This is a genomic window from Pantoea sp. (genome assembly GCF_032114055.1).
Taxonomy (GTDB): domain Bacteria; phylum Pseudomonadota; class Gammaproteobacteria; order Enterobacterales; family Enterobacteriaceae; genus Pantoea.
In genome coordinates, this window is record NZ_DAMCTB010000009.1 from 1 (window position 1) to 57,671 (window position 57,671).

The window sequence follows — 57,671 nt, forward strand, 5'->3', positions numbered from 1 at the left end:
GCATTATATAAGTGAAGAAGCCCCGCACGCGAGTGCGGGGCTTTTTTACGTCTGTCATCTGCTATATTGTGCTTAAATTCTCATTTATTACCCTGCTATTTACCCTCTCTACTCCGCCAGATTTCTGCAAAATATGCCGGCAACCCGCTGATTTTGAAAAGATTAGCGATGCTGCTCACAATAACAATCTCAGAATAGCCCGCCTTTACCTTCAGTAGAGTTAAATGCTTTACTCACCTTTTAGACGCTGTTGATCAGCAAGGAGCAGAGGTAAAGCATGACACCCATAAACAATAATATTCAGCCGGATGATGCAAAAAAACGTATCTGGGCGATCGTCGGTGCCTCATCGGGCAACCTGGTCGAGTGGTTTGACTTCTACGTCTACTCATTCTTCTCACTCTATTTCGCGCACATCTTTTTTCCTCAGGGCGATACCACGACGCAGCTGTTGCAGACGGCAGGGGTGTTTGCAGCCGGGTTTTTAATGCGTCCGATTGGCGGCTGGCTGTTCGGCTATATCGGCGACAAACATGGCCGGAAAAATTCAATGCTGGTTTCGGTCTGCATGATGTGTTTCGGTTCTCTGGTAATTGCCTGCTTGCCAGGTTATGCCACGATCGGGGTCGCGGCTCCCATCATTCTGCTGCTGGCGCGCATGTTTCAGGGCTTATCGGTCGGTGGAGAGTATGGGACCAGCGCAACCTACATGAGCGAAGTGGCGCTTGAAGGGCGCAAAGGATTTTATGCCTCTTTTCAGTATGTCACGCTGATTGGCGGTCAGCTGGCGGCGGTCCTGACGGTGGTCGTGCTGCAGTTCCTGCTTACGGATGCTGAGCTGCGAAGCTGGGGCTGGCGTATTCCATTCTTCCTTGGCGCGCTGCTCGCCGTTGTCGCACTGTGGCTGCGTCGCTCACTGGAAGAGACATCCGATAAGAGCAGCCGCGAGCATCGCGATGCCGGCAGCGTCATCGGGTTACTGCGTAACCATACCCGACCTTTCCTGATGGTGCTGGGTTTCACCGCGGGTGGCTCCCTGAGCTTCTATACCTTTACCACCTACATGCAGAAGTATCTGGTGAACACCTCAGGTATGGATCCCAAAACGGCCAGCGGCCTGATGACCGGTGCGTTGCTGGTCTTTATGCTTATTCAGCCGGTTATCGGTGCGCTCTCAGATAAAATCGGGCGGCGCACCTCGATGATGATTTTCGGTGCAGGGGCGGCGATCTGTACGGTGCCGATTCTGACTCTGCTACAAAACGTGCAGAGTCCCGGCGTCGCTTTTCTGCTGATCATGCTGGCCCTGCTGATTACCAGCTTCTACACCGCCATCAGCGGCATCCTGAAAGCCGAAATGTTTCCGCCGCAGGTGCGCGCGCTGGGCGTGGGACTCTCTTATGCGGTAGCGAATGCGATTTTTGGTGGGTCAGCGGAGTATGTGGCACTGCTGATGAAGCAGCAGGGAATTGAGACGACCTTCTTCTGGTATGTTTCCGCGATGGGTGCAGTAGCGTTTCTGGTGTCGCTGTTGCTGCACAAGCGCGGCAAGGGCATAACACTCTGATACGCCTACTGGCTAAGATTCCACAGGGCGATGCCGCTGGCTGCACCGGCGGCATCCCAGGCGAAATCTTTCCAGCTCCAGCCGCTGCCAGCCGGGCGGCTGTCATATCCCTCTTTTGCCGCGCCGAGGCTTAATGAAAACATAAAGCCTATCGTCTGGCTCTGCCGGTCAGAAAGGTGCTGGCGCTGCCCATATTCACTGCCCGCTGCCGCCAGTGCGGCGGAAGCAAAAAAGTGCTCCGCTTTATCCCGTCCGGTCCACTCATCCTGGGCTACGTGGGCACATCCACTACACAACAGCACAGCAAGCAGTACAATTCGCATAGCAGATGCCCCATATCTGGCGCGTATCAGAGAATACGGCTAATCAGGCGATCGATACGGATCCGGCGCAGACGACGGATCAGTTTTCGTACCTTGGCCGGGTAATCGGCAATGCTCTCCAGTTCGCGGAAGTGAGTGATAACCTGAGTGTGCTGCCGGATGAGCGTCAGCTCTTTCTCGCGCTGAGCCGATAACTGCTGATGAGGGTCATGGATCAACACCGCATTTTCCAGATCGAGTCGCCACGCGCGCGGATTAAGGTTATTACCGGTGATCAGCTGCCATTCGTCGTCAACCCACATTCCCTTGAGGTGATAACTGTTCTCGCTATCCTTCCAAAGCCTGACGACCAGCTGATCAGTGGTGACGTAATATTGCAGGCGGCTCAGGAAGCGACGCAGATTGATCTCATAGAGATAGGGCAGGGCACCGATAATTTTGAATGGCTGATCGGGCGCAATATAGAAATCATTGGCGGTTTTGTCACCGACGATGATTTCGACCTTTTTGCCCTGCCGCAGCAGATGAATAATATTCCGGACCAGCAGCGCGGGCAGGTTGAAATAGGGGGTACAGATGACCAGCTTCTCTTCCGCGCAGGGCATCAGATGGAAGATGGTTTTATTCAGCAGGCTATGCTTGCCCAGGCCGACCAGCGGCGTGACGGCCAGCTCTTCATTACCGGCATCCCCTTCAAACTGATAGTTAAAACCGCGCAGGTCCTGACGAAACTGCCGCGTTTCATTTTTGATTTCAGGACTGGAAGGACGCTCCGCAAAATCCAGCCGGTTCACCGCTTCTGCCGACTTGAGATTGAGAGTGATCCATTCATACATGGTATCGGTCAGCCGGGCGTTGCGGATAAGCTGGTAACGGTCGTAACGATACTTATCGTGCTGATGCAGATAGACATCATTGATGCTGGCACCACTGTAGAGCAGTGTGTCATCGATGATAAATCCTTTAAGGTGAAGAACGCCCAGCGCCTCGCGGGTATTGACCGGAATGCCATAAACCGGAATGGCAATGTCGGCATAGCGGGTCGCCATTTCACAATACCAGTCGGCGTTGGTTACGCCCCGCGCGGCGCCAATGCGGCCACGCTGCGCCCGATGCCAGTCAACCAGAATTGAGATATCCAGCGCCGGTCGCGCCTGCTTAGCCTGATAAAGTGCATCCATAACAGCACGTCCGGCATCATCGTTTTCAAGGTAGAGCGCAACGATACAGATGCGTGTCTGCGCGGCCGCAATCTTTTCCAGCAGCGTCGTGCGGAATTCGGCGGGCGAATAAAGTGTCGACACATCCGCAACGGATTGTGACAGTTTTGGCAACTGTGCGAGGTGTTGTTGATGTTTGTTTCGTTTGAATTTAGACAACATCGCAGTGCGCTTCTTCTCTTTTCATTGGATGGCCTTTTGCCATCAAATCAGGGTTATAACCGTAAATAATAACATCAACTCCATCGATTCGAACGTTTTTTACCTTTCTCTACAAGGTGACGTAATCTCATTCTGTAACGACAGTTTAAGGCTGACGATACCTTCATCCAGTTGAATATCAACATGAAAGTTCAGTTTTCGAGCCAGCGTAATCATGCCGCGATTATGGGGCATTGTGATACCGTTCAATTGTTGCAAGCCATGATGCCGGGTATAACGGATCATTTTTTCCAGCAGGCGACGCCCCATGCCTAACCCTTTCAGGTCGGAACGGACCAGCACCGAAAACTCCGCATCAATATTATCGGCATCAGAGATGGCGCGAGTGACGCCGATGATTTCGGGGCCTTCCTGACGCTCGCGTACCGCCACAATCGCCATCTCGCGGTCATAATCGATCTGGGTCATGTTGGCGAGATCCTCATGTGTAAATTCATTGATTTCGCTGAAGTAGCGGTAGTAAAGATCCTCTTTGGTGACCTGACTGATGAAATCACGCAGCAGCGGTTCATCTTCAGGCAGGATGGGCCGGAACAGGCAGAATTGCCCATCTTTTAACTCTACCTGCTCTTCCAGATGCTGAGGATAGGGGCGTATGGCCAGCCGGGCTTCGTTATCGCCATCAAAGGGAGCCAGCGTCAGGGTAACATCCAGCAGGGTAAAATCGTTGCCAGCCGCCAGCAGCGGATGGATATCCAGTCGCTGGATCTCCGGACAATCCACGACCAGATCCGACACCTGAACCAGCAGCTGGCTCAGGCCGGGAATATCCAGCGGATTAAGCCCGCTGCGGCTGCGGATTTTGCCGCTCTTGATCGCCTGAATCACCAGATAGCGTGCCAGCGTCATATTCAGCGGAGGCAGAGCAACAGCCGCCTGTTTATCCGCCTGCCACTCCACGCCGCCTTCACCCAGCATAATAACCGGGCCAAACAGCGCATCCTGTTCCACCACCACCCGCAGCTCCTGTGCGCCCGCGCGGCTGGCCATGCTCTGCACCAGTAAGCCTTCTATGCGCGCCTGCGGCAGCGTTTCCCGTACCCGATCAAAGATGGCCTCAGCGGCATGCTCCACTTCGCGGGCATTGCGCAGATAGAGCATCACGCCCTGAACCTCTGACTTGTGCACGATATCGGGCGAGCGCAGCTTCAGCGCCACCGGATAGCCAATCTGATCAGCAATCGCCACGGCGGCCGCGCTGTCGCTGGCGATCCAGGTCGGCAGCGTAGCCAGACCATACGCCTGCAGTACCGGCTGCACTTCGTGAGTGTCCAGCGTCGTCACCCCGCGCGCCAGCGCCTGTGACAGCAGACGGTGAGCATGGGCGCTGTCCTGATTCAGCGTCGCGGGCAGGGCTGGGGTTTCGCGCAGTTGCTTCTGATTGCGGCGATATTCGACCTGATGCATAAAGGCGGTCACCGTGCCTTCCGGTGTGCGCCAGGTCGGAATGCCCGCCTGGGTAAACGCCCGGCGCGCGGCCTGGGAGGAGAACTCGCCGCACCAGTTAGTCAGCAGAGTGACCTGCTTACCGCGCGGATGACGGGCAAGCGTGTCGATCAGATGCGTGGCCGTTTCAGTGGCGGGAGCCACTGCGCTGGGCGCATGAATAATCATAAGCGCATCCAGCTCATGGCTGTCGAGCAGTATCTCAACACAGGCGGCATAGCGTTCTGCCGTGGCGTCATCTTTTAAGTCCAGCGGATTGCCGCGACCCGTGCCGGCGGGCAGCAGCGCCTCAAGCCGCTGACGGGTCTGCTCGCTGAGTTGTGCCAGCTTGCCGTTGCGGGCATAGAGTTCATCCAGCGCCAGCGCGGCAGGCGCGGCGCCATTACTGATGATCATCAGCCGGTCGCCACGCAGCGGCCGCATGTGGCTCAGCGACTCCACGGCGGAGAACAGCTCATGGGTGTCCTGCACCCGCAGCAGGCCCGCACGCTGAATGGCAGCGTCCCAGGCGGCGTCCAGTCCGCTGTGTGTGCCCAGCAGCGACTGCGCTTCACGGCTGCGCCCACTTTTGATCACCAGAATCGGTTTATTACGTGAGGCGCTGCGGGAGGCGGAAACAAAGCGCCGCGCATCGCTGAGGTGCTCCAGATAAAGCAGGATCGCGCTGGTCTTACCGTCGCGGGCCAGGAAGTCGAGCAGATCATCGACATCGGTATCCAGACTGTCGCCCAGCGCGATGAACCAGGAAAAGCCGAGGTTGCGCTGCTGCGCCCAGTCCAGAATGGTGTTGGATACGGCGGCAGACTGGGAGATAAATGCAATACGCCCTCTGGCGATCGGCACCGGCGAGAAGCTGGCATTTAATCCCTGCCAGGGTGCCAGCAGGCCCAGACTGTTCGGCCCCAGCAGCCGTATCTGCCACTGGCTGGCGCAGGCTTTGAGTTCGGCCAGCTGGCTGGCAGGGGCCGAGAGGATAATGCAGGCCTTGCAGCCTTTCTCGCCGAGCTGTTGCAGCAGGGTAAGGTTACGCTTTGAGTGGGTGCAGATGACCGCCAGGTCCGGCGCAAAAGGCAGGCTGTCGATGGTAGGCCAGGCCAGCACGCCGCTGACCGCTTTATATTTTGGCGTGACGGGCAGGACCGGGCCGCTGAATCCGCCCGCCAGCAGGTTGCGCATCATAAAATAGCCTGCACGCCCGGGCGTCACCGAGGCACCAATTACCGCAATTGATTTAGGTCGTAACAGCGCTTCCAGTCCGCGTTGGCTCATCTCGCCCTCCAGAGATTGGGATTTGCGTGATTGTAAACACTTTTTGCGGGCGGTGCTTCCGGGCAGATCGCAGGCTGCGCATCGTGATCCGGTTATCGCTGCCGGCGGACAGCCGCCTGGCCGCGACAACCGGGCGGTTAAGCCTGACCGGCGTGATGCGGTTTACCCGCCAGGTAGGCCGCGCGGAACCGATCGAAATGGTGAGAGAGCGCCTCTGCTGCCCGCGTATCGCCCGCCTGCGCCAGCAGCGCCGCGGCCACCTCAGCGGTACAGTGCTGGCCTTCACCGTGCGCTTCGCGCAGCGTGTAGCGAGAAGGTGCGCTGACCGCCAGCGACATCACCGGAAAGGCGTCCAGCCACGGGCTTTTGCGGAACATTTTGCGCGCTTCGGTCCAGGTGCCATCGAGCATAATAAACAGAGGCGGCTTGTCGCCAGCAGGAGGTACTGTCAGTACCTCGCGGCCCGGATCGGCATAGGCGGCCGGGAAGACCACTACGGGCTGGTAATCAGAATGGCGGACGGCCGCCAGCAGCAGCGGGTCCGGTTCTGTGCGTGACCAACCAAACGCCTGGGTGTCCGGCAGAATATCGGCAATCAGACGGCCGGTGTTACTCGGTTTCATCGGCTCGGTATCGAACATGACCAGACAGAAACGGCTGCGGGCCGACTGCGGGGCAATCTGGCTGCAGAGGCAGTGAGCTTCCGGCAGCAGACAGCCCTGGCAGCGAACGACCCGATTTCCACGCGCAAGGAAAGGGCGGGTCGCACGGGCCAGACGTTGGGTGCGCAAGCGCAGAACAGCATTATCAGACATGAGCATTCAGGGCAGGAAAAACGTCAGTGTAATCGAAGCGCAGCGGAAAAGGAAAAGGCCAGACAGGCTGGCCTCAGGGGATCAGAGCGATTCGTCCAGCCATTCGTTGAAAGGCGCTTTGGGCATCGCCCCATTCAGCATGTCGACCCGCTGGCCATTTTTAAACAGCATGATAGTCGGGATACTGCGGATATTGAAACGGGCACTCAGGGCCGGTTCCGCCTCCGTGTTCACTTTAATAAAGCGGACCTTGCCGCTGCGCTCGCTGGCGACATCTTTGAATACGGGCGCGAAGTTCACGCACGGCCCGCACCACGGCGCCCAGAAGTCGATCACCACGGGCAGATCGTCCTGCAGATATTTGTCAAAGTTGGCGCTGGTGGCATTCACCACCTCGCCATCGAACAGTGCATTTCCACAGCGACCACATTTCGCCACGTCGGCAAGGCGATCGTCAGGAACGCGATTGGTGGCCTGACAGGAAGCGCATACCGTATTCATAGAAACCTCTGATGTTGAAAAGTGTCAGTCTGGTAATAGTCGGTCATTATGAAAGGGGGCGGATTTTTGCTCAATCTGTATTGCTCTATAGGTTCAATAGTTGATAGCTAAGCGCCAGCACATCAGGTAATCTGCGCGCTCTCAATGCAGGAGGAAGATATGAACGACGAATTTAAAGGTAAGAGCGGTAAAGTTAAGGTGATGTACGTGCGTGGCGAGGACGATAAAAGCGCGCGTGCATCGAATCCTCGTACAGGCAAAGGTGGTCACTCTGCTGCCCGTCCGGATGATAACCGTCGTTCGTCTGGCTCCCGCACTGAACGCAGTCAGGAAGGAAGCCGCTCAGCCTCTGCGGGTCGCCGCAGCGATGATGCCGGCCGTGGCAGCTCTTCGCGTCGCCCTGAAGGCGGACGTGGCGCACCGCGCCGCAACGATCGGGGCGATGAGAGCCGCGGCGCCTATGGCAACAGCGATTCACCGTGGCGCACCGTCTCCCGCGCGCCCTCTGCGGATCGGTCGGCTGCGGCTGACACGGATAAGCCGGATCATGGCGGCATCAGCGGCAAGAGCTTTGTCGATCCGGAGCAGATCCGTCGTCAGCGTAACGAAGAGACCCGCGTCTACGGCGAGAACGCCTGTCATGCGCTGTTCCAGAGCCGTCCGGAAGCGATTGTTCGCGCCTGGTTTGTGCAGGAAGTGACTCCCCGTTTCCGCGAGACGCTGCGCTGGCTGGCAGCCAACCGCAAAGCCTATCACGTGGTTGAAGATGCCGAGATTACCAAAGCCTCAGGCACCGAGCATCATGGTGGCGTCTGCTTCCTGATCAAAAAGCGCATGGGTATGGCCGTGGCGGAATGGCTGAGCCAGGCGAATACCAAAGATTGCGTACTGGCGCTGGAAGATGTCAGCAACCCGCATAACCTCGGCGCGATTATGCGCAGCTGCGCACACTTCGGCGTTAAAGGCCTGCTGGTTAACGACGCCTCACTGCTGGAGTCCGGTGCGGCCGTGCGTACCGCAGAAGGCGGCGCGGAGCATGTACAGGCCATCAGCGGTACCACCTTCAGCAACGGTCTGGAAGCGTTCCGTAAAGCGGGTTATACCATCGTGACCACCTCCAGCCATCAGGGAACGCCGCTGGCGCAGGCGTCGCTGCCGGAGAAAATGGTGCTGGTGTTAGGGCAGGAGCGCGAAGGCCTCTCCGATACCGCTTTCCAGCAGGGCGACATGAGCCTGTCGATTGGCGGAACCGGCAACGTGGAAAGCCTCAACGTGTCGGTGGCAACCGGTGTGCTGCTCGCCGAATGGTGGCGTCAGAACGCATAAAAAAACGGGCCGAAAGGCCCGTTTTTCATTTCACTCAGCGTCAATGTGCGCCACCGCCGCCACCGCCTGCACCAAACGGCGGGCGGGCAAACCAGATCAGCACCAGCAGGATCAGGAAGACGCCAGCCGACGCCCAGAAGATTTCATTCGCTGAAATAATCAGTCCCTGATTGGTAATCTGCTGCGCAATCCAGGCAGAGGCCTGCTGTTGCGTCATCCCCATGCCTTCCAGCTGGCTGTACATCTGCTGCGAATTGACGTTGTAAGGGGTTATCGACTCCGCCAGATAGCTGTGATGCATCGACTCACGATTGGTCCACATCGTAGTGGTGATCGAGGTGCCTATCGAACCGGCCAGCGTACGCACAAAATTAGACAAGCTGGAGGCGGCGGCCAGTCGCTCCGGCGGCAGTCCGGAAAGCGTAATCGTGGTCAGCGGCATAAAGAAGCAGGCCACGGCAAAGCCCTGGATAAACTGCGGCCACGCCGAAGCGCCAAAGTCCATGCCCGGTTCAAAGGTATAGGCGCGCCAGTAAAAACAGACGGCATACATAATGAAGCTGAAGGTCACCAGCCGCCGCATATCGAGTTTATGGGCGAAACGACCAATAATCGGCGACAAAATCACCGGGATAATCCCGACCGGTGCCGAGGCCAGCCCGGCCCAGGTGGCCGTATAGCCATAGACCTCCTGCAGCAGCTGCGGCAGCAGAACGATCGAGCCGAAGTAGAGCATATAGGCGAGGCTGATCGACAAACAGCCGATGGTGAAGTTGCGCGATTTAAACAGAGAGAGGTCGACAATCGGATTATCGTCTGTCAGCTCCCAGACCAGCAGCACCGCCAGCGCAATGACGGCAACCACCGCCAGCACGATGATCTCCGTGGAGCTGAACCAGTCGAGCTCTTTACCGCGATCCAGCATCACCTGCAGGCAGCCGATCCCCACCACCAGCAGCACCAGGCCGACCATATCAATCGGGCGGATCTCTGTTTTAGTTTCGCGACCGCGCAGAGTCTGCAACGTCAGCAGCACGACCACCGCACCAATCGGCACGTTGATAAAGAAGATCCAGCCCCAGTGATAGTTATCGCTGATCCAGCCGCCCAGAATCGGGCCGCAGATTGGCGCGACGATCACCGTCATCGCCCAGAGCGACAGCGCGATGCTGCGCTTGGCGGGCGGGTAGTTGCTGAGCAGCAGACTCTGCGACAGTGGAATCAGCGGGCCCGCCACGATCCCCTGCAACACGCGGAAGAAGATCAGCATCTCCAGGCTCTCTGACATGCCGCACGCCCAGGAGGCAACAGCAAACAGAATGGTGGCCCAGGTGAACAGCTTCACTTCGCCCACGCGCTTTGCCAGCCAGCCGGTAATCGGAATGGAGATCGCGTTAGCGACACCAAACGAGGTGATTACCCAGGTGCCCTGTGAGTTAGAGGCACCCAGATTACCGGCGATGGTCGGAATGGCCACGTTGGCGATGGTCGAGTCCAGAACCTGCATGAACGTCGCCAGCGACAGCGCAATGGTCATCAGGACCAGCGGCATCCCTTCAAGCGGTTTTTTTGCCATTACAGCCTCCGCGTTCTCATCCGGCGTTGGCACGGACGATATCGGTGATCAGCTGATTGACCGGCGCGAGGTCAATCGCCAGGGCGTTACTGCTGTAAGCGGCCTGCTGGCGGACACGAGTGGCCAGCATACTGCCCTCCTGGCTGGTGGTGTCAATTTTAACCAGCGTGGAGAGACCGATGCGCAGGGGATGTCTGGCGATATCTTCCTGATTCAGTTCGATACGTACCGGCAGGCGCTGAACCACTTTGATCCAGTTACCGGTAGCATTCTGTGCAGGCAGCAGAGAAAAGGCGCTGCCGGTGCCCATATCCAGACCCACCACTTTGCCGTGATAGACCACATCGTCACCGTAAATATCGGCCACCACGGTGGCGGGCTGACCGATGCGTACGCCAGCCAGTTGGGTCTCTTTGAAGTTAGCGTCCACCCACAGATTAGTCGCGGGTACGACGGCCATCAGTGGCGTATTGGTGGAAATCTGCGAGCCGACCTGAACGCTGCGACGGGAGACAAAACCATCCATCGGGCTGCGAATCTCAGTACGCTGCAGCGCCAGCCAGGCGTCACGCAATTCGGCTGCGCTCTGCTGTACGGCAGGCTGATTTTCCAGCGAGGTATTAAGGATCATCGCCTGGTTCGCATTATATTGCTGAATCGCCACGTCGAGCTGCGCTTTGGCGGTCGCGACGGCATCGCGGGCGTGCTGCAACTCTTCACGACCAATCAGATTAGCCGCACCCAGTGGTTCACGGCGTTTCAGATCGGCCTGAGCCTGCGCCAGCGCAGTCTGCTGCAGCGTGATGCTGGCCTGATACTGTCTTCCGTTGATCATCAACTGATGTGTCTGACGGACGCTGGTGGCGAGGGCCGTCTGCGCTTTTTCAAACGCCTGCTCCGCATCGGTCTTATCCAGCGAGACCAGCACATCGCCTTTTTTGACAAAATCGGTGTCTTCGAACCAGACTTTATTCACGCTGCCGGAGACCTGGGCCATCACCTGCACCTGATTACCTGCCACGTAGGCGTCATCCGTTTCCTGAAAATGACGCAGGACCAGGAACCAGTATGCGCCCCAGGCAATACCCGCCAGAACAATGATCAGCGCCAGCACAATCAGCACACTTTTGCGCTTCTTCTTTTTGTTGGCTGACGGTTGCGGGCGTTGTGCTTCTGCCGATGCACTCATGAATTTCTCCACATTTTCCATTTAGTCGGGGGGCAGTCATCCCTGTCCGCCTGCGCCCGAGTCGAAAAAGCCAGCGCCGGAGCGCTGGCCAGATAAAAAAGAAAATTAAAATAACGATTCCGACAGGTGATTGTGTCGCACTTATTGCTATTAGCGGGACAGCGAGGCGATCAGTTGCTCTTCATCCATTTTATCGAGACGGTTAAGCAGCTTACGGGTGATCCCTTCCAGCTGAGACTTCTCATCACTGGACAGCGAAGACCAGAGATACTGCAGGCTCTGATGCTGAGGGGGCAGCAGCTGACGCAGGAACTCCATACCCTTGTCGGTCAGATGCAGATGCAGGCAGCGACGGTCGTGGTCGCTCTCGCGACGTTCAATCCAGCCGCGCTTCTCCAGCTCATCAGCAATGCGCGTGGCATTGGTGCGTGAAGAGCCCAGCGCAGAACTGAGTTCAGAAGGCTGAATGCTGTGGTTCTCCTGCGCATCCAGTGTAATCAACGCCATGAACAGAGTTTCGTTGATCCCCTGTGCTTTCAGCATCTTGTTACGGTTGTCCAGCAGTTTACCCTGCATATGCATACAGAGACGCGTCAGAATAATTTCCTGTAACGGAAAATCCTTATGACGATTGGCACGGATGTTTAGCATCTGCTCAATGGGAGTAAACGAACTTTCCATTAAAAAAAACCTCACTAATTGCAACTTGTATAATAACTGTGGTGACAGGTTAAGCGTAGTCACTTTCTGGCAGGTGAGCGTTGTCGGACGCACGCTACACCCTTTAAGGCATTTCAGACCATTCCCTGGCCCTGGGTCAAAAACCCGTCTGCCCGGCGACAATCAGAGTGCCGGGACGCTATCAAAAAGGGGGCAAATTTAATAATATCGCGAGGAAAAATAACTGAAGTGAATAGGTTTGCTACTAACCATAACAAACCTAACCATTTGTGACCAGATGCAATACGCTCTCCGGACAGGGTTCAGGTGATTTTTTCCGGCTCATAGCACGATCCGCTTGCCCAGATCAGTATATTGATCAGCGTCAGCAGGACGCCCGTGCTACAGACGCCATACCAGCCCGCCAGATGGTAGGCGGTGGCGGAAAGTAACGAACCCGCTGCACCGCCCATAAAGTAGCTGGTCATGTACCCCGCATTCAGACGGTTACGCGCTTCCGGCATCTGCGCATAAATCACGCTCTGATTCGTGATATGCACGGCCTGCACAGCCAGATCCAGAAGCAGGATACCGATGATCAGTGGCACAAGCTGCTCTGCTCCCCATGCAATCGCGGCCCAGGACACAAGCATAAACAGCAGCCCCAGCCGGGTGGTCAGCTTCGCTTTGCCTTTATCCGCCAGCGAACCGGCCTGACGGGCCGCCAGCGCGCCAGCCGCACCCACCAGCCCCAGTAAACCAATCTGACCTTCGGTGAAGTGGTAGGGCGCACCGGAGAGCAGAAACGCCATTGACGTCCACAGCAAACTGAAGTTGGCAAAGGAGAGGCAGCCCGTCCAGGCACGGGTGCGGATTACCCTGTTGCCTGCATACAGGCGAAAGATGGAGGCCAGCAGCTGCGGGTAGCGCAGAGGAACAGACTGTCTGACGCGAGGCAGCGATCGCCACAGTGCCAGAGCCATCATGACCATCAGCAGGCTGGCGGTCCAGTAGACCGTTCGCCAGCCCCCAAGCTGGGCCAGAGCGCCAGCGGCCGTGCGTGCCAGCAGGATCCCGAGCAGCAGGCCGCTCATGACCGTTCCAACGATCTTGCCGCGCCGCGCCGGCTCTGCCAGCGTCGCGGCCAGCGGCACCAGTACCTGGGCGGCGACGGAAAACAGACCGGTCATCACCGTGCCCAGCAGGAGCAGGGCGAAGGTGTGCGAAAGGGCGATAATCACCATTCCGGCTGCGGCCAGCAGAATCATCGTCACAATCAGACGACGGCGTTCAAACCGATCGCCCAGCGGCACCAGAAACAGCAGGCCGCAGGCGTAACCGAGCTGTGCCGTGGTCACGATAAACCCGGCGAGGCTCACGGAGAGATCAAACTGTTGGGCAATCGTATTCAGCAGTGGCTGAACGTAGTAGTTACTGGCGACGCAGAGGCCGGTGGCTACCGACATCAGCATCACTAAGGCAGGCGTCAGCCCCTGGTGAGTCCTGTTCATAAACCGCATCGGTCGCTAATAATCATTTGAGGTTAATAATAACCTAAAAAACTATTTCAGACGTGTGTTTATTAACAGGCCATACCAGTCATAACCAGAGGCTTAACCCGCGGCAGAGGAAATATGCGCTGAGAAGAGGGTGGCAACTCACGACCGGGCGTCTCACAGACAATGCAGAAAGTTAAAGCGATGAGCGCATTCGCCTGGCGCATTGCATCAGGGCCGGGGACGAACAGGGCAGGCGCGTTTTTAAAAATGCAAAGCGCCGGAGCGGCTTAAGAGGCATCTCCGGCGTGAGGGAAACCATCACCTGCGCTGAACCCGCCAGGGATGGTCTCTTTGTGCAGGATGCATGCGCTCTGTGCCTGCATCTTTACCCGCAGTTGCAGGTCAGCCTGACGATCCGGCTGAGCTGTCCGCTATCAGAAATTCCAGTCCTCATCTTCCGTTTCGACCGCTTTGCCCATGACATAGGAGGAGCCTGAACCGGAGAAAAAGTCGTGGTTCTCATCGGCGTTAGGCGACAGCGCCGACAGAATCGCCGGATTGACCGCCGTCAGCGCCGCCGGGAACAACGCCTCATAGCCCAGATTCATCAGCGCCTTGTTGGCGTTGTAATGCAGGAAGGTTTTCACTTCGTCCACCCAGCCAACCTCTCCATAGAGCGCCTCGGTGTAAGCCACCTCATTCTCATAGAGCGCCAGCAGCAGGTCATAAGCAAACTGCTGCAACTCCTCGCGACGACGATCGTCGGTCTCCACCAGTGCCCGCTGATATTTGTAGCCGATGTAATAGCCATGCACCGCCTCGTCGCGGATGATCAGGCGAATCAAATCGGCGGTGTTGGTCAGCCTGCCCCGGCTAGACCAGTACATCGGTAGCCAGAAGCCGGAATAGAATAAAAAGGACTCCAGGAAGACGCTGGCGATCTTCTTCTTCAGCGGATCATCGGCCCGGTACTGTTCCAGGATGATGCGCGCCTTATTCTGCAGCGGCACATTCTCTTCGCTCCACTGGTAAGCAGCATCTACATCCTGGGTGTTGCACAGGGTGGAGAAGATTGAACTGTAGGAGCGGGCGTGCACGGCTTCCATGAAGCTGATATTCGACAGCACGGCCTCCTCGTGCGGGGTAATCGCATCTTCCATCAACCCTGGCGCGCCAATCACGTTCTGGATGGTGTCGAGCAGCGTCAGCCCGGTAAAGACCCGGATGGTCAGCTGCTGCTGCTGTTTATCCAGCGCCTGCCAGCCGGGCAGATCGTTGGAGAGCGGCACTTTCTCTGGCAGCCAGAAGTTGCTGGTCAGACGGTTCCACACCTCAAGATCTTTCTCGTCCTGCAGGCGGTTCCAGTTAATGGCCTGAATCTGTTTCAGTTTCATCATATTTCTCACAGGGAGCAGGAGACGCAGCCCTGAACCTCCGTACCCTGAAGCGCCATCTGACGCAGGCGAATGTAATAGAGCGTTTTGATCCCTTTTTTCCATGCGTAGATCTGCGCTTTGTTGATGTCGCGTGTCGTGACGTCATCGCGGAAAAACAGCGTCAGCGACAGCCCCTGATCGACGTGCTGCGTTGCTTCTGCGTAAGTATCAATAATCGCCTCCGGCCCAATCTGATAGGCATCCTGATAGAGATGGAGATTGTCATTGGTCATAAAGGGCGCAGGATAGTAGACGCGACCGGTCTTGCCCTCTTTACGGATCTCGATCGGGGAGACAATCGGATGGATGCTGGAGGTGGCGTGATTGATGTAGGAGATCGAGCCGGTGGGCGGGATCGCCTGCAGATTCTGATTAAACAGCCCGTGCTGCATCACCGCCTCGCGCAGCCTCTGCCAGTCCGCCTGGGTGGGCAGCGTTACGCCCGCGTCGGCAAACAGCTTCGCTACGCGCGTGGTGCGTGGCAGCCATTCGCGCTGCAGATATTTATCGAACCAGACGCCGCTGGCGTAGTCCGAGTCCGTAAAACCGTCGAAGGTCTGCTGATGCTCCTGCGCCAGCTGGTTCGACGCAGAAAGCGCATGGAAGGCTATGCAGCAGAAGTAGAGGTTGGTGAAATCCAGTGCTTCCGGCGAACCGTAGGCGATCCCCTCACGCGCCAGATAGCCGTGCAGGTTCATCTGCCCCAGGCCGATGGCGTGCGAGCGGCGATTACCTTCGGCGACCGAGGGCACCGAACCGATCTCGCTCATCATCGACACCGCCGTCAGCGCCCGTACCGCCACATCCACGGTATGGGCCAGATCGCCGGAATCCATGGCGTGTGCAATGTTCAGAGAGCCGAGATTACAGGAAATATCTTTGCCGACCCGGCGATAGCTGAGATCCTCATGGTACTCGCTGGCGCTGTTCACCTGCAGGATCTCTGAGCAGAGGTTGCTCATATTGATACGACCGGCAATCGGGTTACTGCGGTTCACGCTGTCCTCGAACATGATATAGGGGTAGCCCGACTCAAACTGAATTTCGGCCAGCGTCTGGAAGAGGTCGCGTGGCTGGATCCACGTTTTGCGGATGCGATCGTCGGCCAGCATCGCCTCATACTGTTCGCTGATGCTGATATCGCCAAAGGCCTTGCCGGTGACCCGCTCCACATCATAGGGCGAGAAGAGCGCCATCGGTTTGTTCTCTTTCGCCAGCTGGAAAGTGATGTCGGGGATCACCACACCCAGCGACAGCGTCTTGATGCGGATCTTCTCGTCGGCGTTTTCGCGTTTGGTATCCAGGAAGCGGAGGATATCGGGATGATGCACATTGAGCCAGACCGCGCCAGCCCCCTGACGGGCACCCAGCTGGTTAGCATAGGAAAACGCATCCTCCAGCATTTTCATCACCGGAATCACGCCCGACGACTGATTTTCGATACGCTTGATCGGCGCACCGGACTCGCGCAGGTTCGACAGCAAAAAGGCGACGCCACCGCCCCGTTTTGAGAGCTGAAGTGCCGAATTTACGGCGCGGCCAATCGACTCCATATTGTCTTCGATGCGCAGCAGGAAGCAGGAAACCAGCTCACCACGCTGCTGTTTACCGCAGTTGAGGAAGGTTGGCGTGGCGGGCTGGAAACGGCCGCTGAGGATCTCGAACAGGATGGCACGTGCCAGCGATTCATCGCCCCGGGCCAGCGTCAGCGCCACCATGCAGGCGCGCTGCTCAAAGGTTTCCAGGTAGCGTTTGCCGTCAAAGGTCTTCAGGGTATAGCTGGTGTAAAACTTCCAGGCACCGAGAAATGTTTTGAACTCAAATCCCCATCTCTCCGCCACCTCATGCAGCTCAAGCAGGAAGGCAAAATCGTACTGATTCAGCACTGCCGCTTCGTAGTAGTTCTCCTGCACCAGATAGCGTAACCGTTCAGCGCAGCTGGCGAACGGCACGGTATTGGGCTGCACGTGCTGCAGATAAAACTGACGCACCGCGTCGCGATCCCGATCAAACTGGATGCGGCCTTCCTCGTCATAGAGGTTGAGCATGGCGTTAAGGGCGTGATAGTCGGGCGTCACGTCGTTGAAAATCTCTGTTGTTGCCAAAATTGGGTTACTCCCGCTTTTACTTTCGCAATGTCTTCAGGGGTGCCCATCAGCTCAAAGCGATAGAAGCAGGGCACCTGACATTTGGTTGCAATGATGCTGCCGGCCAGGCCATAACCGGCACCGAAGTTCCGGTTGCCCGCCGCAATCACGCCACGGATGCCGCGTCGGTTCGCTTCATCATTCAGAAACTGAATCACCTGGCCGGGAACCGCGCCGCGCCGGGAACCGCCGCCGTAACTGGGCACCACCAGGATATAAGGCTGGTCGATATGCAGCCGCTGCCCGGCATCAACCGGGATGCGGCGGGCAGGCAGGCCCAGGCGGGTGATAAACCGGTGGGTGTTTTCCGACTGGCTGGAAAAGTAGACCAGCGGGAACATGCGCTTATCCCCCGACGGCAGAAAGCGGACGCAGGGTGGCGATTTTGTCCGGGCGGAAGCCGCTCCAGTGGTCGTTACCGGCCATGACCACCGGGACCTGACGGTATCCCAGGGATTTCAGGGTGTCGGCCGCCTCTGGCTGACTGTCGAGATTAATGAGCTGGTAGGTCAGGCCCTGACGATCCAGAGCGTTTTTCGTCGCCGTGCACTGGACACAATGATCTTTGGTGTAAATAATAATACGCATGATTCGTATTTACCTTTATGGGCGGTTTCATTACCGGGTCAGGAAGTTCAGGTGCAGATAGTGAGCTTCATGCCGACAGAAGATAACGGGTGTGCTGATGAAGTAAATACTAGATGTAGTGGCAATGGTGGTCAAGCCTACCATATATAGGGTTTTTCGATTTGTATTTGCGCAAACGCTATAAAGCCAGCGGGCATGCGGATCAGGCGACGAAAAATTTATTTCTGCAGCGCAATGGCTGAAAAAAAGCAAAAAAAAGCCCCGCACAGTGTGCAGGGCTTAGAGGATTTTTTGCGCTTAGCGGCGTGAGGCCAGCAGGATACCGATAACGATACCGACGGTTGCGCCGATACCCACACCGTGCCAGGGCTTGTCATGCACATAGGTGTCAACCTGAGCGCCAGCGTCGCGCGCGGCCTGTGACACCCGGTTGCTGCCACCATTGAGTCTGGAGCGGGTCTGCTTCAGCAATGCCTCTGCCTGACTGCGGGCGGAATCCACTTCATCTTTTGCATCACTGCCGTAAGATTTCAGCAGGGCTTCCAGTGAATCAGCCAGCTCATTTACGTCCTGATTGATATCAATGTCATCGTTTTTTACAGTGCGATTGAACATTTTTTAGCTCCCTTTGCATTAAAAACGTAATACTAGTGTAGACGACCCTGAGATAAACGAGACGCGGGAGAGGGTTCTTTAGGGAAAATTCCGAATGCCCACTCTGTCATGCTGATGTAAGGTTGCGAAGCTTTTGAAAGAGGAGAGGATCGAGCATGTATTTACGACCAGATGAGGTAGCGCGCGTACTGGAAAAAGCGGGTTTCGAAGTCGACGAAATTACCCCACGGGCCTATGGCTATCGCCGTGGAGAAAACTATGTCTATGTCAATCGTGAAGCGCGCATGGGCCGCATGGCCTTAGTGATTCACCCGACACTGAAAGAGAAAAGTCAGCCATTCGCTGAACCTGCTTCAGAAATGAAGACCTGCGATCACTACACCCAGTTCCCTCTCTACCTGGCAGGTGATTCACAGGAACATTATGGCATCCCGCACGGATTCAGTTCCCGCATGGCGCTGGAACGCTACATTCAGAGCGTTTTTGGTTAATGCATCAGGCCCCGCCGCGACGGGGCACTGAACCTTCTGTACCGCCTCTCTGTTTGCCTGCCGTTGCAATTCCCGGCTGTGACGCGTATAAAATTGTCCACTATAGATGTTTAGACGTCCATACGGATAAAAGTGATGAGCGAACAGCCAACTCCCTCGCAGGAAAAATTTAAACGCACCATGAAAGTGCGCCATCTGGTGATGTTATCGTTGGGTGGTGTTATCGGCACCGGCCTGTTTTTTAACACCGGTTATATCATCTCAACCACTGGCGCGGCGGGCACGCTGCTCGCCTATCTGATTGGTGCGCTGGTGGTCTGGCTGGTGATGGTCTGCCTGGGTGAACTCTCGGTGGCGATGCCGGAAACCGGTGCCTTCCACGTCTACGCCGCACGCTATCTCAGCCCGGCCACCGGCTACACCGTGGCCTGGCTCTACTGGCTGACGTGGACTGTGGCGCTCGGATCCAGCCTGACGGCGGCCGGTTTCTGTATGCAGTACTGGTTCCCACAGATCCCGGTCTGGACCTGGTGCCTGGTTTTCTGCTGCACCATCTACCTGCTGAACGTGATCTCAACCCGCTTTTTCGCCGAAGGGGAGTTCTGGTTCTCGCTGATTAAGGTAGTGACCATCGTCGCATTCATCCTGCTCGGCGGCGCGGCGATGTTCGGCTTTATCCCGATGAAAGATGGCACCCCTGCGCCGGGCCTGAGCAACCTTACCGCGCACGGCTGGCTGCCCCACGGCGTCCTGCCGATTCTGATGACCATGGTGGCCGTGAACTTCGCCTTTTCCGGCACCGAGCTGATTGGCATCGCGGCCGGTGAAACGCAGCAGCCGGAGAAAGTGCTGCCGCTGGCGATTCGTACAACCGTGGTCCGGCTGATTATCTTTTTCATTGGCACCGTCTTTGTGCTGGCGGCGCTGATCCCGATGGACCAGGCCGGCATCGTAAAAAGCCCGTTTGTGCTGGTGTTTGAAAAGATCGGCATCCCCTATGCCGCCGATATCATTAACTTTGTCATCCTGACCGCGATTCTTTCGGCGGCTAACTCCGGCCTGTACGCCTCCGGGCGGATGCTCTGGTCGCTGGCCAATGAAAATACACTGCCGCGCGCCTTTGCCCAGGTAAACAAACGCGGCGTGCCGCTGCTGGCGATCACGGTCAGCATGGCAGGCGGCCTGCTGGCGCTGATCTCCAGCGTGGTGGCACCGGATACCGTGTTTGTTGCGCTGTCGGCCATCTCAGGCTTTGCCGTCGTCGCCGTCTGGCTCAGCATCTGCGCCTCCCATTATGTCTTCCGTCGCCGTCATCTTCAGCAGGGCAAATCGCTGGCCGAGCTGACGTATCGTGCGCCGTTCTATCCGCTGGTGCCGGTGCTGGGCTTTCTGCTCTGCCTGCTGGCCTGTGTGGGACTGGCGTTCGACCCGACCCAGCGCATCGCGCTATGGTGCGGCATCCCGTTTGTTCTGTTCTGCTATGCCGCTTACCATCTGACCCACAAAGCATCCACCCGGCCTGAGGAGGCTAACGATGTCGCATAACCCTGTCGCGCAGGCTTTAACGGAGTCACCGCTGCTGATTCTGGATGGTGCCCTGGCCACCGAACTGGAAGCCCGCGGCTGCCATCTGGCCGATGCGCTCTGGTCAGCCAAAGTACTGATGGAAAATCCTGAACTGATCTATCAGGTCCATTACGACTATTTTGTTGCCGGTGCGCGCTGTGCCATCACCGCCAGCTATCAGGCAACACCGCAGGGATTTGCCGCACGCGGTCTGGATGAGGCGCAGTCACTGGCGCTGATTGCGCAGAGCGTAGAGCTGGCCCGTCGCGCCCGTCAGGACTATCTGGCGGTGCGGCCCGACGCGAAAACGCTGCTGGTGGCGGGCTCGGTCGGCCCCTATGGCGCATTCCTGGCGGATGGATCGGAATATCGCGGCGACTATGCGCTGCCGGAAGCGGAGATGATGGCGTTTCACCGTCCGCGCGTCCAGGCGCTGCTGGCGGCCGGTGCCGATCTGCTGGCCTGCGAAACCCTGCCATCCTTTGCTGAAGCGCAGGCGCTGGTGAAGCTGCTGTCGGAATTTCCGCAGGGCCGGGCCTGGTTCTCGTTTACGCTGCGCGATGCCGGACACATCAGCGACGGCACCCCGCTGACCGAGGTGGTGAGCTGGCTGAATCAGCAGCCGCAGGTAGTGGCGCTGGGCATCAACTGCGTGGCGCTGGAGAGCGTAACGCCCGCGCTGCAGCAGCTGCAAAAACTCACTGACAAGCCGCTGGTGGTCTATCCCAACTCCGGCGAACAGTATGATGCGGGCAGCAAAACCTGGCACTCCGCGCCGTCGGGCTGCACGCTGCATGACAAGCTGGATGAGTGGCAGCAGGCGGGCGCCAGGCTGATCGGCGGCTGCTGCCGCACCTCACCTAACGACATCGCGTCTATCGCCCGCGCTTGTCAACCGCAATAAGCTGGCTGAATCGGGCGATGATAGCCCGATTGAGCTGAAGAGGGCGGTCTACACTTTGATCATTGATCACTCTGTGGACCCCTTCATGAAACAGCGAATTCTGGCTCTGGCCGCCGCGCTGCTGCTCAGCGGCTGTGCCACCATCGTCGGCAATGAAACCCAGCTGGTGCGCATCGACTCTCTGCCGCAGGGCGCGCGCTTTACGGTGCAGGATGAGCGTGGCTATGCGGTCGCGCAGGGTTTCACGCCGCAGACCGTAGAGCTGGCGAAATCGACCGGCCACTACTTCGGCAAAAAACACTATCTGCTGATGCTGGAAAGCCCGGGCTATGTGCCGGTAACGGTGCCGATCAAAGCCCGCGCCAATCTCTGGTATTTGCTGGGTAATATTCCGCTGGGCGGCTTTCCCGGCTGGCTGCTGGTTGATCCTTTCTACGGCGGCATGTATGACCTCAAGCCGGATCACCCGCGTCCCTATATGAATCCGGTCGGCGCGCGCGGCTGATTACTGCGCAGTAGGCTTCACCATTCCGCCTGGCGTTTTGTGGCGTTCCAGATACTGATGCTGGAAAATGCACATGCGGATGGTGTTGCGGTACTCCCCGTTAATAAAGAACTCATGCTTCAGCACGCCTTCAATTTCGAAGCCGAGCTTGGTATAGATGTGAATCGCTTTCTCGTTTTCCTGATCGACAATCAGATAGAGCTTGTAGAGGTTGAGCACCGAGAAGCCGTAATCCATCGCCAGCTTCGCCGCCTGCGTAGCCAGCCCTTTGCCCTGATGCGCCGGGTCGATAATGATCTGAAATTCGGCGCGACGATGCACATGGTTAATCTCGACCAGCTCAACTAATCCCGCCTTCTGCCCGTTATGCTCCACCACAAAGCGGCGTTCGGTCTGATCGTGAATATGCTTGTTGTAGAGGTCGGAAAGCTCCACGAAGGCTTCATAGGGCTCCTCGAACCAGTAACGCATCACGCTGGCGTTATTATCGAGCTGGTGGACAAAGTGCAGATCTTCCCGCTCCAGTGGACGCAGTTTTACCGTCATGATCGTCTCCTCTTCTGAAAAAATTGCCGCGAGTATATCCCATCAGGCCGCGCTGTGTTTTGACCGCGCACAGGCGGACTCCTTCCGGTATCGGGAAAGCGGGAACGTTCGTCCGGAAAATGCAGGGAGGGCAGGGCAAAAACGGGACAGCGCGGGGCCAGACCGGACGACCTGCGTGGGCCGCCCGGTCGGGGTTCAGGCAGAGATCTGTTCGATGATGCGACCCTGCGCCATCCGCACGGCGCGATCGCACATGTGGTCGATCACATCAGGATCGTGGCTGACCAGCACCATCGTCAGGCCATCCTGGCGTTTCAGATCGTTGAGCAGGTTTAAGATTTCCGCCTGCACCGACATATCCAGCGCCGACGTCGGCTCGTCGAGCAGCAGGATCTTCGGTTGCAGCAGCAGGGCGCGCACGATGGCGACACGCTGACGCTGGCCGCCGGAGAGCTGATGCGGATAGCGGTCGGCCAGGGCGGGATCGAGGCCGACGTGGCGGAAACCCTGGTCGATGCGATCGTTGATGTTGTCGCGTTTCAGCAGCTTCAGCGGCTCTGCCAGCGTGCGGCGCAGCCGGTGACGCGGATGCAGCGAGGCATAGGGGTCCTGAAACACCATCTGCACTTCCTGACGCAGCGCGCCGGTAAAAGCTTTGCCGGGGAGAGCCTGATGACCGGCCAGCTGCATCTGACCCTGCCAGTGCGGGTTCAGACCGGCCAGCACCCACAGCAGCGAAGACTTGCCGCAGCCCGATGGCCCGACCAGGCCAAAGCACTCGCCCGCATTCACCTCCAGGTTAACCTCATGCACGACAGTGCGCAGATCGTAGCCCTGTTTATGGGCGACACTCAGATCGGTCAGCTTAATCATATTTTGCCTCCAGCGCCGCACGATCCAGCACCGGCAGCGGCTGACCGTGCGTCGCTTTGCCCGGCCGGCAGGCCCAGAGTGTCCGGGTGTAAGGGTGGGTCGCGCGCGGCAGATCGGCGGCGGGCAGCGTATCCAGCAGGCGTCCCTTGTACATCACCATCACACGTTCGCAATGTTCCGAAACCTGCTGCAGGTCGTGGCTGATTAGCAGCAGTCCCATATTACGTGCTTCCACCAGGCCACGGATCAGCGCCAGCACCTGATCGCGCATCGCATGGTCCAGTGCAGAGGTCGGTTCATCGGCAATCAGAAAGTCCGGATCGGTGATCAGGGCAATGGCCAGCATGACGCGCTGACCCATTCCGCCTGAAAGCTGATGCGGATACTGCTGCATCAGGCGACGCGGATCGGGCAGGCCAACGGCATCCAGCATGTCACACACTTTCTCTTTACGTTCGGCGCGGCTCAGACGACGATGCAGGATCAGCGGCTCTTCCACCTGCCAGCCAATGGTGCGCGTCGGGTTAAGCGCATACTTCGGGTCCTGCATCACCATTGCCACGCGATTACCGCGCAGCTGGCTCCAGCGACGCTCACTCAGCGTCAGCGCATTCTCACCGGCAACCTGAAGCTGGCTGGCCTGCAGATGCAGCGCGGGCGACAGCAGCCCCATCAGACTGCGGGCGGTGAGTGACTTGCCGGAACCGGATTCGCCGACCAGCGCAACGCGCTCGCGACCTATGGAAAAACTGATGTGATCGACCAGCAGCGTATCATCACTGCGGATGGTCAGCCCCTCAGCATGGAGAAGATTATTTTGCATGACGGGTATCCAGTCGGTCGCGCAGGCCATCGCCTGTCAGGTTAAAGGCCAGGCTGGCAAACAGAATCGCTGCGCCTGGTGCGGCGGCAACCCACCACTGGTCGAAGATCACTTTACTGCCTTCGGCCACCATCGAGCCCCACTCTGCGGTCGGGGGCTGCACGCCCATTCCCAGAAAGCCGAGTCCGGCCGCCGCCAGGATAATCCCGCCCAGGCTGAGCGCCGCCCGGACCACGGCCGTCGGCAGGCAGAGCGGCAGAATATGACCGAACATCAGGCGGAAGCCGGTGATGCCCTGCATCCGTGCAGCAGCCAGGTAGTCGCTGCGGCGCAGCGCCAGCGTCTCAGCACGCGCCTGGCGGGCAAAGGGCGGCCAGCTGGTCAGCGCCAGTGCCAGCGCGCCGTTCATCAGGCCCGGGCCCAGGATCGCCACCAGCGCCAGCGCGATGACCAGATTCGGCAGCGACAGAAAGATATCCGTAATGCGCATCAGCAGGCGTTCCGTCCAGCCGCCGACATAACCGGCGGTGATGCCGATCAGCAGGCCAGCCGGAATGGTCAGTAGCAGAATCAGCGACACCAGCAGCAGCGTCGGCCGCGTGCCATAAATCACGCGCGACAGCAGATCGCGGCCAAAGCCGTCGGTGCCAAACCAGTGCTGCGCCGACGGCGCCAGCAGGCGGCTCGACATGGTCTGCACATTCGGATCGAAGGGCGCAATCAGCGGCGCCAGCAGCGCCATCAGGATAAGAATAGCGACCAGCGTCAGCCCAACGGTTAACGAGGTCACACGTTGACGGCGGCGACGTGGTCGCACCGTTTCGAGTTCAGAGAGTTGTTGCGTCATCGGGTTCTCGGATCGGTTAACCAGGTTAAGACATCCGCCAGGGTGTTAATCAGGATAAAGCAGGTGCCGATTAACAGAGTAGAGCCCAGAATCGCCGGCACATCGCCGGAGAACAGCGCATTGGTCATGTAGCGGCCTACGCCAGGCCAGGCGAAGACGGTTTCGGTCAGCACGGAGCCTTCCAGCAGGGTCGCGTAGGAGAGGGCGATCACCGTCACCAGCGTGCCCAGCACGTTGGGGAAGATGTGGCGCAACAGAATGCGCACCCGACCTGCGCCTTTGGCGCGCGCCAGCACCACGTACTCTTTGCTGCTCTCTTCCAGCAGCGCCGCACGCAGCAGGCGGGTAATGCCCGCCATCGCCAGCAAACCCAGGATCACCACCGGCAGCCAGAGATGAGCGATGGCATTGCGGAACATCTCCGGTTCGCCTGACAGCCAGCTGTCGATCAGCACAAAACCGGTCTTAGGCTCCAGGGTATAGACCCAGATATCATCCAGCCGACCCGGTCCGGCGGACCAGTGCAGCACGGCATAAAAGAGCAGCAGGCCCAGCAGACCGAGCCAGAACACCGGCACCGAATAACCCAGCAGCGAGATAAAACGGGCGAGGTTATCGATCCAGCTGCCCGGTTTCCAGGCGGCCAGCAGCGCCAGCGTGACGCCAAAGAGCACAGCGAAGATCATCGCGCAGGTCGCCAGCTCAATGGTGGCGGGGAAGGTGGTCATCAGGTCGCCGCTCACCGACTGGTTGGTGAGGCGGGAGACGCCCAGATCGCCATGCGCTAAATGTTCGATATAGCGCCAGAACTGCATCAGCACCGGCTGGTCAAGACCAAGGTCGTGACGCACCTGCGCGTAGGTCGCTTCGCTGGCGTGATCGCCGGCAATCTGCTGTACCGGATCGATCGGCGAGAGATGCGACAGCATAAAGGTAAAGGCGAGCAGGCCGAGCAGCGTGACCAGCAGCGACAATACGCTCCCGATCAGACGCCCGCCACGCTGCCAAAAAAGCCGGGCGAACCCGGCTTGAGGAACAGACTGTGCCATTACTTAGTGACCTGCGAGTAATACACCATGTCCGGGTTGATGCCCTGAACATAGCCTTTCAGGTTGTCCCGCAGTGCGATCAGGTTCTTCGCCTGCATCCCAATCACATAAGGGGAGTTCTTCATCACCTCACGCTGCATCGCTTCATACAGGGCGACACGCTTCTTCGGATCGCTTTCGGCCGTGGCGGCAACCACCTGCTTGTTCAGCTCCGGAATATGCCAGTCTGAACGGTAAGCGATGGTTTTGCTGCCGTCTTCCGGGTTGTAAGCAAAGGAGGCGGCGTTGGTGTTCGGATCGAAATAGTCGGAGCCCCAGGCGTTCAGCGTCGCTTCATATTTATGCGCTTTCACGTTGGTCGATACTTCAGAACTCAGGCCCGGCACCACTTCCACCTTGACGCCGCCTTTGGCGAAGCTGCCCTGCAGCGCCTGCGCAATATCCAGATAAGGCGGCTGGTTGCTGGTGGAGAGTTTAAAGGTGACGTTGTTCAGGCCCGCTTTCTTCAGGATCGCTTTGGCTTTTTCCGGGTCGTAGCTGTAAGGCGTGTCGTTGATCGCGCCCAGGAAACCTTTCGGCAGGAAGCTCTGATGGACGTCGAACTGGCCTTTCAGCAGCTCGTTAGCGATGCCCTTGTAATCCCACAGGTAGCGCGCCGCTTCCCAGAAGGCCGGGTTCTTCAGCGTGTCGTTTCCGCCGATGTTGAACTGGATGTAGTAGAGCGACGCCATCGGAATCGCTTCGGTCTTCACGCCCGGCTTGCCGTTCAGCGCCGCGATCTGGTCGGCGCCCAGGTTACGGGCGATATCGGCATCCCCCTGCTCCAGCAGCAGACGACGCGCCGCAGGCTCCGGGACGTTCTTAATCAGAATGTTCTTCATCTTCGGTGCGCCCGCCGGCGAAGAAGGGTTGGCGCTGAGCAGCACGGCCTGATGCAGGACGACCTTACGGATCTGATACGGGCCGCTGCCCGCAGAGTGCGTCGCCAGCCAGGCGTTACCCAGGTCACCGTTCTTCTGGTTAGCCGTCACGGTTTTTTCATCGACGATCGAGGAGACCGGCGCGGAAAGCAGGCTCAGCACGTAGGTCGGGCTGACGTCTGCGGTCCAGCTGATCTGCACATGATTGTCGTCGACTTTCTTCAGGAAGCCGTCGACGTTATCTTTGGTCCAGCCGAGCTGCGTCAGGATGAAAGAGGGGTCGAGGTTCAGCTTCACTACGCGACCCAGCGAGAAGATCACATCTTCCGGACGCAGCGGGTTGCCGGTGGAGAACTTAGCATCTTTGCGCAGCTCAAAGGTCAGGCTGCGATTGTCGCTGCCTGGCTGCCAGGAGGTCGCCAGCGTCGGCTTCAGATCCACCGGATTCTGCGGGTCAGACTGGACCAGGCGCTGATAGATGTTAGTGAAAGCCTGTACGCTGGTGAGTTCAAACCCTTTGGCCGGGTCGAAGCTGTCGGCATCGTCAGTTGACTGGGCAATGACCAGCGTATCTTTGGGAGTGGCGGCCTGGGCTGTGAAAGTGGCAGCCAGCGTCAGCGCCAGCAGGGATGGAATTATAGTTTTCATGAAATTTCCTTGCCTCTAAGAAGTTACGCGAGTTTACGAAAGGGCTGTTATGAAGAATAGTCGAATATAGGCTAACCATATTCCTGAAAGTTATAAAGGATAGGTTGTGGTTATAAGAAAATCGCCATTCCGTTACCGAAGCGGTAACCGGAGCAGAAACAAACCTTCAACGAAGCGTTTATTTGCGCCTGAATGGCTTTACCCGGACTTCCCTCTCTTTATAATAGCGGCAAATCATTTCCGGAGAATTCAGTTGGACAGTCACCCTGGTTTAATCCTTATTCTGGCAAGCTGATTCTTCTCTGCTGCTTGCCAGCCGGCGAGCAGCGATCCCCACGTTAATTCACGATCGCGCTCATTATTTTTCATCCTGTCAATCACAGGAGTGCGCGTTATGCTGCTGTTTATTCTGGCTCTTTTTCCTCCGCCTCGATCGGCGTAGCCCCGGCTGCGCCCGAAAATCCCTATCAGATCTTTATTACGCTGTGTGAAACCAGCGGCATATTCACCTGCGTGCGACGTTATTTCCGCTGCGGGCGAAAACACAGGGTGATTGGTAAAGGTCGCCAGAATAAATAACCCGGCTCCGCCAGGTTTATGCCATGCACTTTATTTTTCGTGCAGGACAACACGTGCTTTAAATCAGGGAGATGTCGAAATGAGCGACATGAAACTGGAACAGGTTGCGGCTACTGCATCCGGCAACCGTAACGATAAAAAAAGTAAAAAAATGTACGCTGTGGCGCAGCATGCCGGTCAGCATATTGAGATAACGCTGGCCGATCTTCGCAGCCATCGCCAGGGGCTGACCCGTGACGAGGCCGCAAAACGTCTGGCCGTCTATGGCCGCAATGAAGTGGCGCATGAGAAAGCGCCACCCGCGCTGGTTCAGCTGCTGATGGCGTTTAATAACCCCTTTATCTACGTCTTGCTGGTCCTGGCGCTGGTGAGTCTGTTTACCGACTATATCCTGCCGCTGCGCACGGGCGGGGAGACCGATCTCTCTGGGGTGATCATTATCTGCACCATGGTGATCTTAAGCGGGCTGCTGCGCTTCTGGCAGGAGTTCCGCACCAACCGGGCGGCGCAGGCTTTGCAGTCACTGGTCCGCAGCCAGGTGACCGTGCTGCGGCGCGAGCCGGGCAGCAAGACGGCCCAGCGGCTGGATGTGGACATGAGCGAACTGGTACCGGGCGATGTCATTCTGCTGAGCACCGGCGATCAGGTGCCTGCCGATGTCCGCCTGCTGAGTGCTCGAAATCTGTTTATCAGTGAAGCCGTGCTGACCGGTGAGTCGCTGCCGGTAGAAAAACAAGGCAGCGAGGCAGGGGTAAAAGAGCAAGGAGCGACCATTCAGGAGCGGCTCTCATCGGCAAATATCTGCCTGATGGGCACCAGCGTCGCCAGCGGCACCGCCAGCGCGGTGGTGGTCGCCACCGGCGGCGACACCTGGTTTGGCTCACTCGCCTCATCGCTGGTCGGGAGCCGTCCGCAGACCGCCTTTGATCGCGGGGTCAACAGCGTCAGTAAGCTGCTGATCCGCTTTATGCTGGTCATGGTTCCGGTCGTGCTGCTGATCAACGGCTTTACCAAAGGTGACTGGATGGATGCGACGCTGTTTGCGCTGGCCGTCGCGGTCGGCCTGACGCCGGAGATGCTGCCGATGATCGTCAGCGCCAATCTCGCTAAAGGGGCGATTGCGATGTCGCGCCGCAAAGTGGTGGTGAAAAAGCTCAACGCCATCCAGAACCTGGGCGCAATGGATGTCCTCTGTACCGACAAAACCGGCACGCTGACCCAGGACACCATCCTGCTGGCGCATTATCTGGACGTGCAGGGCCGGGAAGATCAGCAGGTGCTGCTGCTGGCGTGGCTCAACAGCGGCAGTCAGAGCGGCGTGAAAAACCTCATGGACCGCGCGGTACTCTGTGCGGGTGACAAGGTGATTTCACCGGCTCAGCGCAGCCGGTTTCAGCTGGTTGATGAGCTGCCATTCGATTTCACCCGCCGCCGGGTGTCGGTGCTGGTGGAAGATCTGACGCAGCATTGTTCACAGCTGATCTGCAAAGGAGCCGTGGAAGAGATGCTGGCGGTCAGCGTCGCCGTGCGGCAGGGCGATACGGTGGTGGCACTGGATGCAGGCCAGCGTGCCGCGCTGATGGCGCAGACTGAACGCTATCATCAGCAGGGCTATCGCGTACTGCTGGTCGCCACCCGTGACGGTGCGCTGCATGCGCCGCTCAGCGACGGTGATGAGCGCGACCTGGTTATCCAGGGGATGCTGACTTTCCGCGATCCGCCAAAAGCCAGCGCAGGCAGGGCGATCAAAGCACTGCGCGACAGCGGCGTGGCGGTTAAAGTGCTGACCGGTGACAACCCGCTGGTCACCCAGCGGGTCTGTGCCGATGTCGGGCTGAACGATCCGTCGATGCTGACCGGCGACCAGATCGAGGCGATGAGCGATGAGGTGCTGGCGCAGGAGGCTGAACGCTGCACGCTGTTTGCAAAACTGACGCCGCAGCAGAAATCCCGGCTGGTGCGTCTGCTGCAGCAGAACGGTCATACTGTGGGTTTCCTGGGCGATGGCATCAACGACGCGCCTGCGCTACGGGCCGCTGACACCGGCATTTCCGTGGACAGCGCGGCGGATGTGGCGAAAGCCTCTTCGGATATCATCCTGCTGGAGAAAGATTTACAGGTGCTGAATGAGGGTGTACTTAAAGGACGCGAGACCTTTGGCAACATCATCAAGTATCTCAACATGACCGCCAGCTCAAACTTCGGCAACGTTTTCTCGCTGCTGGTGGCCAGCGCCTTTATTCCGTTTCTGCCGATGCTGTCGATTCATCTGCTGATTCAGAATCTGATGTATGACGTCTCACAGCTGGCGCTGCCGTGGGACAGGGTGGACCGCGAGTTCCTGAACAAGCCGCGCAAATGGGATGCCGGTAACATCAAACGCTTTATGTTGTGGATGGGCCCGACGTCGTCAATCTTTGACGTCACGACCTTTGCGCTGATGTGGTTCATCTTCGGTGCGAATCATGCGGGCGTGCAGTCGCTGTTTCAGTCCGGCTGGTTTATTGAGGGGCTGCTGTCGCAGACGCTGGTGGTGCATCTGTTGCGTACCCGGAAGATTCCGTTTATTCAGAGTCGCGCGACCTTCCCGGTCATGCTGACCACGCTGACGGTGATGGCGCTGGGCATCCTGATCCCGTTCTCACCGCTGGGTGCGATGGTCGGACTGGTGCCGCTGCCATGGCAATATTTTCCCTGGCTGGTGCTGACGCTGTTCAGCTACTGCCTGGTGGCGCAGGGCATGAAACGGTTCTATATCCGTCGTTTTGGCCAGTGGTTCTAGGATCACGGGGAGGCAAAGATGAAAAGAAACCGGCTCGACACTGTTTTTGTCGGCGTGATGCTCATCGGCTTCATCCTGATCGCGCTGACGGTGGTCGTGCGCTAATCGCCGCGTAAGCAAAAAGGCAGCGAACTGATTCGCTGCCTTTTTTATTCAGTCGCTGTCACGCTCGCGGCTGGCGCGCTGGCGCTCATAATAGTCATCTTCTGCGGTAATGATCTCATCCAGCAGCGAATCCATGTCGACCGCGCGCTCCACTTCCACAAACTCTCCGGTCAGTGGCGTCTCAGGCGTCAGCTTGCCATCTTCATAGAGCTGCCAGATCTCTCTGGCGTAGCGCGTCTTTAACAGCTGCGGGGCGAACTGACCGTAATACGCGGTGATGTTATTCACGTCACGTCTGAACATCGATCCGGCATGGTTGTTGGCCGCGGCATCAACTGCCTGGGGCAGATCGATAATCACCGGGCCCTGGTCATCCAGCAGCACGTTGAATTCAGACAGATCGCCATGCACGATACCGGCACAGAGCATACGGACGATGTTACGGATCATGGTGTGAAAATCCGCGATTGCCTGTGTTTCGGAGAGGGTGACATCGCTGAGGCGCGGCGCAACCGCGCCATCGCCGTCAGTGACCAGCTCCATCAGCAGCACGCCGTCGATGCAGAGATAGGGCTGAGGCACGCGAACCCCGGCATTTGCCAGGCGGAACAGCGCGTCAACTTCGGCGGTCTGCCAGGACTCTTCCTGCTGCTTACGGCCAAACTTCGAGCCTTTCTGCATGGCGCGGGCGTTACGGCTGTTGCGGGTTTTACGGCCTTCCTGGTACTGCACCGCCTGCTTAAAGCTGCGCTGGGTCGCTTCTTTATAGACTTTGGCGCACTGTACCTTGTCGCCGCACAGCACGGTGTAAACGTCTGCTTCCTTGCCGCTTTTCAGCCGCTGCAGCACATCGTCAATCAGGCCGTCATCGACCAGAGGCTGAATTCTGTTTGGGATTTTCATGCGGCATTAACCCTTATTCCACCCGCTTTCTGTATCACTCTGCAATGAGGGAAGCAGAGGTAATCACGTAACAAAGTACCTGATTCTACCCTGGAAAATCGCTTAATGGGGATGAACCTTGCTGAGATACGCTCTTGAGCGTGATTCTGGCCTGGCCCGCCGTGCAGTGCGGCGAACCGGACGAGACGCTGCCAGCCGATTTCGCCAGCGCAGTCGGCGTGCGGGAGCGTCAAAAAGGCGTGTGCTGACGACAGGCTGGCTGACGGGGGACGGGATCCCGGCCAGCCTGAAGATTACTTCAGGGTTTTGAGCAGCTTAACGGTGCTCTCAACGTCAATCTCATCTTCGGAAAAGATCAGGGTGGTGCCCTGGAAGGTGGTGACTGCCAGCTTCTTCAGGGAACGCATCTCACCTGCTTTAGCGTCAGATTTTGGCCGGATATTATTCAGCAGCAGCCCTACCGACAGCACCGCATTCTCTTTGTCGATGCCGGTATCCGCCGGGACCTCTTCGTTATAGACCAGCCAGGATTTAATCGAGGTGATCTTGAGACGTTCACCAGCGATATAGATATATTTGCTTTCCGGGGCCACTTTCACCGCATAGGCCGACAGGCCTTTATTGTTGGTGGTCGGCTCAAACGTTACCGCCGCGTCTTTCTTAATCAAATCAGGATTGGCGACCTTGATCACATGAAAATAGCGGTTGTCGCCGTTTTCATCTTTGATAAAGCCGAATCCTTTATCTTTAAACCAGGTTGTGATTGTTCCGTTCATCGCCATTTTATGCCTGCTTACTCTACTCAGTTTTTTACAGCGCGCAGTGTAAAGCACAAAGCCTGCGCAGACTATATCAGTCTGAATGATAATTTCTGGCGGCGCCAGTGGGCAGGCGGCAGAGAGAGGGGCGGCGGGAAAGCCGGCCGGGCGCCACGCACAAGGCGTGGCTGCCTGACACGAAAGGGGACGGCTGACGCAGGCCTCAGGCTGCCCGGATGCGTCAGGCTGCTATGGCGTTACTCATTGCCCCAGCGGTTCAGGAACTCAGCGATATCATCGATACGCTGCTCGTCGATGCCGGCTTCACGCGCCATTTCCTGCTGCGCCGCTTCGCTGATCTCTTCGTTGTTCATTAAACGGGTGATCAGCAGCTGAAAGTAATAAGCCAGCGGCGTGCGTTCTGCTTCGCTCACCGGCTTAGCGGACTCCGTCGCATATTCATCGGCAACATCATAGTATTTAAGAGAAATGTCATTATTCATAAGAAGGTCCGCAGCGTTGAAGTCAGGTTCAGGCCGCGCCAGCGTTTGTGGCCCGGCTTACCGGGGGATTATTCCGTGTTTGAGGCGGGGCTGTAAAGAGAAAGGCAAAGCGGCGGTTCAGCTGAGAAGCGGCAGGGGCATCAACACGGGCCAGATTACACGCAAAAAGCCGGACAGTCGGCTGCGCTTACAAAATGGCTGGCAGCCGGCGCTATCTTTAACCTTGCAGCCTCAGGGCAGCGCCTGGCTTCCGACAGGTCGTGCGGACCGCTGAGCCGCACGCCTGCTGCGCAATTACCAGCCTGCCTCAGGCGGTAAGAGTCTCAATCGGCTCGATAACGCATTCCGGATGCGCCTGCAGGCGTGCCAGTGCCTCGGCATAGGAGGGCATAGAGTCGGCCGCGCCTGCGCGCTCTACACAGAGTGAGGCAAAGGCCGCGGCAAAGCGCGCCGCCTGCGGCAGCGCGTCCCCGGAAGCGAGCCGGGCGGCGAGCGCGCCGTTAAAAGCATCACCTGCGCCTGTGGTGTCGCGCGGCTGCGCCGGAAAGAGCGGAATGCGCTGCTGCTCGTCAGGCGTGGAGAGCAGGGCGCCCGCAATGCCCAGCGTGATGATCACCTGACGCGCCCCTTTACGATGCAGCACCGCTGCCGCACGGCGGGCGCTGTCGAAATCGGTGACGGTCACGCCGCTGAGCTGGGTTGCTTCGGTGCTGTTGGGCGTCAGCAGATCGATCTTCGCCAGCAGCGCATCGCTGACCTTCTGCCAGGGGGCGGGATTAAGGATCACAAAGGTGCCGCTGGCACGGGCGTTGTCGATCATACGCTGGATGGCGCTGAGATTATTCTCCAGCTGCACCAGCAAAATGTCTGCGGCGGCGACCGTCGGCTGGCAGCGCGTCACCTCTGCGGCAGTCACGGTGGTATTGGCACCCGGATAGACCGAAATCATATTTTCCGCATCATCGCCTGCGACATAGATCAGCGCGTTGCCGGTGGGCTTCTCCTTGCAGGTAAACAGCGTAATAGCGTCAAAGCCGGTTTTCTCCAGATGACGCCGCGCAAAAAGGCCGAAGTCATCGTTACCCACTTTACCAATGTAGTGCACGCGCGCGCCCGCGCGCAGCGCCGCCGTAGCCTGATTCGCCCCTTTACCGCCTGCGCCCATCATGCTGTGGTGCGCCGTCAGCGACTCACCCGGCAGCGGAAAGCGACGCATCACGGCAACAACATCGAGGTTAAAAGAGCCGAAAACACACACTTTTCCTTTCATCCTGCGCTCCTGAACAGGCGTTCGGCGGCGAGACAGGCACCGCGACAGCCCGTGTGGTCGGTTGAGTGGCTGAAAATAATCTTCAGGTTTTCGCGTGTAACCGGTGGCCGCAGATGCTGCTGGATCTGGCTGCGCAGCAGGGCCAGCGGAAAATCTGCCATCGCCAGCACGCCGCCGCCGAGGATCAGGTATTCCGGGTCGAGTATATTCATCTCGGTGGCGATCAACTGCGCCAGTCGTCGCACAAACGCCTGAAGCTCCGGCTGCTCCCCGTGACGGGTGAACAGCGCGGCGATAGGCGTGTCGGCGGCGTTCAGAGCGGCCCAGCGACTCAGCCAGTGGCCCGAGGTCAGGGTTTCCGCACAGCCGCGATTGCCGCACGGGCAGGGGAGATCGTTTCCCGCGACCGGGATATGGCCCAGCTCGCCTGCGCCGCCATGCTCGCCGTGATAAAAGTGGCCATTCAGCCACAGGCTGTTACCCATTCCGGTGCCGGGGTAGAGGCCCACGGCGTTATCCGGCAACGTCTCCAGCTGCAGCAGGTCCCACAGCATCAGGTGGTTCACATCCTTGTCCATCGCCACCGGCACGCCGAGCTGCGCTGCCAGACGCGCCGCCACCGGCTGATGATCCAGCGCCTGAATAAAGGGCAGCGAGATCACCTGTTTCCTGTCCCGGCTGAGGATGCCGGGCAGACCCAGCATGATGCCGCTGACCGGCTGCTGCTCCAGCGTTTCATCAATCAGCTGTGCCAGCGCCTGCAGCGCGTCGGGCTGCTGCGCCCAGCTGGCGGTGGGCACCTTGCGAAAGCTGCTCCAGATGCCCCCCTCTTCCATCAGCTGCAGCCGGGTACCGGTGCCGCCGATATCGATACCGAGCCAGTGTGATTTCATGCGGACACCTGCGTCAGCCCCTGGGCCTCATCAATGCTGTCGCGCATCATCTCCCACGCGGTGGCTAAATCGTCATGAATATTGAACAGGCCAGAGGTGCCAACGATCAGCACTTCCGCACCCGCGCCGAGCAGCTGGTGATAGGTCCGGGTATTGCAGGAGCCATCGATCTCAATCAGATAGTGATAGCCGTGCTGCTCCTTCAGCGCTTTCAGCTCACGCACTTTTTCCACCATCTCCGGAATAAAGGGCTGGCCAGCATAGCCGGGGTCGACCGTCATCACGGTGATCTTATCCAGCAGATGGATATAGTGCTGGATGTAGGAAACCGGCGTCGCCGGATTCAGCACCACGCCCACTTTTTTACCGAAGCTGCGGATCAGGTTAATGACGCGAAACGCATCACGGTTAATGGTCTCCGCGTGCGGACAGATATAGTCCGCGCCCGCTCTGGCGACGGCCTCGATAAAATCGGTGGGCTCTTCCACCATCAGATGCACGTCGATCGCCACGCGGGTAAAGGGACGGATCTGCTCAATAAAGAAGGGAGAGAGCGTGATGTTCTTAACGTAGTGACCATCCATGATATCCACATGAAGAAAGTCAGCGCGCGAGTCGAGAACCTGCAGCTGGTGCTTGATCTCCATCAGGTTCATACACATCAGTGACGGGGAGATTTGAGTACGCATCATACTTCCTTCTTTTCAGTCAGAGGATTAAGCACCGCGGCCAGCCTGCTGAGCTTTACGGCACGGTGTTCGTTGAATCGGGTTTTGAATTGTTTGAAGGCGAGAACCACAATCAGCACCGCGCCCCACATCGCCAGGCTGACGTGCTGGCTGATGTTCATCAGATTGAAACCGGTGGAGAGCACCTGCAGCGCAATCAGCGCCAGCACCACGCCGGTTACACGACCGAAGCCTCCGTTGGGATCGGTGCCGCCGAGAATAATGGCCAGCACGGTCAGCAGCAGATAGGCGTCGCCGTAGCCCATACGGGCGGAGTTGAAGCGCGCCATCATGATCAGCCCGGCCAGCACGCAGAGCAGGCTGGAGATCACATAGACCAGCATCACCATGCGATGGGTATTGATCCCGCTGAACCAGGTGGCGTTGATGTTGCTGCCGCCCATGTAGATGCATTTACCGGCGCGGGTTTTACCGAGGAACAGCGCCAGCAGCGCCGCGGCAACCAGGAACACCCAGAGCGGCAGCGGCATGCCCAGCAGCGTGTCGGCACCCAGCGCCTGCACCACCGGCGGCATGCCGCTGACGGCCGCGCCGTGGGTCAGCCAGATCCCGATGCCGTTCAGCGTCATCATCGTCGCCAGCGTCACCAGAATCGGGTGTGCACCGATCCGCGTCACCATCAGCCCGGTCACCACGCCAATAGCAGCCGCGATCAGCATGGCGCCCAGGATAGCGATAAACAGCCACAGCAGTTGCAGCGCCATGCCGGCATCGGCGGGCAGGGCGCTCATCAGCGTCCAGGCGATAAACAGCGCCGTGAGGTTAGCGGTCGCGATAATCGCAAGGTTCAGGCCGCCGCTGAGGATGGCGATAAACATCGCCAGCGTCAGTAAACCGAGTTCCGGCAGCTGAAACGCCATACTCATAAAGGTGGAGTCAGTCAGGAAGCGCCCTGGCAGCATCACCGTGAAGGTAGCCAGCGCCAGCGCGATCAACAGCATCAGGCCGATGTTAGTCCCGTCGGGTCGCAGTGCAGTCAGTGATTTCATCATCAGTGCCCTCGGTCACACGAAACTGACGTCAGTTTCTTTGCGTTTTTTGTAATGGGTCACGGCGATCGCAATCATGATGACGCCGCCTACCACGATGTTCATGAAGTAGTTCGAGACACCGACCAGGTTGAGGCCGTTCTTCAGGATGGCGATCAGGAAGACCCCCATCAGCGTGCCACTCACCGTGCCTTTGCCGCCCATCAGGCTGGCACCGCCCAGCACCGTGGCGGCCAGCACGTCCAGTTCGCCGCCAACCAGCGCGTTGGGCACCACCTCGCCCATGCGATAGACCTGCACCAGCCCGCCAATCGCCGCCATCGCGCCCAGCCAGCCGTAGGCAAACACGTGAATCAGGCCGACGCGGATACCGATACGGCGGGCCGACTCTGCATCACCTCCGACGGCGTAGAGCTGGCGTCCGAGGTTGGTTTTGTTCAGCAGCAGCGCGGTGACAGCGGCGATCAGCAGCATGGTGACCAGCGGCAGTCCGATCTGGAAACTGTCACCGTGCCAGCTGAACGGCAGCACGTTGCGCAGCGTGATCCACCACTCCGGCAGCGAGTAGAGGCTGCGGCCGCCAGTGACCCACATCAGCAGCCCGAACAGCAGCGACTGCATACTGATGGTGATGATGATCGAGACCACCCGCAGCGTAGTGATCAGCAGCGCATTGATGACCCCGAACAGCGTGCCGCACATCACGGCCAGCAGAATGCTGAGCAGCGCGTTGTCGAACTGGAACTGTACAAACAGCGACGCCAGCAGGTACTGCACCACCGAAGCCACGGCCGCAAACGAGATATCAATTCCGCCGGTGACCAGCACCACAAACAGGCCCAGCGCGAAGATGCCGGTGACGGCGTAGCTCTCCGCCAGATCCAGCAGATTCTGCATGGTGAGAAACTGATCGCTGGCGACCGAGAAAAACAGAATGAACGCCAGCAGCACCCAGGCGAGCCAGCCCTGACTGGAGTGCGGGCGGAAACGGGAAAAGTCAGGCATTGATCACCTCCGCCAGCTGCTGCTGTTCGACGCTATCGGGTTGGTATTCGGCATGGATCGTGCCATCGCGGAAGTGCAGGATCCGGTCGCAGTTGTACCAGACCTCCGGCACTTCATCGGAGATCAGGATGATCGACAGCCCCTCTTTCGCCAGCTCGTGGATCAGCTGATAGATGCTGGCCTTGGCACCCACGTCGACGCCGACGGTGGGGGAGTCCAGGATCAGAATGCGCGGCTGGGTCAGCACCCATTTCGCCAGCACAATTTTCTGCTGGTTGCCGCCGGAGAGGGTGGAGATAGCCAGATTGGGATCGGCGACGCGCACGCCAAGCTGCTGGATCCACTGCAGGATCAGCTTATTTTTGCGGTACTCATCGATCAGGTGAAAGCGGTTCTGTAGCTTGTCGAGGATCGGCAATACCATGTTGTCCGCCACCGACTGCTGCTGCACCAGGCCCAGCGTCAGCCGATCTTCGGAGACGTAGCCAATGCCCGCTTTGATCGCATCCTCATGGCCGCGAAAGCGCACCGGCTTGCTGTCGAGCCAGATCTTACCGCTGTCGGGACGGGTCATGCCGAACAGCGACAGCGCCAGCTCCGTGCGGCCGGAACCGAGCAGGCCGCACAGCCCGAGCACTTCGCCTTCATAGAGTTTGAAACTGACGTCGTGATACTGCCCGGCGCGGGTTAACGACTCGATCTCCAGAATGGCGCGATCGCCGTTGCGCGTTGGGGCTTTGAGCTGGTAGTCGAGTTTCAGGCCGGTCATCAGCTCCGTCAGATGGTGCGGCGTCATCTCCCGCGCAGGCCAGCAGCCCATCTTGCGTCCGTCGCGGATCACGGTGACCCGGTCGGAGATCTCCAGCACCTCATCCAGCCGATGGCTGACAAATACCACGCAGATGTTTTTGTCCTTCAGGTAGCGCACGGTACGCAGCAGCTGATTGACCTCGGTGCGGGTCAGCGAGGCGGTCGGCTCATCCATGATCACCAGCCGCGCATCGGCGACCAGCGCACGGCAGATCGCCACCTGCTGACGCTGCGCGATAGAGAGCGCCGCGACCTTCTCATCCAGATCGAGGTCGAACTTCAGCTCGGTAATGATATTGCGTGCGCTCTCCCGCAGGCGGGCGCGGTGGTGCCAGCGCAGCAGGCCGTTGAGGTTGTGCTCAAAAGCGATATTCTCTGCCACGCTGAGGTTGGGGAACAGCGACAGATCCTGATAAATCACCTGGATACCGAAGTCGCGTGCCTGCCGGGTGGTGAGGCGCGGCAGCGTCGGGCCGTCGCCCAGGGTGATGCGGCTGCCGCTGTCCGGGGCGTGCACCCCGGAGATAACTTTGATCAGAGTGCTCTTGCCACAGCCGTTGGTCCCAGCGAGACAGTGCACTTCGCCTGCCAGCAGCGTCAGGGAGATATCGCTCAGCGCGCGGTTACCACCAAATGTTTTCGACAGATTCTCGAGCGCAATCAGTGTCTGTGGAATGACCTCTTGCATATCAGAGCCCCATTTTGACCAGTTTTGGCAGGTTGGCTTTATCCAGACTTTCGGTGCTGTTGCCCAGGATGGTGTGGGTGGCTTCGTCCACTTTGACTTTGCCCAGCCCCTCAATCGTCATGCCGTCGGTGATTGGCTCTTTCTTCTGCATCATGTCGGCGATGCGGACAAAGACTTCGCCGGCGGTCTGCGGATTCCAGATGTAGCCGCCTTTAATGGCGTTACGCTGTACCAGCGAGGCGCCCTGGCCCGGACTGAAGGAGCCAATGACGCAGACCTGGTCGATTTTTTTACGGTTCATGACTGCACGTCCGGCGCCGATAGGGCCTTGTGAGCCAAACGCCAGGATCCCTTTCAGATCCGGGTATTTGGACATCAGCTCATTGGTGGTACGGATGGAGTCATCCAGCGATTCGCCGACGCCAAATTTGTCGGTGACCAGCTGCATTTTGGGATAATGTTCTTTCTGATAAGTAAGCGCGGCGTCGGTCCACTGCTGATGCAGCGGCACCGTCAGGCTGCCAACGTACATGGCATATTTGCCTTCATCGTGCATGCAGCTCGCCAGGGCTTTCATGTGATTGATGCCGTGCGTGGTCGCATCGACCAGCTCGAAGTCCCAGTTAGCGCCCTGCTGGCCGGGTGACTCATGCGTAATCACTTCAATACCGGCGTCACGCGCCCGTTTCAGCACCGGCTCCAGCACTTTCGGGTCGTTGGGCACCACGCCGATGATATCGACCTTCTGCGCAATCAGATCTTCAATGGCGCGCACCTGAAGCGCCGGGTCAGCAGCGGTTGGCCCCACCATCCACGCATCGATACCGCGTTTGGCGGCTTCGCTTTTAATGCCCGCTTCCATGGCATTAAACCAGGGAATACCGCCTATTTTGACCACAATACCCATACGTAATTTATCAGCGGCCTGCGCACCGGTGGCGGCAAACAGGGCAAGCAGAGAGCAGGCGATAAGATGTTTTTTCATACAGACTCCTGGTTAATTTTTAATTAGCTGCATGGATTGATAACGCTGAGCACAGACAATGACATTGACACCATTCCATGCCAGTTCCTGCTCAAGCTCTTTATCTTTTAATTGGTCGGTAATAAGAAAATCGACATCACGGTAATGACAGATGCGGGCAAAAGAGGGCCGCAGAAATTTACTGCCATCCATTAACAGATGTTTTCTTTCTGCGGCCAGCAGCATTTGTTGTTTCAGGTGCGCATTATTCTCATTGCCTTCGCGTAAATAGCCGTCGTTACCCAGACTGCTACAGGAAAAAAAGATTTTATTAATCTGAAATTCGCGCAGCGGCTGCTCGGCCACCACGCCGTGAAAATCTTCATCGCGATCGGAATATTCCCCACCCAAGCAGATGGTGCGGATACTGCCGCGTGCTGCCAGCGTCTGTACGATGCGCAGTGAATTGGTTAATACCGTTAACTCAATGTCCGGCAGCTGTCGCGCCAGATACCAGCAGGTGGTGCTGCTGTCCAGCAGGATACAGTCGCCGGGGCTGATAAAGTCGAGCGCACGCTTGGCGATGACCATTTTTTCATCCGCGTGCTCATTAATTCGCTGCCGGAATGATAATTCGTTCTCTTTAGCGATCCTGTTATTTCCCGCCGCGCCGGTGCTCTGTTTTTTTATCAAAACCGCACCGCCGTGGCTGCGCTGTAATAAACCGCGCTTTTCCAGCTGGCTTAAATCCCGGCGAATGGTTTCCTGTGAAACCTGACACAGCGTGACCAGTTCTGAGACAATTACCCGGCCATTTATATTAATCTCATTAATAATTCTTTGCTGTCTTTCAATCGGCAACATACATTTCCTCCGATGGAGATAAATTACTGGAAGCGAACACGGGAAAATGTGGACTGGGCAGGAGTCCACGCGGGCAAATAATGACACCCCTTATTAAGTGATGACGCCGAAATAAATCATGCAAAGCCATGCAATTAATTGCATGTAATAGTGATTTTACTCACATATTTCCGCCCTGCGGGCCGGAGAAAAGAGAATACCGGACAGACAGATTACACCGCTATTGTCGTAACGGCATGACTGTTTATGACCGTTTGTGTGGGTTTGACCGTTTCATTTCGGGCTATCACGTTTTCAGGCAGCAGACGACGCCATCGGAAAACCGGGCAGGAAGAATCGCGCACCGCCCAAATGTAAATCGAATTGATAATAGTTATCGTTTCTTTTATTGTTTGGGCTTCTTCAGGGAAACGTAAAGGAATCGGAAGAAGATGACGACATATCAGAAAACAGGCAAAACGTTTCGTGGCAGGCAACTGGCTGCCGGCTTAGCCGGAATTACGCTGGGCCTGCTCAGCCTCACGGCGCAGGCGGTTACCGTGACAGACGTGGCGGGGCGCACCGTTACGGTGCCGGATAATATTCAGCGCGTGGTGCTCGGCGAAGGGCGGCTCTTCTTCGCGCTTTCGCTGCTGGAAGGGCAGAAACCTTTTGACCGTATCGTTGGCTGGCAGGGCGATTTCCGCAAGCTGGACCCGCAGACCTACGCCACGTATCGGGCGAAATTTCCACAGATCGATAACATCCCGCTGATTGGCACCACCAGCGCCGACACGATCAGCCCGGAAAATGTGCTGAAGCTGAATCCGCAGCTGGCGATTTTTGGATTATCCGGTCATGGGCCGGGCCGCGAAAGCGAGCTGGTAAAGCAGCTGCAGAAAGCGGGTGTGCCGGTGGTGTTTGTCGATTTCCGCACCTCGCCGCTCAAAAACACGCTGCCGAGCATGGCGCTGCTGGGCAAAGTACTTAATCGCGAAAAGCAGGCGCAGGAGTATATCCGCTTCTATCAGGAGAACATCAGACGCGTCACCGAGGTTACACAGACGATCCCGCAACAGGAAAAACCTACCGTCTTTATCGAGCTGCGCGCCTCCATGGCGGACGAGTGCTGCCGCTCGGCCGGAAAGGGCAACATGGGGGATTTTATCGATCTGGCAGGCGGAGTGAATATCGCCAGGCCACTGCTGCCTGGCCCGCTTGGTCAGGTGAATCTGGAGAAGGTTATCGCTGCACAGCCGGATGTCTATCTGGTCAGCGGCGGAGCCCGACCGGCGAAAGCGGGCGATCCGCAACCCACCGGTTTAGTGCTGGGTGCGCAGACCACGCCAGCGCAGGCGAGCGCCAGCCTGACGCCACTGCTGGCGCGTAAAGGCATCAGCACGCTGAAAGCGGTTAAGGCGGGCCGCAGTTTCGGCATCTGGCATAACTACTACAACTCCCCCTATAACGTGCTGGCCGTTCAGCTGTTCGCCAAAGCGTTTTATCCACAGAAGTTTGCCGATCTCGATCCGCAGCAGACACAAAAACAACTTTATAAACAGTTCCTCGCCGTCGAACCGACCGGCACTTACTGGACAGAGTAAAAGGACACTGCCCCGGTCCGCCGGGGATTTTTACCTCATGGAGACAAAAAGCGTGAAGATTTCTATGACACCGGCAGTGAAAGCCGGGGTGCTCGCACAACTGATTGCCGCCGCGATGCCGGTGATGGCGGAAGAGGCCCGAGAAGCGAACGACAGTGAAGATCAGATGGTGGTGACGGCCTCCGCGATCGAACAGAACCTGAAGGATGCGCCCGCCAGTATCAGCGTCATTACCCGCGACGATCTGCACAAGAAGCCGGTACAAAACCTGAAAGAGGTGCTGAAGGATGTGCCTGGCGTGCAGCTCACAAATGAAGGTGACAACCGTCAGGGCGTCAGCCTCCGCGGACTGGGCAGCAGCTATACGCTGATCCTGGTCGACGGCAAACGCGTCAACTCCCGTAACGCCGTCTTCCGCCACAACGACTTTGACCTGAGCTGGATCCCCGCCGAAGCGATTGAACGCATCGAAGTGGTGCGCGGGCCGATGTCCTCCTTATATGGCTCCGATGCGCTGGGCGGTGTCGTCAATATCATCACCCGTAAAGTGGGCACCCAATGGCACGGCACGCTAAGCGCCGACACCACCGTTCAGGAGCACCGCGATCGTGGCGACAGCGGCAACGGAAGCTTCTTTACCAGCGGACCACTGGTGGAGGATCTACTGGGCGTGAAAGTGTTTGGCGCCCTGGGTAAACGCAACAAAGATCAGGCCCGTTCCGCCAGTGGCGGCAACGGCACGGAACAGCCGCGTATCGAAGGTTATACCTCACGCAACGGCAACGTCGAATTCTCACTGACGCCGGATAAGGATCAGGCGATCACCTTCGGCTACGGAAGAGATCGTCAGGATCGGGACTCCGACTCGCTGGATAAAAACCGTCTCGAACGTGAAAACTACTCGCTCGGCCATACTGGCCACTGGGGCGGGGCGAATACCGAACTGCGTTTCTACGGTGAGAACATCAAAAATAAAAATGCGGAAACCATCACCTCCAAAAACAACTCACTCGACGGCAAAGTGGTTATCCCGCTGGGTGAATATACCCAGTTCCTGACGTTCGGCGGTGAATACCGTAACGATAAACTGGAAGATGCCGTGAACATGAAAAACGGCGGCAGCAGCCAGGCGAACCAGTATGCGCTGTTCCTGGAAGATGAGTGGCATATTCTGGAAAATCTGGCGCTGACCGGCGGCGTGCGCATGGATGACCACGAAAACTATGGCGTCAACTGGAGCCCGCGTGCGTATCTGGTCTATGACGCGACGGACAGCATCACGATGAAAGGGGGCTGGGCATCTGCCTTTAAAGCGCCGTCGCTGCTTCAGCTTAGCCCGGACTGGCAGAGCGCCTCCTGTCGCGGCAGCTGTAATGTTGTCGGCAGTAAAGATCTGAAAGCAGAAACCAGCGAAAGTCTGGAGTTTGGCCTCTATTATACCGGTCAGAAAGGGCCGTTTGAGGGCGTTACCGCCAGCGCGACGGTGTTCCAGAATGACATCGATGACATGATCACGGTTATCCGCACCGCCAACCGCGGTCTGGCACCGACCTATCAGAACTTTGCCGGCTTTGACGCCAGCGGCAATCCGATCTTCCGTTATTACAACGTAAACAAAGCGCGCATCCGCGGGCTGGAAACGGAACTCGGCCTGCCGTTCAGCGACACGCTGAACCTGAAACTGAATTACACCTATAACGATGCGCGCGACCTGAGTAATGGCGGCAACAAACCGCTGTCCGAACTGCCGTTCCACACCAGCAACGCCACGCTCGACTGGACACCGCTGGTGGACTGGAGTTTCTATCTTTCCGCGAACTACAAAGGTAAAAGCCGCACCGTCACCAACGGCAACGCTACGCCAGGCGGCTACACGATCTGGAATGCGGGCGGGTCATATCAGGTGAGTAAAGCGGTGAAGATCCGGGCCGGGGTGCTGAACCTGACCGATAAAGATCTTAACCGCGACGACTACAGCTACAACGAAGATGGCCGGCGATATTTCGCAGCGGTGGATTACAGCTTCTAGCGTTAAGTGCTCAGCCGGGACGTCGGGTCCCGGCTGGCGCCATCCTGTTTACGTTGCCCATGCCATTCAGGCCAGACTTACCGGCGCAGGCCACCTCTTAATGCGGCTGATGCTATCCGCTTCACCGGACCATTGCTGGCATCCTTATCAGCCCGTGACCCCCCTGCCTGGGCTGACGAGTGTTATCTGAGTTTCCCTGTCAGGCCAGATCGCGCCTGCTATGAGGATGGTATTCAGGTTTCTGCTGCGCACGCATAAACCGTGCCCGCCACGGCTTAAGAACCCATAACGCCAGTCCGGCAGTGATAAAGTCGAAAGTGATCGCGCAGCCAAAGACCAGATGCCAGTTATGGGTGTGCTGATACATCAGCGCCGCCAGCGGGCCGCCGAAGATCGAGCCGATACCCTGAGAGATATAGAGCCAGCCATAGTTGGCTGAGGCATTTTCGCTGCCGAAGGTGTCGGTAAGTGTGGAGGGGAAAAGCGAGAAGATTTCACCCCAGCCGAAGAAGACGACGCCTGAAAGCAGGACGAACAGCAAGGGATCTTCGCGGCATGCCAGCCACAGCGTCATCGCCACACCTTCCAGCGCGAAGGCAATAAACATGGTGTTTTCGCGGCCATAGCGGTCGGAGATAAAACCAAACAGCGGGCGCGTTAAGCCGTTGGTGAAACGATCGATGGTCAGCGCCAGGGGCAGCGCGGCCATACCGAAAACGACCGCCTTGCTGATGCCAAAGTCTTCGGCAAAAATTGCCATCTGTGACGTCACCATCAGTCCCGAGGTCGACATCATCGTCATCATCATGAACATCAGCCAGAACAGCGGCTGGCGCAGCATTTCCCCGGATTTAAACTGGCGCTGGCCGGCTACGGGTGCGGATTTTCTGCTGACCGGTGTCATCATGCTGGTTTCGGGCAGCCTTAAGTTCTGACTGGCGAGAAGGCCAACGGCAGCGAAGATCAGGCCAAAGACCGTCATGGTCTGTTCGAGGCCGTAGCTGTTAAGCGAGATGGAGATGGGGAAGGTGGTAAAAATCGCGCCCATGCCGTAGCCCGCAGCCACGGTTCCGGCGGCAAAACCGCGCTGCTGTGGAAACCACTTCATCACCAGGCCGACCACGCCAATATAAACGATCCCCGTACCCAGCCCGCCAAGGCAGCCATAGACCAGATAGAGTGAAGCAAGGCTGTCGACCCGGGCGGCGATCACCCAGCTGAAGCCAGCCATCAGCGTACCGATAGAGATCAGCAGTCGCGGGCCAAAACGCTCGACCAGCCGACCCTGAAAGGGTGAGAAAAAGGTCTGCAGAATAATCAGCAGCGAGAAAGTGACCTGCAGTTCCGCCAGCCCTACGCCAAGTTTGGCTATCATCGGTTTGGTCAGCAGCGTCCAGACATACTGCGGGCTGGAAATCGCCGCCATGCAAAGTAAGCCAAGCAGAAGCTGTACCCATTTACTGTGTTTCGCTATTACCACCGGTTCGCTAATTGAGGTCATTGCACTTTCTCCCAGAATTACGCTCTGTTATGCAGCCAGATTCAGCCTGCTCTGTTTGGAATTCGCTGATGTCGTCCACATCCAGACGGTGAAGGGCTGATGCCAGATGTTTGAGATTGCCAGCTTTGCTGAGCTACGTAATGGAAAAGGTTTGCAGGAAGTGTGCCAATATAAAAATTATTTATTATCAATGGGTAAGTGCTTGGGTGAAGTGATAAGTGTGATGCAGTGCAAAATATGAGTGCGTTGAGTTGGTGCGGGGAAGGGGAAGCGGGTCAGGAAATGCGTTAGCAGTGATGTGGTTCATCTTCTCAGCTCACTCAGGGCGCCTGAACGTGTGGTGCGCTGTGCCTTGTGAACGTAGCGGATGAAATTATCTATCGTCATAAACAGCTTTGTGGGGGGGTATAACCTCTGCGATTTATCAGGCTGATAGAAATATCTGTGTGATTGTCAGGTATTACTTTGGCATCCGGTAAAAAAGTATTCGTTTCAGAATTAGAAACAGGTCACGACGACATCCCAGCTTCAGGCTATAGCCACAGCGGGCGTACGTATCTGAACGTTAATGATTTCCGTTTTATCGAAGGAGCATGAAGTATGCGTTTTATTGTATACATGATAATCCGTTAAAAACGTTGATGATGCCATGATTGAATGCCATTTTTTCGGGACATAAAAATTTGAATTTTCTCTTCATGATTAACTGGAGTGCGGGTTTATTTTTTTTTCGGATTGAGGATTATTGTCTTAACTGTTCAGATTTCTGATTATCTTTTTATCTTTCCCGCTTTCTTTTAAGGAATGCATTTGGCAAGGAAGGAACAGATTAAGCGCATACATAAAAATTTATTGGTTATATAAGAAATTCAGCTTCAATTTTTCCTGACGGGAAGCATTCATAGTCCTGCGACAGCTTGTGCCGCAGACGAACAATTTCTCATAAAAAAATCTTCATTCCCTGCGACACGAAATGTCACAGCACAGTATGAAAATAGCGTTTTCATCAGGAGGAAATATGAACATTGAGATGTCTGCTGAAGCGATTGACGTGGCTGAGATGAATTATCAGGATACCAAAATGCAACAATGGATTTTGCGGATACTTTTTCGCCTGGGCGCACACAAACAGTTTATTACTCAGCATGGGTTCAGCAGCCAGCCGCTGGCTGATTATTTTCACCTTACCCAAGAGCACTCTTATAACGTCAGTCAGCAGGATCACCATTTATTGCTGAGCAAATTGCGCAAATATTATCAGGACGCTGAACAGCAAAATTCTCTGGCCCATACTTCTGTTTTTCACTCGGCAGTAAACAGGTTTGCCACGCGTATTCGCCTCAATCTTGCGGAAAAATCTATCCTGGAATTCACATTACAATTACATCAGGAAAGACTGCTCAATGATGTCACAGAATGGCTTGGGCCGCTCACTTCAGTCAGGGTCTACCCTGTGCTGGCAGCAATACTGGATATGCCTGAAATCGATATACGCGAGGCACTTGGCCCTGCGAGTACCCTGACGAAAACGGGTCTTATCAGCCTTGAAATGAATGGCGCGCAATTGCTCCGTAATAAGCTTGAGCCATTTTCACCCACTCTGGCAGAACGCCTTCACGCGGGTGAGACGAGTCCAGCGCGGCTATTGCAGGGCATGATCAACAGCTGCACACCCGCCCACCTGACGTCAGACAACTATGCCCATATCCCGGCAGTCAATATTTTGCGTCAGTGGTTGCACCACGCGCTTAGCACCGCTCGGGTAGGGGTAAATATCCTGATTCATGGTCAACCGGGCAGCGGTAAAAGCCAGCTTTGTCGCCTGATGGCGAAGGAATTACAAGCTTCTCTCTATGAAGTCAGCAGTGAAAATGAAACCCTGCGTCCGATGAGCGGCAGCCGTCGCCTGCGTGCCTGGCGTGCAGCGCAGCGTCTGTTTGTTGATGAGAAAGCCCTCATTTTGCTTGATGAGGCAGAGGATGTGTTTATCGAGAGTCCTGGACTCTATAACAGCAGCCCACTTCCATTAGCGAAAGCCTGGATAAATCGCCTGCTGGAAGAGAATGCCGTCCCCACTTTATGGGTAATGAATGATATCCGTTCTCTGGAGCCGGCTCTGGTGCGCCGCTTTGATATGGTGATTGAGCTCAATGCGCCGCCACGTGCGCAGCGGGCAGAGATTATACAGCAAGCCTGCGGCACGATGCTGGCCCCTGAGACCCTCTCTCAGTTAGCTGAAGCGCCTTATCTTGCACCGGCGGTTGTTAGCCGGGCGGCAGGCGTGCTGGCAGGCATTGGCGAAAAAATACCCAAAGAAAGTCGCCCTCTGACTTTAATGTATTTAATCAATAACACCCTAAAGGCACAGGGGCATCTGCCGATAAAACATCATGTTGCAGCCCAGACATCGTTGCTCTATGACACTTCATTTATTAATAGTGATGTTCCTGCTGGCGAGATTGGAAAAGCCCTGATGCCTGGCCAGCCAGCGCGTTTTTGCCTTTATGGCCCGCCGGGCACAGGCAAAACGGCATGGGCATACTGGCTGGCGCAGCGGCTGAATATGGCCGTTGTTGAACGTAAAGCCTCACAACTTTTTGGCCGGTACACAGGCGAAAGTGAACAAAACATCGCGGCGCTATTTGAACAGGCACACCGTGACAATGCGTTACTGCTGATTGATGAGATTGACAGCTTTCTCAGCACACGCGACCAGTATCAGCACCATTGGCATGTGAGCTGTACCAACGAGATGCTTAGCCAGATGGCACAGTTCAACGGTGTGTTGATCGCTACCACTAACAGATTTGATGTGCTGGATGCCGCTGCGCTGCGTCGTTTCGATCTTAAGATGCGCTTCAGTTATTTGTGTGATGACCAGGCCGTTGCATTGCTGGCCCTTTACTGCCGTGAGCTACAGCTTAATGAACCGCGATCCAGTGATATCAGGGAAATATCAAAACTGGACTATCTGACGCCTGGTGATTTTTCGCTAGTCGCTCGTCAACATCAATTCAGGCCAGTGAGTTCAGCAGAAGCCTTTGTTGCCGTACTGAAAAATGAGTGCTGGATGAAAAAAGGCAATAAACCAGCGATTAGCTTTTTGCAGTAATAAATTTTACAGGGATCAAAATGGCTAAACGACCCGAGACCATTGAAACTACCGTGCTGGCTCTTGAGCTGCTGCGTCGTATTCCACGTGGCAGAAAAATTACGGCGAGAGAGCTGCACGAGCAATTGTTGCATGCGGGAATCGCGCGCGATTTGCGGACTATTCAGCGTAATCTGGAAATGCTTTGCGACCATTTTGATATTGAATGCGACAACCGTAGCCGTCCTTATGGCTATCGCTGGCTGGAGAATGCCAATGGTGTTTCGCTACCGATGCTTACGCCGCAAGAATCGCTGCTATTGGCGATGGCAGAAGCACATCTGAAGCCTATTTTGCCAAGCCGATTAATCAAGTCCATGACCGGGTTGTTCACTCAGGCGCAACGTAATTTGCACGACAACGGCCCAGGCCGACTTGAAGCCGAATGGCCGGATAAAGTGCGTATTGTGGCAACCAGCCAACCGTTACTGCCGCCACCGATTGCTGATGGCGTGTTTGAAGCCGTCAGTGAAGCATTATATCTCAATCGCTTATTGCGCATTACGTACCGCAACGCGAGCGGAAAAGAGAGTGAAAACACAGTGATGCCATTGGGCCTGGCGCAGCAGGGCCCGCGTCTCTATCTGGTCTGTCGTTTCGAAGGCTACAGCAACGAGCGCAGTCTGGCGCTTAATCGCATTCTTTCCACCAGTGTCAGCACCTTTACTTTCGAGCGTCCAGCCGAATTCAATCTGAAAAAATATGATGACGATGGCCGCTTTGGATTTGGCGAAGGCCATCAGATATTTCTTACGTTTGAAATTGACCGTACCGCTGGGTTCCACTTGATTGAATCACCGCTTTCACTGGATCAGACACATCGGGAAATAGGCAATGATCGCCTGGAGTTCTCCGCTACGGTGGTAGACAGCGCCATGCTGAAGTGGTTTTTAGCTGCCTTTGGGGAAGCTGTCAGTAACGTTCAACGGCAGCCGGTTGTGGAAGCGTAAATCGGAACTGAAATATAAAGGCAATCCAATAGCTCTGCACGGGAATAATTATGGAATCAAACGAGAATTTCACGTTATCGCCTTCTGACAGTAATCAGCAACAACGCGACAAGGTCCAAATCGAGAGCGATCGTAATCGTACAGTCATCGCTGTAGCTGAGGGTGAAATCGTTGAGCGTTTTGGCAGTGCAAGCGCCGAATATATTAAAAGCTATCGTGGCGTTGATAACGAAACCGGGCAACGGTTTGCTAAAGGGCTGGCGGATATCGCGAAACATAAAGTGAATCCGGATTATGCAACCCAGAATATCAAGCAGCAGGCGGGTTATTCTGCGGAAATTGCAACCACCGGTCGTGATAATGCAGAAGCGATTATTAATGGCGATACTGTACGAACGATTCGTAGCGACGATTTAAAAGAATATGGTCGTAACCATAACGTTGTCGATCGCGTGAAAATTCAGGACGGCGTGATCGTTGAAGGTTCGCAAAGCCAGATGAAATTTGTTGGCGATCGCGACCAGCTATTGAAAAATATCGCCAAAGATGATGGCAAATTCTCCCGCTACCGGGGCGTTAAGCTGGAGTTGCCGTCGGAACAGTATGAAGGCGCGGCGGAACACTGTCGTCAACAAGCGGCAGACCTGCGCCAAAAAGCGATCGAGGCTGAGGCTGCCGGGAAACAGAATGTTGCAGATAAACTTCGCCGCGATGCAGAGAACTACGATCAGCTGGCGGGCAATGTTTGCGATAGTGGTTTAACGACCAGACAAGCCATTTTTTACCGGGAGCATCCCGGGATCGCAACTGCAATCGATATTGCACGCACCAGCCACCGTGCGGGTATCGAAGGAGCAAAAACAGGAGCGGCTGTTGGCAGCGCGATTTCACTGGTCGTCAATATTTTTAACATAGCGCAACAGAAGAAAACCCTGGGTGAAGCTGCTGAAGATATCGTTGTTAATACCGCTAAAGCAGCAGCGGTGGGTTATGGCACAGCCTTTGCGGGTTCAGCAATCAAGGCAGGCTTACAACAGTCTGAAAAGCAGGCACTTCGATCCATAGCCGGAACGTCAGCCCCCGCGCTGGTCGTCAATATCTGCCTGTCACTGGGCGTTTCTATCAAGCGTTACGTCAATAATGAAATTGATGAAGCCCAATTGCTGCATGAGATTGGTGAAAAAGGCGCCGGAATGCTTTCCAGTGGAATGATGGCGGCACTTGGACAAGTAGCTATTCCCATTCCGGTAGTGGGGGCGGCAATAGGCGGCATGATTGGTTACACACTTTCATCCATTTTTTATCAAAGCGCGCTTGAAGCCGCGCGTGGAGCGGCGCTCTCGCGTGCTCGCCTGGCACAAATTCGTGCTGTAGAAACTGAAGCCCGTGCTTGTATCGCACAACAGCAGGCGTTGCTTGATGAATTTATAGCCCGGGAAATTCCACAGCTTCATAAAGATACACAGCGTCTGTTTAAGGCCATTTCTGGGGAAGCCGGGAATATTGATGGCCTGGCGTTTGCAGTTAATGATTTTGCCACTCTGCTCGGCTTTCAGCTTCAGTTCCAGACTATGTCTGAGTTCGAAGATTTCATGGACTCAGATAAACCTTTAATGTTGTAAAAGGGAACAGGATCACCATGCTAATTAAAATGTTGCCTGCTGATAAGAAGACGCTGCTCGTTGAGCTTGCCAGACTTCTTGCATTGTCCGACAACCCATTGCTCTGGGATGGAAAAACGAAAGATGAATTGAGGTCAGACTCTGACCTGAATAATCTGACGATTCAGAAGGATGCTCTGGAAACTGAATTACTGGAAGAGATAGAACAGCACGCGTCAGGCTTTCCTACTGCGGCTGTTTTTGGTGGGTTATTCAGCATTTCTGCCGAAAAAAAACTCATTGAAAAACTGAAAACTTATCCAATTTCCATCATTGATGCGCCAGAAACGCGTATTCAGGCTGCAACCTCAGTATTGAAAAATTTGCTTGAGCATCAAACGATGGAGAATATCACGACGCCAAAAGTCATTATTTTCCAACTTTTTTTGGTCGCGCTACGGGATGGACATATTTCCAGCATTGAATGGATGTTGCTGAAAGAAATACAGTTTGCATTCAAAGTTACGGACTTTATTTTTAAAGACCTGCTGGAACATGCTGAGTCGTTAAACAATGAAATGAGTAAATTACTCGCTTTAATACTTGAATAAAGGAGTTATGACATGCCTATTCCAATTATTATCGGTGCGGTAGCCGCTGCCGCAGGGATTTACGGTATTGCTAAAGGGGCTGGTGGTGCAAAAGACCACAGCAATGCAAAAAACATTAATGAAAATGCACAGAGCATGGTTGATAACGCAGGCGCTCAAATTGAGTCAAGCCGCGAAGCCACCAATAAAGTCATCGAAGACTACGGTCAGCGCAAGCTTCGTGCATTCAACGGCGTGATCAATGATTTTATCGTTAACTTTGGTCGCCTTAAAAACGTCGAACTGGCTGACAGCGTTGAGCTGGAAAAACTCAACGCAGGTGATTTTACCAGCTCAACCCTGTCGGGCCTGAAGCAGGATTATCAGATGCTGAAAGATGCCGGTCTGGGTATTGGGGCGGGAATGGGAAGTGGTGCAGCACTGGCATTTGGTGCCTATAACGGCACGATGCTGCTGGCAACAGCAAGTACAGGAACGGCGATCTCCTCTCTGTCTGGCGTGGCAGCAACCAATGCCACGCTGGCATGGCTTGGCGGCGGGTCACTGGCAACAGGTGGTTTTGGCATGGCGGGTGGAATGATGGTATTAGGCGGGATTGTTGCTGGCCCGGCTCTGGCTATTTTCGGTCATATTCTGGGCAATAAGGGTGAAGAAGCATTAAACAACGCACGCAGTAACCTGGAACAGGCAAAAACGATCCGCGACCAGAGCGCATTAATGGTGGATAAACTCCAGGCTATCGAAAAGGTCACGACGCTGGCAAACAATGCTTTCTCCATGACGAGTGGTCGCCTTCGCGGTAGCGTTCACGATATGAAGAATGCCCTGGAAAGCTACGGTGAAAACTTCCATGACTTCCCGCAGGAGAGCAAAGAAGCCGTGTTTATGTCAGTCAAGTATGCGCAATTATTGAAAGCGATGATTGATACGCCGCTCCTGGATCAGGAGGGGAATCTGGTGCTTTCCACTGAACGACGGATTATTGATATTGCAGCCGTTGCCGAAGGCAAAAAAGACAAGCTGGATGATATTGCCGCGTAAGGTGAAACCAGGCTCGCGTCTGTTCGCGAGCCTGATAATGAGTAATGAAAATGTCCTGCTACAGTAACCTTTCACCCTTTCCATGCGTTCAGTGTGGACTTTGTTGCCAGCGTGTCAGTCTGGCAGAGGAGACGCGTTCTCTGGATCGTGGTGACGGCACATGCCTGCATTATGACGCAGCCAGTAAAGGTTGCCGCATATACAATGATCGTCCGGATATTTGTCGGGTCGACCTGCAATTTGAACGCCATTACTCACAGCACTATACCTGGGAAGGTTTTGTTGAGCTTAACCTGGCAGTGTGTCACCAGCTTATCGCAGAAGAAGAGTGTAGATAACAGCCTGATATCAATTATTGCTGATGTCAGTCATGTCTTCATAAGCCACATGAGGACGCCCTTATGAAGAAGCGTTTTTCCGGCGAATAGCTCATCAGTCTTCTCCGCGAGGCCGAAGCCAGGATTTCTGCGCGTGAATGCTGCCCAGAGCACGCTAGTTCAGAGGGTGCCTGCTTGTAGGTTATAGCGCAGGGCAGTGCGTATTTTTCTGCATCAGAATAATGAAGCGAATTGTAACGCTGAAATTTTGAACGGTTAAGGGGGTCTGAGAGAGTGGCTTTCATTAAGCAGAACAGCGGATTCAGGTTGAATAATATCCGCTATGAGCGGAAATTTTTTTGCCGCCTGACTTACGTGAGGCAGCTGGCGAAACCGCTATTCACTCTCCTGAATGACTTTACGGATGGCATCAGCATAGATTTTTTTTGTACCGTCTACGAAGTGCTTTCCGACTCTCTGAGCTGCGCCAGAATATTTTCTTTATTCACAGGCTTTCCTGAGGAAAGCACACGCGAAACGGCCAGCCCTATGGCCTTATGGATATCATCAATGTCTTCTGAATGACTGAATTTTGTCGCCATCACAAGGTTCCTTTTGAATTAATTCGTATGACGCTAACCCGGCGTTTCGGCGTGAACGCTAAAGCATTGGGGTGTATGCCTGATGTGGATCTTACAGAAAGCTAAGAAATCATCTGCTATCTATTCTCCGGCACAGACTAATACTACAGGCCAGCTATTCAATGCCTTACTTTTCTCTTTTATCAGAGCAAATGCAATACAGCCAACGCTTTTTAGGCATCATCCGAGTATTTAGTAAGGGGGTTCCCTTAATCTGTAGGTAAACGGTTTCAGGAGCGCCTCTGGCCTTAATTGGCTCCTGGGGGGCAGGCAAACTCCGGGCTTTACTCTTTTCTACCGGAATCTCACCAGGAGCTGTAAAAACATCTTTATTAAGTGAATGCCAGATCCCCAGCGTAACTCTGTGTAACGCTGCCCTGTTTCTAAGTAAACCAGCAGCCACGATTGAGAAAATGCCGTCTGACGCCACCTGCTGCTGCTCTGTGAGCTGTTAAGCCTGTGTCTGTGGAGCAATGCCATTAGCAAGTAAGGAGAGGTAGTCAACGCGGAGACGGCCTGCCATCTGCTAACGACAGGGCAGGGAATGCACCCGGACTCATCATCTTACGCTGCTTTGATACTGGTAATGGCAAAGCTTTTTGCCAGCAATCTTTATGGCTCTTAAAGCCCGATGCCAACATGCAACGTTGAATCTTTATCAGCGGCTTTTGAACGAAGCACTTCCGTGTTGATGAGAGGGCGCGTAGTACCTGCCATACAGGGCTTTCCTGAGAAAATTGATATACGTTTTTAGGATACATCTTGGCGCATACCAACTCATGTACCAATTATCTCTGGATTCAGGCGGATCGCCTCGGAAGGTCACAGACACAAAAAAGCCCGCAGGGCTTGCACCGTGCGGGCTTTCAGGACTTCGTTGAAGGTTCTGGTGACCATCAACCAGGAATTTTGGGCTGGCGGAATCTGAATAATTTTCTTAAGTCATGAAATTAAGTTTTTTTCGTTAATTCAACTTTGTTCCGTGTACCTAAAGGTGTACCAATTAATGGATCTCATACCCCGGAACGGCGTTGCTAGGATAACCAACGGCCAACCTAAAATTCAAATAAAAATAATTCTAGGGAAAAGGATTCACACAGTTCACTTTTTAATTTTAGTCTATAAAAAATTATATATTTAGGTAGTGATGGGTTTGAGGCGGGATGTACACTAGTATGCACTTAGAGTTATCACTTAATATGCGTCCATATAGACCGACCTGAACTGACTTAATGTTGGATCATGTAGCCCAGTGATGAATGCTTGAAACTGGCCGGTCTTGGTTAGTCTTGTTTGGCTTTTATGGTTAGTTCTGCGCTTGAGCCACATGGAATTAGCAAAGGAGTATTGAAAAATTAACCAATTTCAATACTCCTTTAAATGTTAGTCGTCATTGTGACTTCATTATCAATTTTAAAATTTTTTTATATTTTAGTGCGTTCCTTACTTGGGATTCTAATATGTTTCGGGTCAAGATAATCAAGAAGATCAATCAATGCATGCTGCAATTCCTGTAATCGCTTGCGATAAAATTGAATGTCTATAGTCATTTTAATGACTTCTTTTTTTATTTCATTGAATAGAAGCTCGTTACTGAATGCATCTTTTTTTATGAATTCACCATACCCAATGCAATTATATCCGCGCTCCATTTTAATTAACATTTGTTCACCTATAGCTCGTTGTTCTCCTGCAAAAAACATAAAATTACTCCCGTACTTATCGGTCTGCATTAATGAGTATATATCACTCTGCAATTTTGACAGGTTACTGGTCTTTAAATCATTTTCAAGATTAAGGAACTGAACGTCACTGCGAGCTGCTTCAGTCCATGCAAAAAATTGTGCTAAAAGAAAAATAGTATTATGTATGACATAATCTTTATTTCTATCAGTGCCATTATGGTAGTATGTTTCAATAAATCTAAGTTCTAAGATATTATAAATTCTGCTTTGCAGATCGGCCGCGGAACGAATTAATGGTTCAAGGTAATATTGGTGCTTCCTATTTTTTTCTATTGCATTGTTTATTCTATTGACTCTGCTCTGATAGTACGTAGTAATTCCAACGGAAATGGCAACGGAAACTATTGCGAAAACGCCACTGATGATGCTAGATATTAATGTTACATTCATTTTAAACTCTTCCTTAGCTTCTTGTTTATAGTGAAATGGCTCTATTTTCTTTGAATTTATAGTCAGCGGGTAATTATTAAAGCTAAATTCATTTGGAATGGGTGTTAAGCATATTGATGCTTCGATAATATTTTCATTTATGATTTTTATCAAGCCAGTATTTTGTTACTTGTCCATAATCGTTGTCAACACAGAATTATGCTTACACAATTTACTCATTGTGATTGCCAGGCTATTAAATGTTCCAATATGTACGATTTCCTTCTTGAAATAAAAACCGGCCTTAGCCGGTTAGTATATGGTACTCACTTGCTACAAGCGGGCAGCCAGTCGGCCTCGCTGTCTTCATGTAGCGTGAGGTTGGTCTGGATGCCGTTATTAGTCCTGCGCTTAAGAAGGGTGCGCTCATACTCTTTAAGCGTCTGCGGCACCGCTTGGCCGAATGCGGTCAGGCTCAGCGGATGCTGATGGCCGCGTGACTCCATGAATGACAGATACGCATGATAGAGATAACGTTTCGGGTTCATCGGGCGGATATTGGCGTTACCGATAAACAGCCCGTTCGGCGTGCTCAGCGGCATTAGATAGCCACAGAAATCAACCAGCGGATCAGCCTGGCGCTTTATCTCCAGCGCTTCGCCGGATGACTGCTGCGCCTGCAACAGCTCGCGCACTTCA

Annotated in this window: 50 protein-coding genes and 2 pseudogenes (1 of these 52 running past the window's edge); 16 read left to right on the top strand and 36 right to left on the bottom strand. The window is 55.7% G+C overall.

Going from position 1 to position 57,671, the window contains the following annotated elements; translation table 11 throughout:
* Window positions 1-277: 277 nt before the first annotated feature.
* The gene (locus RT657_RS14700; RefSeq protein ID WP_313655350.1) at window positions 278-1,567 is read left to right on the top strand and encodes an MFS family transporter; all 1,290 of its coding nucleotides are present in this window, start codon (window positions 278-280) and stop codon (window positions 1,565-1,567) included.
* Between the two features lie 5 nt (window positions 1,568-1,572).
* On the opposite strand, the gene RT657_RS14705 is transcribed toward RT657_RS14700, so the two are convergent.
* The 5 genes from RT657_RS14705 to trxC form a co-directional block, all read right to left on the bottom strand.
* Window positions 1,573-1,890: a YfiM family lipoprotein gene (locus RT657_RS14705; protein WP_313655352.1), complete on the bottom strand. Its 318-nt coding sequence runs from the start codon at window positions 1,888-1,890 to the stop codon at window positions 1,573-1,575.
* 26 nt (window positions 1,891-1,916) lie between these two features.
* Window positions 1,917-3,272: a CDP-diacylglycerol--serine O-phosphatidyltransferase gene (pssA, locus tag RT657_RS14710; protein ID WP_313655353.1), complete on the bottom strand. Its 1,356-nt coding sequence runs from the start codon at window positions 3,270-3,272 to the stop codon at window positions 1,917-1,919.
* Window positions 3,273-3,371: 99 nt separating this feature from the next.
* Complete coding sequence (locus RT657_RS14715) at window positions 3,372-6,047, bottom strand: bifunctional acetate--CoA ligase family protein/GNAT family N-acetyltransferase (RefSeq protein ID WP_313655355.1); 2,676 nt, start codon at window positions 6,045-6,047, stop codon at window positions 3,372-3,374.
* A gap of 137 nt (window positions 6,048-6,184) precedes the next feature.
* Window positions 6,185-6,862 (bottom strand): tRNA-uridine aminocarboxypropyltransferase, encoded by a 678-nt coding sequence (locus RT657_RS14720; RefSeq protein WP_313655356.1) that lies wholly within the window; start codon window positions 6,860-6,862, stop codon window positions 6,185-6,187.
* A gap of 81 nt (window positions 6,863-6,943) precedes the next feature.
* Window positions 6,944-7,363, bottom strand: a complete 420-nt coding sequence (trxC, locus tag RT657_RS14725) for a thioredoxin TrxC (protein WP_111139911.1) — start codon at window positions 7,361-7,363, stop codon at window positions 6,944-6,946.
* Window positions 7,364-7,522: 159 nt separating this feature from the next.
* On the opposite strand from trxC, the gene RT657_RS14730 reads away from it, so the two are divergent.
* Complete coding sequence (locus tag RT657_RS14730) at window positions 7,523-8,689, top strand: tRNA/rRNA methyltransferase (RefSeq protein ID WP_313655357.1); 1,167 nt, start codon at window positions 7,523-7,525, stop codon at window positions 8,687-8,689.
* Window positions 8,690-8,729: 40 nt separating this feature from the next.
* Here RT657_RS14730 and emrB read toward each other — a convergent pair whose 3' ends face one another.
* From emrB to RT657_RS14775, 9 genes are all read right to left on the bottom strand, one after another.
* On the bottom strand, window positions 8,730-10,265 hold the full coding sequence (emrB, locus tag RT657_RS14735) for a multidrug efflux MFS transporter permease subunit EmrB (RefSeq protein ID WP_313655358.1): 1,536 nt from the start codon (window positions 10,263-10,265) through the stop codon (window positions 8,730-8,732).
* A 16-nt stretch (window positions 10,266-10,281) separates the two neighbouring features.
* Entirely contained in the window at window positions 10,282-11,454 is a 1,173-nt protein-coding gene (gene emrA / locus RT657_RS14740) for a multidrug efflux MFS transporter periplasmic adaptor subunit EmrA (protein ID WP_313655359.1), read from the bottom strand.
* Window positions 11,455-11,604: 150 nt separating this feature from the next.
* Entirely contained in the window at window positions 11,605-12,135 is a 531-nt protein-coding gene (mprA, locus tag RT657_RS14745) for a transcriptional repressor MprA (protein WP_313655360.1), read from the bottom strand.
* A gap of 302 nt (window positions 12,136-12,437) precedes the next feature.
* Window positions 12,438-13,625, bottom strand: coding sequence for an MFS transporter (locus RT657_RS14750; protein ID WP_313655361.1), 1,188 nt, complete (start codon window positions 13,623-13,625; stop codon window positions 12,438-12,440).
* Between the two features lie 422 nt (window positions 13,626-14,047).
* Window positions 14,048-15,007 carry a class 1b ribonucleoside-diphosphate reductase subunit beta gene (gene nrdF / locus RT657_RS14755; protein WP_313655535.1) on the bottom strand — a complete coding sequence of 320 codons (960 nt, stop codon included), beginning with the start codon at window positions 15,005-15,007 and terminating at the stop codon, window positions 14,048-14,050.
* Window positions 15,008-15,015: 8 nt separating this feature from the next.
* Window positions 15,016-17,154 carry a class 1b ribonucleoside-diphosphate reductase subunit alpha gene (gene nrdE / locus RT657_RS14760; RefSeq protein ID WP_313655362.1) on the bottom strand — a complete coding sequence of 713 codons (2,139 nt, stop codon included), beginning with the start codon at window positions 17,152-17,154 and terminating at the stop codon, window positions 15,016-15,018.
* On the bottom strand, window positions 17,124-17,537 hold the full coding sequence (gene nrdI, locus RT657_RS14765) for a class Ib ribonucleoside-diphosphate reductase assembly flavoprotein NrdI (protein WP_313655363.1): 414 nt from the start codon (window positions 17,535-17,537) through the stop codon (window positions 17,124-17,126). Before nrdI ends, nrdE begins: the two co-directional genes overlap by 31 nt.
* 4 nt (window positions 17,538-17,541) lie before the next feature.
* Window positions 17,542-17,784: a glutaredoxin-like protein NrdH gene (nrdH, locus tag RT657_RS14770; RefSeq protein WP_313655364.1), complete on the bottom strand. Its 243-nt coding sequence runs from the start codon at window positions 17,782-17,784 to the stop codon at window positions 17,542-17,544.
* Between the two features lie 297 nt (window positions 17,785-18,081).
* Entirely contained in the window at window positions 18,082-18,399 is a 318-nt protein-coding gene (locus tag RT657_RS14775) for a DUF883 family protein (RefSeq protein WP_313655365.1), read from the bottom strand.
* 155 nt (window positions 18,400-18,554) lie between these two features.
* Between RT657_RS14775 and RT657_RS14780 the strand changes: the two genes are divergently transcribed.
* The 4 genes from RT657_RS14780 (at window position 18,555) to RT657_RS14795 (ending at window position 21,865) form a co-directional block, all read left to right on the top strand.
* Window positions 18,555-18,890 carry a DUF2002 family protein gene (locus RT657_RS14780; RefSeq protein ID WP_003850360.1) on the top strand — a complete coding sequence of 112 codons (336 nt, stop codon included), beginning with the start codon at window positions 18,555-18,557 and terminating at the stop codon, window positions 18,888-18,890.
* 135 nt (window positions 18,891-19,025) lie between these two features.
* Entirely contained in the window at window positions 19,026-20,435 is a 1,410-nt protein-coding gene (gene mmuP / locus RT657_RS14785; RefSeq protein ID WP_313655366.1) for an S-methylmethionine permease, read from the top strand.
* A complete protein-coding gene (gene mmuM, locus RT657_RS14790; RefSeq protein ID WP_313655367.1) occupies window positions 20,425-21,360 on the top strand; it encodes a homocysteine S-methyltransferase in 936 nt (311 codons plus the stop codon). Before mmuP ends, mmuM begins: the two co-directional genes overlap by 11 nt.
* A gap of 85 nt (window positions 21,361-21,445) precedes the next feature.
* Window positions 21,446-21,865 (top strand): hypothetical protein, encoded by a 420-nt coding sequence (locus RT657_RS14795; protein ID WP_313655368.1) that lies wholly within the window; start codon window positions 21,446-21,448, stop codon window positions 21,863-21,865.
* On the opposite strand, the gene speG is transcribed toward RT657_RS14795, so the two are convergent.
* The 6 genes from speG to RT657_RS14825 form a co-directional block, all read right to left on the bottom strand.
* Window positions 21,866-22,411, bottom strand: coding sequence for a spermidine N1-acetyltransferase (gene speG / locus RT657_RS14800; RefSeq protein WP_060680779.1), 546 nt, complete (start codon window positions 22,409-22,411; stop codon window positions 21,866-21,868).
* 195 nt (window positions 22,412-22,606) lie between these two features.
* Complete coding sequence (locus RT657_RS14805; RefSeq protein WP_313655369.1) at window positions 22,607-23,284, bottom strand: ABC transporter ATP-binding protein; 678 nt, start codon at window positions 23,282-23,284, stop codon at window positions 22,607-22,609.
* The gene (locus tag RT657_RS14810; RefSeq protein ID WP_313655371.1) at window positions 23,277-24,107 is read right to left on the bottom strand and encodes an ABC transporter ATP-binding protein; all 831 of its coding nucleotides are present in this window, start codon (window positions 24,105-24,107) and stop codon (window positions 23,277-23,279) included. Before RT657_RS14810 ends, RT657_RS14805 begins: the two co-directional genes overlap by 8 nt.
* Window positions 24,097-24,954 (bottom strand): ABC transporter permease, encoded by an 858-nt coding sequence (locus RT657_RS14815; RefSeq protein ID WP_111139926.1) that lies wholly within the window; start codon window positions 24,952-24,954, stop codon window positions 24,097-24,099. Before RT657_RS14815 ends, RT657_RS14810 begins: the two co-directional genes overlap by 11 nt.
* Entirely contained in the window at window positions 24,951-26,003 is a 1,053-nt protein-coding gene (locus RT657_RS14820) for an ABC transporter permease (RefSeq protein ID WP_313655373.1), read from the bottom strand. The genes RT657_RS14815 and RT657_RS14820 overlap by 4 nt, the downstream gene beginning before the upstream one ends.
* The gene (locus tag RT657_RS14825) at window positions 26,003-27,571 is read right to left on the bottom strand and encodes an ABC transporter substrate-binding protein (RefSeq protein ID WP_313655374.1); all 1,569 of its coding nucleotides are present in this window, start codon (window positions 27,569-27,571) and stop codon (window positions 26,003-26,005) included. Before RT657_RS14825 ends, RT657_RS14820 begins: the two co-directional genes overlap by 1 nt.
* A 658-nt stretch (window positions 27,572-28,229) precedes the next feature.
* On the opposite strand from RT657_RS14825, the gene mgtA reads away from it, so the two are divergent.
* Both mgtA and mgtU read left to right on the top strand, forming a co-directional pair.
* Entirely contained in the window at window positions 28,230-30,932 is a 2,703-nt protein-coding gene (gene mgtA, locus RT657_RS14830; RefSeq protein ID WP_313655375.1) for a magnesium-translocating P-type ATPase, read from the top strand.
* Between the two features lie 18 nt (window positions 30,933-30,950).
* Window positions 30,951-31,037 carry a magnesium transporter protection protein MgtU gene (gene mgtU, locus RT657_RS19600; RefSeq protein ID WP_409521008.1) on the top strand — a complete coding sequence of 29 codons (87 nt, stop codon included), beginning with the start codon at window positions 30,951-30,953 and terminating at the stop codon, window positions 31,035-31,037.
* Window positions 31,038-31,085: 48 nt separating this feature from the next.
* On the opposite strand, the gene RT657_RS14835 is transcribed toward mgtU, so the two are convergent.
* The 11 genes from RT657_RS14835 to RT657_RS14885 all read right to left on the bottom strand — a co-directional run bounded on the left by RT657_RS14835 (window position 31,086) and on the right by RT657_RS14885 (window position 41,433).
* Window positions 31,086-31,940 carry a PA4780 family RIO1-like protein kinase gene (locus RT657_RS14835; RefSeq protein ID WP_313655376.1) on the bottom strand — a complete coding sequence of 285 codons (855 nt, stop codon included), beginning with the start codon at window positions 31,938-31,940 and terminating at the stop codon, window positions 31,086-31,088.
* A 293-nt stretch (window positions 31,941-32,233) separates the two neighbouring features.
* Entirely contained in the window at window positions 32,234-32,722 is a 489-nt protein-coding gene (locus RT657_RS14840; protein WP_313655378.1) for a cold shock domain-containing protein, read from the bottom strand.
* Between the two features lie 233 nt (window positions 32,723-32,955).
* A complete protein-coding gene (locus RT657_RS14845; RefSeq protein ID WP_313655380.1) occupies window positions 32,956-33,201 on the bottom strand; it encodes a YmjA family protein in 246 nt (81 codons plus the stop codon).
* A gap of 307 nt (window positions 33,202-33,508) precedes the next feature.
* Entirely contained in the window at window positions 33,509-34,471 is a 963-nt protein-coding gene (locus tag RT657_RS14850) for a ribokinase (RefSeq protein ID WP_313655381.1), read from the bottom strand.
* Window positions 34,468-35,364, bottom strand: a complete 897-nt coding sequence (alsK, locus tag RT657_RS14855) for an allose kinase (protein WP_313655382.1) — start codon at window positions 35,362-35,364, stop codon at window positions 34,468-34,470. The genes RT657_RS14850 and alsK overlap by 4 nt, the downstream gene beginning before the upstream one ends.
* Window positions 35,361-36,053, bottom strand: coding sequence for a D-allulose 6-phosphate 3-epimerase (gene alsE / locus RT657_RS14860; protein WP_313655536.1), 693 nt, complete (start codon window positions 36,051-36,053; stop codon window positions 35,361-35,363). The genes alsK and alsE overlap by 4 nt, the downstream gene beginning before the upstream one ends.
* A complete protein-coding gene (locus tag RT657_RS14865) occupies window positions 36,053-37,102 on the bottom strand; it encodes an ABC transporter permease (RefSeq protein ID WP_313655383.1) in 1,050 nt (349 codons plus the stop codon). The genes alsE and RT657_RS14865 overlap by 1 nt, the downstream gene beginning before the upstream one ends.
* A 15-nt stretch (window positions 37,103-37,117) precedes the next feature.
* Complete coding sequence (locus RT657_RS14870) at window positions 37,118-38,107, bottom strand: ABC transporter permease (RefSeq protein ID WP_313655385.1); 990 nt, start codon at window positions 38,105-38,107, stop codon at window positions 37,118-37,120.
* The gene (locus RT657_RS14875) at window positions 38,100-39,605 is read right to left on the bottom strand and encodes a sugar ABC transporter ATP-binding protein (protein ID WP_313655386.1); all 1,506 of its coding nucleotides are present in this window, start codon (window positions 39,603-39,605) and stop codon (window positions 38,100-38,102) included. The genes RT657_RS14870 and RT657_RS14875 overlap by 8 nt, the downstream gene beginning before the upstream one ends.
* Before the next feature lies 1 nt (window position 39,606).
* Window positions 39,607-40,590 carry a substrate-binding domain-containing protein gene (locus tag RT657_RS14880; protein ID WP_313655387.1) on the bottom strand — a complete coding sequence of 328 codons (984 nt, stop codon included), beginning with the start codon at window positions 40,588-40,590 and terminating at the stop codon, window positions 39,607-39,609.
* A 12-nt stretch (window positions 40,591-40,602) separates the two neighbouring features.
* On the bottom strand, window positions 40,603-41,433 hold the full coding sequence (locus RT657_RS14885; RefSeq protein ID WP_313655537.1) for a DeoR/GlpR family DNA-binding transcription regulator: 831 nt from the start codon (window positions 41,431-41,433) through the stop codon (window positions 40,603-40,605).
* Window positions 41,434-41,864: 431 nt separating this feature from the next.
* On the opposite strand from RT657_RS14885, the gene RT657_RS14890 reads away from it, so the two are divergent.
* Window positions 41,865-43,016 carry an ABC transporter substrate-binding protein gene (locus RT657_RS14890; protein WP_313655388.1) on the top strand — a complete coding sequence of 384 codons (1,152 nt, stop codon included), beginning with the start codon at window positions 41,865-41,867 and terminating at the stop codon, window positions 43,014-43,016.
* 64 nt (window positions 43,017-43,080) lie between these two features.
* Window positions 43,081-45,045, top strand: a complete 1,965-nt coding sequence (gene cirA, locus RT657_RS14895) for a catecholate siderophore receptor CirA (protein ID WP_409521009.1) — start codon at window positions 43,081-43,083, stop codon at window positions 45,043-45,045.
* Window positions 45,046-45,244: 199 nt separating this feature from the next.
* Here the strand turns inward: cirA and oxlT are convergent, their stop codons facing one another.
* Window positions 45,245-46,546: an oxalate/formate MFS antiporter gene (gene oxlT / locus RT657_RS14900; RefSeq protein WP_313655392.1), complete on the bottom strand. Its 1,302-nt coding sequence runs from the start codon at window positions 46,544-46,546 to the stop codon at window positions 45,245-45,247.
* Window positions 46,547-47,564: 1,018 nt separating this feature from the next.
* On the opposite strand from oxlT, the gene RT657_RS14905 reads away from it, so the two are divergent.
* From RT657_RS14905 to RT657_RS14930, 6 genes are read left to right on the top strand one after another with little or no spacing between them, the layout of a single operon-like run.
* Window positions 47,565-49,658 (top strand): ATP-binding protein, encoded by a 2,094-nt coding sequence (locus tag RT657_RS14905; protein ID WP_313655393.1) that lies wholly within the window; start codon window positions 47,565-47,567, stop codon window positions 49,656-49,658.
* Between the two features lie 20 nt (window positions 49,659-49,678).
* Entirely contained in the window at window positions 49,679-50,647 is a 969-nt protein-coding gene (locus tag RT657_RS14910) for a WYL domain-containing protein (RefSeq protein WP_313655394.1), read from the top strand.
* 50 nt (window positions 50,648-50,697) lie between these two features.
* Entirely contained in the window at window positions 50,698-52,269 is a 1,572-nt protein-coding gene (locus RT657_RS14915) for a hypothetical protein (RefSeq protein ID WP_313655395.1), read from the top strand.
* Window positions 52,270-52,286: 17 nt separating this feature from the next.
* Complete coding sequence (locus tag RT657_RS14920; protein ID WP_313655396.1) at window positions 52,287-52,859, top strand: hypothetical protein; 573 nt, start codon at window positions 52,287-52,289, stop codon at window positions 52,857-52,859.
* Window positions 52,860-52,871: 12 nt separating this feature from the next.
* Window positions 52,872-53,900, top strand: coding sequence for a hypothetical protein (locus RT657_RS14925; protein ID WP_313655397.1), 1,029 nt, complete (start codon window positions 52,872-52,874; stop codon window positions 53,898-53,900).
* Between the two features lie 50 nt (window positions 53,901-53,950).
* Complete coding sequence (locus tag RT657_RS14930) at window positions 53,951-54,238, top strand: YkgJ family cysteine cluster protein (RefSeq protein WP_313655398.1); 288 nt, start codon at window positions 53,951-53,953, stop codon at window positions 54,236-54,238.
* Between the two features lie 434 nt (window positions 54,239-54,672).
* Here RT657_RS14930 and RT657_RS14935 read toward each other — a convergent pair whose 3' ends face one another.
* The 4 genes and pseudogenes from RT657_RS14935 to RT657_RS14950 form a co-directional block, all read right to left on the bottom strand.
* Window positions 54,673-54,819, bottom strand: coding sequence for a hypothetical protein (locus RT657_RS14935; protein WP_313655399.1), 147 nt, complete (start codon window positions 54,817-54,819; stop codon window positions 54,673-54,675).
* A gap of 262 nt (window positions 54,820-55,081) precedes the next feature.
* Window positions 55,082-55,575 (bottom strand): annotated as a pseudogene (locus RT657_RS14940) (integrase); the annotation flags it as partial.
* Between the two features lie 707 nt (window positions 55,576-56,282).
* The gene (locus tag RT657_RS14945; protein WP_313655400.1) at window positions 56,283-57,146 is read right to left on the bottom strand and encodes a lysogenic protein; all 864 of its coding nucleotides are present in this window, start codon (window positions 57,144-57,146) and stop codon (window positions 56,283-56,285) included.
* Between the two features lie 152 nt (window positions 57,147-57,298).
* Window positions 57,299-57,671, bottom strand: a pseudogene (locus tag RT657_RS14950) (primase-like DNA-binding domain-containing protein) (its annotated part continues 710 nt past the right edge of the window); the annotation flags it as partial.

Coding starts and splice junctions, on each gene's coding strand:
- RT657_RS14795 (WP_313655368.1), top strand. CDS start 21,446: ATGAAACAGCGAATTCTGGCTCTGGCCGCCGCGCTGCTGCTCAGCGGC.
- nrdI (WP_313655363.1), bottom strand. CDS start 17,537: ATGTTCCCGCTGGTCTACTTTTCCAGCCAGTCGGAAAACACCCACCGG.
- oxlT (WP_313655392.1), bottom strand. CDS start 46,546: ATGACCTCAATTAGCGAACCGGTGGTAATAGCGAAACACAGTAAATGG.
- RT657_RS14920 (WP_313655396.1), top strand. CDS start 52,287: ATGCTAATTAAAATGTTGCCTGCTGATAAGAAGACGCTGCTCGTTGAG.
- RT657_RS14910 (WP_313655394.1), top strand. CDS start 49,679: ATGGCTAAACGACCCGAGACCATTGAAACTACCGTGCTGGCTCTTGAG.
- RT657_RS14835 (WP_313655376.1), bottom strand. CDS start 31,940: ATGAAAATCCCAAACAGAATTCAGCCTCTGGTCGATGACGGCCTGATT.
- RT657_RS14775 (WP_313655365.1), bottom strand. CDS start 18,399: ATGTTCAATCGCACTGTAAAAAACGATGACATTGATATCAATCAGGAC.
- RT657_RS14730 (WP_313655357.1), top strand. CDS start 7,523: ATGAACGACGAATTTAAAGGTAAGAGCGGTAAAGTTAAGGTGATGTAC.
- RT657_RS14915 (WP_313655395.1), top strand. CDS start 50,698: ATGGAATCAAACGAGAATTTCACGTTATCGCCTTCTGACAGTAATCAG.
- RT657_RS14925 (WP_313655397.1), top strand. CDS start 52,872: ATGCCTATTCCAATTATTATCGGTGCGGTAGCCGCTGCCGCAGGGATT.
- cirA (WP_409521009.1), top strand. CDS start 43,081: ATGACACCGGCAGTGAAAGCCGGGGTGCTCGCACAACTGATTGCCGCC.
- RT657_RS14905 (WP_313655393.1), top strand. CDS start 47,565: ATGAACATTGAGATGTCTGCTGAAGCGATTGACGTGGCTGAGATGAAT.
- speG (WP_060680779.1), bottom strand. CDS start 22,411: ATGACGGTAAAACTGCGTCCACTGGAGCGGGAAGATCTGCACTTTGTC.
- RT657_RS14880 (WP_313655387.1), bottom strand. CDS start 40,590: ATGAAAAAACATCTTATCGCCTGCTCTCTGCTTGCCCTGTTTGCCGCC.
- RT657_RS14935 (WP_313655399.1), bottom strand. CDS start 54,819: ATGGCGACAAAATTCAGTCATTCAGAAGACATTGATGATATCCATAAG.
- nrdH (WP_313655364.1), bottom strand. CDS start 17,784: ATGCGTATTATTATTTACACCAAAGATCATTGTGTCCAGTGCACGGCG.
- RT657_RS14715 (WP_313655355.1), bottom strand. CDS start 6,047: ATGAGCCAACGCGGACTGGAAGCGCTGTTACGACCTAAATCAATTGCG.
- trxC (WP_111139911.1), bottom strand. CDS start 7,363: ATGAATACGGTATGCGCTTCCTGTCAGGCCACCAATCGCGTTCCTGAC.
- mprA (WP_313655360.1), bottom strand. CDS start 12,135: ATGGAAAGTTCGTTTACTCCCATTGAGCAGATGCTAAACATCCGTGCC.
- RT657_RS14810 (WP_313655371.1), bottom strand. CDS start 24,107: ATGCAAAATAATCTTCTCCATGCTGAGGGGCTGACCATCCGCAGTGAT.
- alsK (WP_313655382.1), bottom strand. CDS start 35,364: ATGAAATCACACTGGCTCGGTATCGATATCGGCGGCACCGGTACCCGG.
- RT657_RS14720 (WP_313655356.1), bottom strand. CDS start 6,862: ATGTCTGATAATGCTGTTCTGCGCTTGCGCACCCAACGTCTGGCCCGT.
- RT657_RS14850 (WP_313655381.1), bottom strand. CDS start 34,471: ATGAAAGGAAAAGTGTGTGTTTTCGGCTCTTTTAACCTCGATGTTGTT.
- RT657_RS14870 (WP_313655385.1), bottom strand. CDS start 38,107: ATGCCTGACTTTTCCCGTTTCCGCCCGCACTCCAGTCAGGGCTGGCTC.
- RT657_RS14930 (WP_313655398.1), top strand. CDS start 53,951: ATGTCCTGCTACAGTAACCTTTCACCCTTTCCATGCGTTCAGTGTGGA.
- RT657_RS14840 (WP_313655378.1), bottom strand. CDS start 32,722: ATGGCGATGAACGGAACAATCACAACCTGGTTTAAAGATAAAGGATTC.
- mmuM (WP_313655367.1), top strand. CDS start 20,425: ATGTCGCATAACCCTGTCGCGCAGGCTTTAACGGAGTCACCGCTGCTG.
- nrdF (WP_313655535.1), bottom strand. CDS start 15,007: ATGAAACTGAAACAGATTCAGGCCATTAACTGGAACCGCCTGCAGGAC.
- RT657_RS14805 (WP_313655369.1), bottom strand. CDS start 23,284: ATGATTAAGCTGACCGATCTGAGTGTCGCCCATAAACAGGGCTACGAT.
- RT657_RS14820 (WP_313655373.1), bottom strand. CDS start 26,003: ATGGCACAGTCTGTTCCTCAAGCCGGGTTCGCCCGGCTTTTTTGGCAG.
- RT657_RS14705 (WP_313655352.1), bottom strand. CDS start 1,890: ATGCGAATTGTACTGCTTGCTGTGCTGTTGTGTAGTGGATGTGCCCAC.
- RT657_RS14780 (WP_003850360.1), top strand. CDS start 18,555: ATGTATTTACGACCAGATGAGGTAGCGCGCGTACTGGAAAAAGCGGGT.
- RT657_RS14875 (WP_313655386.1), bottom strand. CDS start 39,605: ATGCAAGAGGTCATTCCACAGACACTGATTGCGCTCGAGAATCTGTCG.
- RT657_RS14815 (WP_111139926.1), bottom strand. CDS start 24,954: ATGACGCAACAACTCTCTGAACTCGAAACGGTGCGACCACGTCGCCGC.
- RT657_RS14845 (WP_313655380.1), bottom strand. CDS start 33,201: ATGAATAATGACATTTCTCTTAAATACTATGATGTTGCCGATGAATAT.
- RT657_RS14865 (WP_313655383.1), bottom strand. CDS start 37,102: ATGAAATCACTGACTGCACTGCGACCCGACGGGACTAACATCGGCCTG.
- mmuP (WP_313655366.1), top strand. CDS start 19,026: ATGAGCGAACAGCCAACTCCCTCGCAGGAAAAATTTAAACGCACCATG.
- RT657_RS14750 (WP_313655361.1), bottom strand. CDS start 13,625: ATGAACAGGACTCACCAGGGGCTGACGCCTGCCTTAGTGATGCTGATG.
- emrA (WP_313655359.1), bottom strand. CDS start 11,454: ATGAGTGCATCGGCAGAAGCACAACGCCCGCAACCGTCAGCCAACAAA.
- mgtA (WP_313655375.1), top strand. CDS start 28,230: ATGAGCGACATGAAACTGGAACAGGTTGCGGCTACTGCATCCGGCAAC.
- emrB (WP_313655358.1), bottom strand. CDS start 10,265: ATGGCAAAAAAACCGCTTGAAGGGATGCCGCTGGTCCTGATGACCATT.
- RT657_RS14825 (WP_313655374.1), bottom strand. CDS start 27,571: ATGAAAACTATAATTCCATCCCTGCTGGCGCTGACGCTGGCTGCCACT.
- alsE (WP_313655536.1), bottom strand. CDS start 36,053: ATGCGTACTCAAATCTCCCCGTCACTGATGTGTATGAACCTGATGGAG.
- RT657_RS14700 (WP_313655350.1), top strand. CDS start 278: ATGACACCCATAAACAATAATATTCAGCCGGATGATGCAAAAAAACGT.
- pssA (WP_313655353.1), bottom strand. CDS start 3,272: ATGTTGTCTAAATTCAAACGAAACAAACATCAACAACACCTCGCACAG.
- RT657_RS14890 (WP_313655388.1), top strand. CDS start 41,865: ATGACGACATATCAGAAAACAGGCAAAACGTTTCGTGGCAGGCAACTG.
- mgtU (WP_409521008.1), top strand. CDS start 30,951: ATGAAAAGAAACCGGCTCGACACTGTTTTTGTCGGCGTGATGCTCATC.
- RT657_RS14885 (WP_313655537.1), bottom strand. CDS start 41,433: ATGTTGCCGATTGAAAGACAGCAAAGAATTATTAATGAGATTAATATA.